Genomic DNA, 57,671 nt, shown 5'->3' with positions numbered 1-57,671 from the left:
TGAGTAATTTTCTAACCGAACATCTGATACATCGTGATGACGATTTCATGGTCATCCACAAACCTGCAGGTTTACTCACAGTTCCCGGGAAAACAGAAGATTTACAAGATTGCCTGATTAACCGATTATTAAAAATAGAACCAAAAACCTTACTGATCCATCGACTGGATCGCGATACTTCCGGCATTCTCGTGTTTGGTCTCACAAAATGGGGACAAAAAACCATTTCCCGCCAGTTTCAGGAACGCCAGACCGACAAAACCTATCAGGCCGTGGTTGCCGGTACACTCGAAGGTGAAGGTAGCATTGAGGTGCCCGTGGTATATGACCCAAGCCGTCCGCCCTTACATATCGTAGATCCCGCACATAACAAGCCGGCCATCACGCATTGGCAGGCGATCGAACACTTTAATATTCAGGAACAAGCCGTGACTCGGGTGAAACTTACGCCAATTACCGGCCGTTCGCATCAGTTGCGTGTGCATATGCAATATCTGGGGCATCCGATTATCGGCGATACCTTATATGCGACACCTGAACAGCAACAGCTCAGCTCGCGTCTACATTTACATGCTGAACGTTTGAGTTTTTATCATCCTCAAACAGATCAGCTGGTCGAATTTTATTGTCCGGCGCCGTTCTAGGAAATACTTCTTGAATCGGCGTGAATTATGCTCACTTTTTAGTGGGCTTTATGTCAAAATACATTGCTTGAAGGTGTGAAATTTTGCTCCAATGACGTTTCGTGATTGAGCCTAATATTCATAATCTTGTACTTAAGATAAAGGTGGAAAAATTGCAGCAATTTGCTATTGGTCAACGTTGGTTATCAGATACTGAAACAGAACTCGGTTTAGGCGTTCTTATTGATGTTGATGAGCGGTCGGTTAGCATTTTATTCCCGAAAAGCGATGAAACTCGCGTCTATGCACGTAGCAATGCACCCTTATCTCGTATCGTATTTAATGTGAAAGATGAATTACAGGATCAGGAAGGAACCAAATGGATTGTAGAATCCGTGGAAGACCGCAATGGCGTGGTGCGTTATCACGTCATTCGTACCCTGGAAGATGGGACTGAAGAACGTAAATCGCTGAATGAAACCCGCATTGGTGCCACCATCCAGCTGTCCAAGCCTCTAGACCGTCTACTGGCCAGTCAGGTCGATTATAAAGAATGGTATGACTTGCGCATTGAAGCGCTGCTGATGCAGGCCAATATGCAAAGCAGTCCACTGCGCGGTTTGGTCGGTTCACGTGTCGGCCTGATTCCGCACCAGTTGTATATTGCGCATGAAGTCGGTCAGCGTTTTGCTCCGCGTGTATTACTGGCCGATGAAGTCGGTCTGGGTAAAACCATCGAAGCGGGTTTGATTATCCATCAACAGCTGAAAACTGGCCGTTCTGAACGCATCTTGATTTTAGTACCAGATTCGCTGCAATATCAGTGGATGATTGAGATGCGCCGTCGTTTCAATCTTGAGTTCTCGTTATTTGATTTGACCCGTACGGCATCCATCAAAGAGCATGATCCTGAACAAAACCCATTCCTGACCGAACAAAAAATTATTGCCTCTGTCGATTTGATGGTCGACCATGAAGATCTGCGTGAACAGGCGCTCGAAGCCGGTTTCGACTTGCTGGTGGTCGATGAAGCACATCATTTGATGTGGAGCGAAGAAGATGGCGGTAATGACCGTTATGATCTGGTCGAAGAACTGGCTGAACATACGCCGGGCGTATTGTTATTGACGGCAACACCGGAACAGCTCGGGGTAGAAAGTCACTTTGCACGCCTGCGTTTACTCGATCCGCAGCGCTTTAACTCGCTGGATCGTTTCCTGGATGAAGAAGCGCAATATCAGCACACCGCTAAAATTGCAGAAGTGTTGATGTCAAATCTGCCACTTGAAGCAGAACATTTGACTGCGATTGAGGCCTTGTTGGGTCATTCAATTGAAGATCATCCTGAGCAGCGTTTCCGTGCCATTCACGAACTTTTAGACCGTCATGGTACCGGTCGTATCCTGTTTCGTAATACGCGTGAAGCCATTCAGGGCTTCCCGGGTCGTGACTGTCAGCCGGCACCATTACCAGCACCGGAACACTGGTCGAAAGATGGTAAGTTGCGTGAGCAAATGTGGCCTGAAGAAGCCCAGCTCGATGGTGCATGGATGGAAGCCGATCCACGCGTGATGTGGCTGATGGAGCGTTTACGTACCGATCTTAAACACAAGAAAGTCTTACTGATTGCGCGTAGCGGGCCAGTGGTTGAAGCGCTGGAAAATGTACTTCGCTTACATGCCGGTATTCGTACCGCGATGTTCCATGAAGGCATGAGCTTGTTAGAGCGTGATCAGGCTGCCGCTTATTTTGCTGAAGATTCGTATGGCGCGCAGATTTTACTTTGTTCGGAAATTGGTTCAGAAGGGCGTAACTTCCAGTTTGCATCTGATTTAATTCTGTTCGATCTTCCTGCCAACCCGGACGTTTTAGAGCAGCGTATTGGCCGTTTAGATCGTATCGGTCAGGAAAACCGGATTCAGATTCATGTGCCTTATCTGGTGGGAACTGCGCAAGAACGTATGTTCCGCTGGTATAACGAAGCTTTAAATATTTTCGGCAATATTTCCCCAACCGCACAAACCTTGCAAGAAAACTTTATTGTTCGCTTGAAAGACTGTCTATTGGCAGACAAAGGTCAAGTGTTTGAAGACCTGCTGGAAGAAGTCAGCGTGCAACGTGAAGCTTTGGAAGCTGAATTGCAGGAAGGTCGTGACCGTTTGCTGGAATACAACTCTTGCCGTCCGGTGGTGGCACAGGAAATTGTCAAGGCACTTGAAGACTATGATGACAATACTACTTTGCCGATCTTCATGAAACGCTTTATGGCGTCCACGAATATTGACTTTGACGAGCAAAGTAACGGTACCGTGATCATCAAGCCAACAGATCAAATGCAGGTTCAAGGTTTGACGCTGGATGAAGAAGGCATCACTGCCACTTTCTATCGTGATCAGGCACAAATCCGCGAAGATGCGCAATACCTGACCCTGGAACATCCATTCACTGAAAGTGTGATGGAAATGATCAATACTCAAGGCTTTGGTAGCACCAACGTTGCGGTATTGAAATCTGCGGCACTGCCACAAGGTTCGGTATTGCTGGAAGTCTGGTTCAAGGTCGATGTGGTTGCACCGAAAGCATTGAACTTGCCATCAAGCCTGCCGCAACAATTGGTTCGTGTGTTATTAAGCGAGAAAGGTCAGGATCTTTCACAAAAAATTGCGCCAGAAATCCTGAAGCCGTATCTACACCATTTAGATGGCAACAGCTGCCGCCAGGTAGTGAAAGCACGTCGTGATGTGATTGAGGCACGTTATCAGCAAGCACTTGAACTGGCACGTAGTGCATTGCCAAACTTCAAGCAGCAAGCCAAAGAAGTGTATGGCAATAAATGGCAATATGAAATTGACCGTCTGACCTATCTGAAACAGTTTAATCCAAGTATCCGTGAAGATGAAATTTCACGTTTACAGAAGTTGCAGAAAGAAGGTCTCAGCCTACTGGATGGTTTATCTGTGACCCCGGAAGCAATCCAGGTGATGGTAGTCGTCAAGCCTTAAGTTTTAAGCAATTAAAAAATGCAGCTTTCGGGCTGCTTTTTTTTATGGCCGAAATTCGGCTTTTATATTGTTTTGGTCGGGGAATACTGGCCTGTCATTTTTCTTGTGTTTAAAATCAGCCTACTGAATAACAAGAACTAAAAAGTATGTCCAAAGCCTTTATTGGTCTGGGAGCCAAAACCACCCACGGTGGTATTGTGGTAGAAGGTGAGCCGTCTTTGATTATGAATGGCATCGCCGTACATTTAAATGGCATGACGCATTATTGTCCCAAATGCCAGACCATGGTCACCGCAATCTCCAGCGATTTATCTATTACTGTCAAAGGACGGGCAATGCTTATCGCAGGGGATAAGACCAGTTGCGGCGCGACTTTTCTAGCCATGCAGCATTTGACGGTATCGCAGAAATAAATCTTAAATTCGTTTAATAAAATAAGAAGAGCTGACTTCAAGGTCATGCTTTGAGCGTTTTGGCACTATCACATGACTTTTCAGATCAGTAAGCTCATCCGATGATTTCAGGATGAATACGCGCTGCGTTTGGAAAATAATGAAACAAGCCCTACATTTTACCCATGCCAATGGCATCCCTGCGGCAACCTATCAGAAATTTCTGGACTGTTTCCAGCCAGAATATGAGGTCAAAGCGATTCCCTTGATTGGCATGAAGTCGCAATATCCGATTACACCAGACTGGCGCTATCTGGTCGATGAAGTCATTGCAGATATCGAGCAGCAATTTCCTCAGCAGCAGGTGGTGGGTCTTGGACATTCCTTTGGTGGTCTGGTGACTTTGATGGCAGCGTATCGACGTCCGGAACTGTTTTCCAAACTGTTAATTATGGATCCGCCATTTATTATTGGAAAAAACAGCGCCATGTTTGAACTGGTTAAAAAGCTGAATCTGAAAAGTATCGATCGCTATACACCTGCAGGAATTACGCTAAAACGCAAGGATCACTGGCCATCGAAACAGGCCGCAGTTGATGCACTCAGATCAAACCGCTTATTTAGCAATTTTGATGAGCAATGTTTTGCTGATTATATCGAGAGTGGCATTCAGCCAGAACCTGAACGCGGTGGGGTGACTTTGAGCATTCCAAAACAGGTAGAAGCGGAGATTTTCCGGACTGTACCGGCATGGTGGTGGCGTACGCCAAGACGACCACCTGAAGTGCCGATTCATCTGATGACTGCAGAGCAGAGCCAGTTTTATCAGCAGGGTTTGCCGCAAGGCATGCACAAGATTTATCAGATCGATTATTCAGTGGTCGAGGGCGGACATATGTTTCCGCTTGAGTATCCGGAAGCGACTGCAAAGGCGGTCAAAGCTCAACTTGTATTGTTGTAATCGTCATAAAAAAGAGACGACTGGTACCACTACTGTTGCACAATTTTAACTAGGCTATAGTTTGAATTGTATGGAGTAATAAAAGCAATTCGATAGTGTTTTTAAATATCTGATATTTATACTTGGATATTGCGCAGCCTCATCTTTCCTTTAAAAGTTTAAATGGATTTGTGCAGGCGCAACCCTACTTTGGAAAGCCCCAAAGTAGGCAAAAGTCTCTTATTACCCATACACGACGTCCTGTCGTGATAGGTAGTGTGTGGCATCCCTGCCACACGCGCGTAACTTAAAGCTAATCACTTTAACTTTGGGACAGTAATCCGTCTAGTGCGTCTCTTTTTATATCATTTTACGCAAATTGGAAAATTAACGCAGCTGCGAATCTTCCAGATGGCGAGCGCCTTCCAGAATCATCCGAATCATGAGCATGGTCTGTTCGGCAATTTCCTGGCGGTCTTCAGCCGGCATGTCAATGACATTGGCCCCCATGTTAAACACCAGTTGAGTAATGGCTTTGGCGGCAATATCGGCATGTAATAACTTTCTATTATTCAGGCGTTCCAGACGAATCAAATCATCCTGCAATTCCTGCTGAAAATAATTTAACTGGCGTTCTACAGCCTGTTTATACGATTTTGAACCGGTATAACCTTCACGCAATAACAGGCTTAAATTGCCTTCATCTGCATCCAGCTGAGCAATAAAAATTTCGACCGAACTACGAATAATACTGCTTTGTCGGGAGGCTTTTAAGCGTGCTTCATGCAGAATCTGACGTAATACAATCCCGGCACGATCAATCAGCTCAATGGCCAGCTCATCAATATCTTTAAAATGACGATAGAAACTGTTTGGCGCAATACCGGCCTCACGTGCGACTTCGCGCAGGCTCAACGATGCAATACTTTTTTGTGGACCAATCAGGTTTAATGCTGCCTGAAACAGTTCTTCTTTGGTAATGGTGGCCTTGCGACCGACACTCCGTACGATAATCGGCTCATCAATGCTTTTCGATTGTAGTAGAGATGCGTCACTGCTTATTTTCATTGAAGGCTCGTTCATCAATAGGTTCATGCATGAATCGTTTGATTATAACCGAGCACGACAGGCTTGTGAAATGAATGGAAACAATACACATGTATATACAAATATATATACATGTGTATAATAATTCAAAACCTCAAGATGATGTCGATAACGATGCATGTACTCCAAAAACTTAAAATGCCGTTGAATGCACTGTCTGACAGTGTCGTCGATCAGCATGCGATTAATTTCTGGATTCAGAAACTCAATCCGATATGGTCGTTGAATCAGCCATTGGGCAAGATTGTGCACAAGGAAAATGCTGCACAGGATATGCTGAGTCTGAAAATTCAAGTGAATCGTTTATTTAAGTTTGGTAAAGCGGGGCAACACCATCCGGTCTATGTGGTGGTGAAGGGCATCCGTTATGAACGTAGCTATAGTTTGACCCATGTAGATGCCCAGCATGTGTTATTGACTGTGAAAAAAGTCCATGCCGGTAAAGTCAGCACCTGGTTTGCAGAGCAGGCGCAAGTGGGTGATGTCATCGAATTTGGTCAGCCTTATGGCGATATGACTGTACCTCAGCAGGCGAGTCCACTGATCTTGCTTGCAGCAGGCAGCGGAATTACCCCAATGCTGAGCATGCTGGAAAGCCTGAGCAAAAAGGGTGAATTATCAACACCAGTGAGCTTGTGGTACTGGGTTAAAAAACATCAAGATGCAGCATTTAAAGCACGTTTCGAAGAACTTGCTCAGAAACATGCAAATTTCTCATTTCATGTTTATGCCACGCAAGAACAAGCTGCGGCAGCTCGTCTGAATGAAACTTATCTGACAGATTTGCAAAATCTGGAAAATAGCACGGTCTATTGCTGCGGCCCGTCAGGTTTTGTATCGACTGCAGAGCAGCTGTTTGCTTCAGCCAAAGAGTTTAAGGGTGAAGCCTTTAGCATGAGTCTGGCGGATCAATCCGATATCGGCTTTATTAATGTCACCCTGACCCAGTCGAAAAAAATTGTCAGTATTCCAAAAGGCCAGTCCATTTTGGTGAGTCTGGAACAACAAAATATCAAACCGACACATGGTTGCCGTATGGGCATTTGTAATAAATGCGCCTGCAATAAAGTGGAAGGTTCGACCAAGAATTTGGTAAACGGCGCACGAAATACTGAGCCAGGTAATCTGCTCAAAATTTGTGTTAACTCAGCGCAGACTGATCTAGTCATCGACCTATAAGCGAGTTTTATCCTATGAATATGCCAGTAAAATTTCAATATTTTAAAAATCCTAAAAACCGTGAATTATCACAAGTAGAACTCGATGAACTTGCACGTGAACTTGATGCGATCAAGCAAGAAGTGCTGGATGATTTAGGTGAAAAAGACGCGAAATATATCCGTCGTGTCTATTCAACCATCCGTTATTCATCAATTGCCGGTCGTGCGCTATTGTTTGCAGGCTGGTTCCCACCAGCATGGTTGCTAGGCACAGGTCTATTAGGCTTTGCCAAAATCATGGAAAACATGGAACTGGGTCACAATGTCATGCATGGTCAGTATGACTGGATGAATGATCCTAAAATGAATGGTCAGATCTATGAATGGGATATCGTAGGTACTTCGGATAACTGGCGTCAAACCCATAACTTTAAACATCATACTTATACCAATATCAAAGGTATGGATGATGATATCGGTTATGGTCTATTGCGTCTGTTCCCAGAACAGCGCTGGAAACCGGGTTATTTATTACAACCGATTTATGCGGTGCCATTCTGTTTGCTGTTCCAGTGGGGCGTGGCCATTCAGAACCTTGAATTGGGTAAATATTTCAAAGGTCGCAAAAGCAAAGAGCAGACCAAAGAAGAATGGCGCCCAATGCAGAACAAAATCGGTAAACAATTGTTTAAAGATTATGTGTTCTTTCCATTGATTGCAGGTCCTGCTGCTTTGCCAGTTTTGACGGGTAATATGGTGGCCAATGGTCTGCGTAATATCTGGACGTTCAGTATTATTTTCTGTGGCCACTTTACCAAAGATGTAGAGGTGTTCCCGAAATCGGTACTGCAAAATGAGAGCCGTGGTCACTGGTATATGCGCCAGATTCGTGGTTCATCTAACCTGACCGGTTCTGAAGCATTCCATATCTTGACGGGTCATTTAAGTCACCAGATTGAACATCATCTGTATCCTGATGTGCCTGCCCGTCGTTACCGCCAAATGGCGCCAAAAGTTCAGGCGGTGTGTGAAAAATATGGTTTGAACTACAACAATGCCAGTCTGGTAAAACAGTATGGCAGCGTCATCAAACGTATTGTGAAATATGCATTTCCGTTTAAGAAATAATATTTCTTAAAGCTAAAAACCACCTTATTTGAGGTGGTTTTTTTATGGATGAAGCTTATATTTAAACAAAAAAGTCTGGATGATTCAGTCATCAGATCTGCCTTAAAAGTATCATTGAGCGACAACTCATCTGTCATTTAAGTGCTTGTTAAAGATTATTATGGCGTATCAATAAAGCGGAAATTTTAAAGCCCTAATATGTCATTGAATCGGATGGTAGATTAATTTTTGGCAATTGCTGATCTTGTCCTTCCAGATAGCGTTGATGTGCCAAACTCAGCATTTCCTGATCTTCTTCGCTGTTACCATAGGCATAAATTTCAGCATAATCTTCCAGACGATATTTTTCTAAAATTCTCAGTTTCTTCTGCGCATTACTACAATCTGGAGTCTGATAAAATCCTGTTATTTTTCCAGCTTTGATTTCAACTTCGCTACACAGTAAATCGATATTTAAATAGGTACAGACCGGTTTCAAGTATAAATCCAGTGATGCTGAAACCAGCGCGATCTCATGACCCAGTTGCTGATGTTGCCGAAGTTGCTGCAACAGTTTTGGATTAAACTTAAAGACCAGCTGCTGGGCATAGTCCTGCGCCAGTTGTAAAATTTCTTCTGCATCGCTGTCCTTAAACATGTTGCCATACAATTTTGGACGCATCGCATGGGCAGGGTACAGCTTCAGATAATAGGCCTGAATCCAGGGCAGGAGACGAATGCCGCGTCTTAAAATATGCCGTTTTTTCAAGGCATAGAAAATGAACCCGGTAAAACTGTCGTCTGTATACAGGGTGCCATCAAAATCAAATAAGGCTAGAGTTTTAGGTGTTTGATTTTGCGCATGCATGTTTGATATCGACCATCGACACGGGTGGCAAACCAGTTGGTATTGTAATCACGACTCAGTTTTGGTCCAGAAATGACCACTTCCGGCATGATTGCATACATCGGATCTTTGCCTGTTTTTTCCTGATAGAGCTTGCTGATCCCACGATAGGTCATGGTATCTTCAAAATCTTTCTCTTTTTCTTTCTTTAAATCGGCGCGGATTTGACGTTCGGTAATAATAAAATTATTTTTCGCAAATACACTGATCAGCTCACGCTCGGATTGACTCTTCTGCGAACGGATCGCGCCATCTTTGTTATAGAGTAATAAATCGCCATCCAGATCGAGTTCAGCTTCAGTTAAATCATTGAGCATGCTCTGAAAAGCGGCATTCCGGCTGGAATACATGCCCGAGTTATAGTCTGCAAAACGGTAGATCGGTTTGTCATAATCTGCAGGATACATCATCAGACGATGAATCCCGTAATATAGGCCGCCATATTGCGTATAGACATCGGAGCGTAAGGCTGCGATGTTGCCACCTTGACGTTTATATTCCTTGACATAACTAATATGCACTTGCATTGAACCCAAAGTGGTAATCGGATTCATTTTCTCGCCAATGTTCTGGCCGACCAGTTTTGCAGCACCGGTCAGTGCGCTGACATGGTAATGCTTCGACATATAGTCAAATATTTCACGATATAACTCATCCAGTTCGCGTTCGGTTTTTACCCGGCGCATCTGGCTTAAATAGTTATCTTCTGGGCTTGGATGGTTCTTGAGTACTTCCTGGAAATATCCCGCAACTGTTCCACCGATTGCTTGTCCGAGTTTATCTTTGAATTTTTCTTCAAGACGATCCTGAACTTCTTTAACCGCTTTTTCTCCCAGACCTGGTACTGTAGGGTCTGCCACAAAATTGGATTCCTGATCGACCACGGCCACAATCGTGCAGACATTTTCCTTGGTTTGAGGAATACCCAACTGTTCGGTGATGTCGTAAATATCTTGTGCCCAGGACTCACGCTGATTTACCCGACTCGGAATTGCTTTACGAATATGTTCAACTTCAAGTGTCGGTTCATCATCTTTTGACCACCATGAGCCATTACCACAGCCGGCAAGACCCAGAGAAAGTGCAAGTACAGACAATGACTTAACAGAAAAACAATCAGCAAAAGTTTTATTCATGGTGTGGTAAATTAATTGAAAAGATGAGCGAATAAGGCAGATACAGTATACTATGCCCATCAAAAAAGTGATGAATTTATATGTATATTGGTCCATATCAACTGTCAAACAATTTGATTGTCGCCCCCATGGCAGGTGTGACTGACCGTCCGTTTAGAACCTTGTGCAAGTATTTTGGTGCAGGTCATGCGGTCAGTGAAATGATGACCTCAGACAAAACTTTGCGTATGAGCAAAAAAAGTCTCTACCGTGCCAATTTTGATGGGGAGCTGGCACCCATCTCAGCCCAGATTGCCGGTTCAGATCCACAAGATCTGGCTGAGGCTGCGCGTTATCAGGTGGCCAATGGTGCACAAATTGTTGATATTAATATGGGCTGTCCAGCCAAAAAGGTCTGTAATCGATTAGCCGGTTCAGCCTTGCTACAGGATGAAGATTTAGTTGCCCGTATCTTGGATACCGTCGTGGCTGCGGTCGATGTGCCGGTGACTTTAAAAACCCGTCTGGGGTATTTAAATGGTCATGAAAATATCATGCGGGTGGCAAAACGTGCGGAAGATGCCGGAATTGCGGCGCTGGCTTTACATGGCCGTACCCGTGAAGATATGTATTTAAATACCGCCCGTTATTCACTCATTAAAGATGTAAAAGACATGTTGAATATTCCCGTGATTGCCAACGGAGATATTGACAGTCCTGAAAAAGCCAAATACGTACTGGATTATACCGGTGCAGATGCCATCATGATCGGACGTGCAGCACAAGGTCGTCCCTGGATTTTTCGTGAAATTGCCCATTATTTAAAAACTGGCCAACATCTGGATGCGCCGAGTATTACAGAAGTTAAGGATGTTCTATTGGGACATTTGGCTGAGCTATATGAGTTTTATGGCGAGTATTCCGGTTGCCGAATTTCCCGGAAACATATTGCCTGGTATACCAAAGGTCTGCGTTCAAGCAACGAGTTTCGTCAGGGCATGTATCAGGTAGAAAATACAGCTGATCAATATCGTGTAGTAGAAGATTATTTTAATACTTTACTTGAACATGGCTCAACCATGAGTGATGTTCAGGTCGAACAGGTCAATTTATTAGAGACCAAATGATGGCAGGCTAGTAGGAGGTAATCAAGAAATATGTTTTGTGTAGAAATACTACCTTTTTTATCTTGAGCGCGTCGATTTTAGCACGCTGTTTACACTTAAGCCGGTCAAATACATAGCACAACATTTTGTTGACTTAAACCGGACAGGACTTGGACATTGCTTACTTAAACTTGTTCTATGATGGATTCATCTAATATGAACAGGAGGTGATCCTTCTTGTTTGTAGTCATCACCAAGGGAGATCTGTAATGACAAATACCAATCGTCCAGTCACAGAATTTAGCCATAAAACGTCAACGGAATTGCCACAAGAACGCAGCGAAGGCTTAAATATAGATCCTACTGATGCCAATGCACGTCCGGATTTAAATACTCCTGAAAAAGATAATCCGAATGTGCCAGATATGAATGAAGGCAAAGATAATCTGGCCGCGACCGGTGCGGGTACAGTAGGTGGTGCTGCTGTAGGGGCCGTTGCAGGTCTGGTCGGTGGTCCTCCAGGTGCAGTGGTGGGCGGCATTATCGGTGGTGTGGTTGGTGGCATTGCCGGTAATGATATTGCAACATCAGATCGCCAAAAACAGGCAGATAACTACCAGCATCCAGAAGTTCGAAGTGAGGCAGATAATTATCAGCATCCCGACCAGTTGATTGCCGAAGATAATTACTGGCGCGATGAGTATCATAATCGCCCGTATTTTAATGAAACGCGGAATAGCTACAGCGATCTAGATTATGATCGTGACTATCGCGGCGCTTATCGCGTAGGTTATGAAAACCGTGCCATGTATGATCGTGATACAGATTTTGACCATGCGGAACCTGAACTACGGACCAAGTGGGAACAGGTGAAAGGTGAATCCCGTTTAAATTGGGAAGAAGCCAAGTTTGCAGTCAAAGATGCCTGGCATCGACTTACCCGCTAAGTCCGACTGAATAAAAAACCTCTCTAATTAGAGAGGTTTTTTATGCTGATAAATTTTAGAGATGTTTCATTTCCAGCACCAGCTGATTGATCAGATCAGACGCTTCCATTTCACGAATTTGTGCCACATTTGAGCCTGCCCAGAACGCACCATAACCCTGATCGTCTTGTTTGGCTGCAGCAGCATGTAATTGCTTGGCCAGATCATAGGTATAAGGATAAGCCGGCACATCCAGACGATCGGGTGTGTCGACATCCATATGCCAGTGGTTGATGATTCCGCGAGCAGGGCGGCCGGAAATACTGGCACTGACTTGAGTGAGTGGCTTGGAAAGCAGGGCTTTACGATAAGCCTCATTGGCATTGGACGATTTGCACTGTACAAATGCAGTGCCAAGTTGCACGGCATCGGCACCGAAATCCAGCATTTGTCTTGCCTGTTGGCCGTCCATAATCCCGCCTGCGGCCACAATCGGCAGGGAACAATGCTGTTTGATCAGTTTCACCAGATTAGAGGTTTTGACCGAAGCATCGAATTTGGTACTGAAAATTCCACGATGACCACCGGCTTCAATACCTTGGGCAATAATAATATCAATTCCGGCAGCTTCAATGGCTTTGGCTTCGGCAAAATTGGTCGCAGAAACCATGGTTAAAATTCCTGCCTGTTTTAAGGCTTGAATCTGATGCGGATGCGGAATGCCAAAATGAAAACTGACCGCCCGTGGTTTGGTTTTCAGCACCAGATTCAGGAAGTCATCATTGTCTTTAAAGCTCGGATAAATACAGTTTAAATGCTCGGGTGGCTGCGCCCCATATTCAATAAATTTATTTTTAAACTGTGCGATCCATGCCTGCGCGACAGCTTCATCTAGGGGCACACTGTCATGACAGAAAAAATTCACCTGAAAAGGGCAGTCTGTCAATTCCTGAGTTTTTAAAATCTGTTGTCGTGCTGCCTCGATACTGCTGGCTCCCAAACCGAGTGAACCCAAGCCGCCTTGATTGGACACTTCAGCTGCAAGTTCAGCTGTAGAGACACCTGCCATCGGCGCCAAGAAAATAGGATGTTTAATTCCGAGATTTTCTAATAAAGACATAGATTTGCTCCTTGTTATGTTTTTACTTTGCCCTTGAGTTCAAAATTAAGCAAATCATATTGGTTATTTTATTTTGAAATACTTAAACTTTGCTTAGCTGTCATTTACATTTCTCACGACACGCTATGTCGCTAGCCAGACAGATCAACTATAGCGCTGCAATTGAAGACTTTATAATAACATTTTGGTCAAATCTTTCTGAGCTCATGTCTGATCGTATCCGTGAAAAACTGCAAATTTTAGCCGATGCTGCCAAGTATGATGTGTCCTGTTCATCCAGTGGAAGTAATCGTAAAAATAAAGACAAAGGGGTAGGAAATACCGGCAATGGTATTTGTCATAGCTATACCGAAGATGGCCGCTGCGTTTCCTTGCTGAAAATTCTATTTTCCAATGTCTGTATTTTTGATTGCTCTTATTGTGTTTCGCGACGTTCCAATGACGTCAAGCGAGCAGCATTTACCGTGCAGGAAGTGGTGGATTTGACCATGAACTTTTACCGCCGTAATTATATTGAAGGTCTGTTTTTAAGCTCGGGCATTTTCAAATCGGCGGATCACACCATGGAGCGGATGCTACAGGTGGTGAAAAAACTGCGACTGGAAGAAAACTTTAATGGCTATATTCATTTGAAAACCATTCCGGGTGCATCTCAGGAAATCATTACCGAAGCCGGACTATACGTAGACCGCATGAGTATTAATCTGGAAATGCCGACTGAAGCCGGATTACAGAAATTTGCGCCTGAAAAAACCTATGCCGAAGTACAAAAAGATTTGGGGATTGTGCGGGATCGACTGATCCAGCTCAAAGATGAACGCAAATTGATTAAATCGGTGCCAAAATTTGTACCTGCCGGACAAACCACACAGATGGTGGTAGGCGCACATAGCGAAACTGACCAAGACATTATTTTAATGGCCGATCGGCATTACAAGGAATTTAAGCTGAAACGGGTGTATTTTTCCGGCTATATTCCGATTAATCCTGAAGAAAAAGCCTTACCGGCTGTTGGTTCAGCGCCGCCTTTGTTAAGAGAAAACCGTCTATATCAATCCGACTGGTTAATGCGTTTTTATGAATTTTCTGCCGATGAAATTGTCGATGACCAGCATCCGAATCTGGATCTGGATATTGATCCCAAACTCAGCTGGGCCTTGCGACATCCTGAAGCTTTTCCAGTTGATATTAACCGTGCCGACTATAAAATAATTTTGCGTGTACCGGGTATTGGGGTACGTTCGGCCAAAAAAATTGTACAGGCACGCCGTTTTGGTCAGATTCATATCGATCAGCTAAAACGCATGGGTGTGGCATATAACCGCGCACAGCATTTTATCCGCTGTGCTGATACGCCAAAATTTAAGAAAGATCAGCAATCGCATCAGATCCGTCAGCAAATTTTACAGTCTGGCCAATCTAAATATCAGCAGCAGCTTTCACCACAGCTTGGACTGGCATTCTGATGGCCTGTTACTGTTTTGATGGCAGCATGACCGGCTTGCTCAGTTGTGTATTTCGGGCTTTTGAGTTTAAGGAACTGAATGCCCGCATCACTGCCAATCCACAAGCACAAAATGGCCTGTTTGATGAATTTATTTATGTTAGCTCTAATGATGAGCATGGACAGCGGGTCTGGCAGGGGCTCAAGCAAAAAGTCTCCTCCAGCAGCTTGCGTGCCTTTTACTATACTTTTCTGTCGGAACAAGAAGCAGCGTTTCAGATTCTATTTGATTTCGCGGTTTATGTATTTAAAAACCAGCGACCTGTCGATAAAGATTATGGTCATCATGCAGTTATCGGTATGTCGCAATGGGCCAAGCAAGTCGGACGGGAAAAGCACCGTATGGAGGCTTTTGTACGCTTTAAAAAGGCCAAGGATGGACTATTCCTGAGTCTGGTTAAGCCAGACTTTAATGTTCTACCGATTATTTCCCGACATTTTCAGGAGCGCTATCAGGATCAATCCTGGCTGATTTATGATGAGCTGCGCAATTACGGGATTTATTATGATTTAGAGCAGGTACATCAGGTCGAGATGAATGCTGAAGCAATTGATTCACAAATCCAGATTGGGCACAGTCAGTCATTCAGTATCGAACTGGATGATGATGAATGGTTGTATGATCAGCTCTGGAAAGATTATTTTAATAGTGTGAATATTCAGACACGTAACAATATGAAACTGCATATTCAATATGTACCGAAACGCTACTGGCGTTATATGAATGAGAAAACACTTTAAACAGTACATCTGGCATCTTTCAGGCATAATAAGCGTTTATATTTAGATTGAGTGCATAGATATGAAGGTATGGCTAACGTCATTGGCGCTGCTCATTGGATTAACCGCATGCTCGAAAGAGCCACAAAAACCGGTCGTCGATCCAGTCAAATATCAGGTTCAGACAGCGCAGGAATTACAGCAACGTTTTGATGCACTCAATAGCCAATTGGCTCAGGATTTTCAGAAATTTAAAAAACTAGAAAGTATTGCTTTCTCACACCAGTTTCCTTTAGATGTGAATAATCTGCAAACTTTAAACCGTCATTTGGTCAGCAGTACGGCATTAAAACCAAGTAAAATTGCCTATTGCGATATGATGAATGCTTATTTTGCCGATATGTATCGTTTGGGGCATTATAATCTGGAACTGGTCGATGACATCCAATTGCCGAATGCTGCCAATGAAAATCTAAAAGACAATTTTTCGAATGTCGATCACTTCTATACTTTTATTCTGGATCGCTATACCACTTATCGTCAGGTTCAGCAGACCATGGGTTATGGTTGTAATTTAAAAGCCGCGCTTTAAATCTTAAAGATAAAAAAGCCCATCATTAAGATGGGCTTTTTAATTTAAATGATTAACAACCTGTAATTTTTTCAGCTTGTGGTTTTTCTTCCGGGAAGAAGATTGGACGAAGTTTCACCCCAATACCATTACCGATAAAGGCAAACACCAGCCATAACCAGCCATGTAAACTGCCTGAAGCGATGCCACTGAAATACGCACCAATATTACAGCCATAAGCCAGGCGTGCACCATAGCCGAGCATGATGCCACCGACAACAGCAGCAATGAGCGAGCGTTTCGGAATGTTGAAATTCGGGGCAAACTTACCTGCCAGACTGGCTGCCAGCAAAGCACCGAGCATGATGCCAAAGTTCATCATCGAGGTAATATCAAACCACAACGACTCTGTAAGTGCTTTGGCATTGCCAGCTTTCTGCCAATAATCCCATGCAGTTACATCAACACCCACTAAAGTGGCGCCTTTTGCACCCCAAACTGCCAGGGCAGAAGTCACGCCCCAAGGACGACCTGCAAGTGCCAACGTCGCAAAGTTGAGCAGGGTCAGAATAATCCCGCCCCAAATCAGAGGCCATGGACCACGAATAAAGCGTTTCCAGCCTTGATGCTCACTGCTTGGTTCTACTTCCAGACGACCATGACGTTTCTTTTCGAAATAAACAGTCGCCGCAGCAATCAGTGCAAAAATAACAAAGCTCAGCAGTAATCCAGGCATCACCCCTAAACTCTGTACCAGAGAAATAGGTTCCAGATGCGGCAGGGCAAACCACCAGTCTAAGTGTGAGGTTGCAATCACAGAGCCGATACAGAAGAACAAGAGTGTTACCAGCATACGTGCACTACCACCACCCACGGTATACAGCGTACCCGATGCACAACCACCACCGAGCTGCATGCCGATGCCGAAAATAAAGGCACCAATCATGACTGACATGGAAATAGGATTGACGTTACCTGTGACCGGGTTGCCAAACAATTCACCCGCACCTAAAGCCGGGAAGAATAACAATACTGCTAGAGCGAGCATAATCATTTGTGCACGCAGACCACGACCGCGACGTTCCTTGATAAAGACGCGCCAACTCGAGGTAAAACCAAATGAGGCATGGTACAGGGTCATGCCTAGCGCACCACCGATTAAAAATAACAGAGCCTGATTTAAGCCAACGATCTGATAGGCACCGATTGTACCGATCACAAGTAAAATAAAAGCCACCCAGACCGAAATATTCGACCGTTGGGAAGCAGCAGCAATGACTGACATGGGAGATTAAATTTTAAAAATAAAGGCTGGTATTCTACTGAATTTCAGCTTAAATGCAGCCCATTTTGGCCAATGAGTGAGTATTAAGTCATTCTTATAGTTGATAAGTTTTATCACTTTATCTGATTGATGGGAGTGAATTATAAAAATAAATCTAATGGAACATTTCATTATTCTGTAATTCTCTATACTTAAGCAGCTTAAATAAATTGCAGATTTAATCGTATGGTTTTATGCCTATAGATCAGTATCGAGCATTTTTGAGTTTCTGGGTTTTCAAATGAAGTACATAAAAAAGCCTGCAAATTGAATCGCAGGCTTTTTAAGCATTAAACTGAGAGCTAAAATCAGTTTTCAGCTTTTTCTCGAACATTGCCAGCACCTTCTTCAACCGCAGCTGCAGTGGCCGCAGTGGCTTTTCGTGCTGCTTCAGCAGTAGCATCTGCTGCTCGAGACGTTGCAGCAGCAGCTTCGTCAGCTGCTTGAGCTGTATTTTCCGCTGCATTATCCAAGGCTCTTTCAGTGTCTACCGCAGCTTCACGGCTTGCATCTTGCATATCATGACCGGCTTGATCTACTGCATTTTCTAAATGCTCACCTGTCGTTGCCCCGGTTTCAGGTGCTTTATCTTTGTTACAGCCGACCAAGGCAACAGTTGCCACTAAACCTAAAGCAATCATTAATTTATTCATCGAGTAATATCCCTTGTTGTTGTATAGCTGCCAACTAATTTAACAGTCATTTCTTAAAGTTTATGCTAGAAAATAGATCAAAATTTGTTGATTAACTGTAACTTTTTTCAATACTTATGCTGCTTTAACTCGCTCAGGACTTATTTAATAAGTTGTTTTAAGTGTATTAAATGAGTCAGATCCAGAAACTAAAAAATTTCTAATTTAATAAGCATTCAAGGATGATGGAAATGAACGGGGTATATTATTAATCTTGCGATTTAAGTTGTCAGTCGTGTAAAAAAGATGATTTTAAGCAATAAAATCCCAGTCATAAAAAAAGCCCGCAGGGTGCGGGCTTTTTAAAGAGAAAATTAGAGACCAGCAGAGGCTTTAAGCGCTTCCACTTTGTCGGTTTTTTCCCAAGTAAAGGCCGTATCAGAGCCTTCACGGCCAAAATGACCATAAGCCGCAGTCTGCTTATACATTGGCTGAATCAGATCCAGCATGCGGGTAATGCCATATGGGCGTAGGTCAAAGTGCTCACGAACCAAGGCAATAATCAATTCTTCAGATACTTTTGCAGTATTAAAAGTGTTGATTGAAATTGAAGTAGGTTCAGCAACACCAATCGCATAAGACACCTGGATTTCACACTTGTCTGCAAGACCAGCCGCAACGATATTTTTTGCTACATAACGCCCTGCATAGGCAGCAGAACGGTCAACCTTAGATGGATCTTTACCAGAGAAAGCACCACCGCCATGACGCGCCATACCACCGTAGGTATCTACGATAATTTTACGACCAGTCAAACCACAGTCACCGACAGGGCCGCCAATCACGAACATACCCGTTGGGTTGATGTGGAATTTGGTCTCTGCATGGAACATATCGGCAGGAATGATTTTCTTCACGATTTCTTCAATCACAGCTTCTTTAAGATTGGCTTGTGAAATTTCAGGATCGTGTTGAGTCGACAAAACCACAGCATCTAAACGAACAGGTTTGCCATTTTCATAAGCAAAGGTCACTTGGCTTTTCGCATCTGGGCGTAACCAAGGCAAAGTTCCATTACGACGAAGCTCTGCTTGTTTTTCCATTAAGCGATGTGCATAGGTAATTGGCGCAGGCATTAAAACGTCAGTTTCACGGCTGGCATAACCAAACATTAAACCTTGGTCACCGGCACCTTGATCTTCAGGTTTCTGACGGTCTACACCCTGAGCAATTTCAGGTGACTGTTTGCCAATCATGTTGATTACGGCACAGGTCGAACCATCAAAACCTAGATCAGAATGGTGATAACCAATACCGTTCACGGTATGGCGTACTACCGCTTCAAAATCGATATTGGCCGTCGTTGTGATTTCACCGGCAAGTACAACCGCACCTGTTTTTACAAGCGTTTCACAAGCAACCCGTGCATAAGGGTCTTCTTTTAAGATTGCATCCAAAATAGCGTCACTGATTTGGTCAGCCATTTTATCTGGATGGCCTTCGCTTACAGATTCCGAAGTAAATACAGCGTACTCGCGCATAGTCCTATCACAGTTAATTTTAAAGACCCGATATGTTACATCGAGTTGCGCTCTAGGACTAGCTTAACACGACAAAATTGGTCGAAATTGTTTCAAATTATTGTGTTTTTAATTGATTAATAGAATTAAAAAAATTGATATGTCGATTTAACCGTCATTGCTGATTTGGCAAGGAGCGACAAATTAATCCGGATTTTCCCAGATGTAGCAAAATTAAACAGTTATATTCTCGAATAAATTTTAAAAGATCGCTGATTGGAAAAATATAAAGCTAAAATCTGAGCAATTTTCAGGAAAGTGATCATTACATTAATACGCTCGCATGTGATTCAACATGATTCGACTAGCTGTATTGTGGTTGCATCGGCTTCTCTGCATATTAGGCCTAAGGTTTCACTACTGGCCGGTTAAGCATGGCCAAGATTCTTTTTGTATGGGCTTCTTGAAGTAAGACTGTACGGAGATAAGTCATGATGTATCAAAAGGCATTTACCTTAATTGAGGTGATGATTGTACTGACGATGATGGCGATTTTAGCCACCATGGCGTTTATGAGCTATCAGGGCTATGTGGTACGCGCTCAACTGGCTGAAGTGTTTGAGCAGGCTGGCACATATCGAACTCAGTTCATTGCCTCAGGTCAGCATTGTGATGCTGGACGCGAGATTGGAGGGAATACACGATATATCGAAAAAGTGGTGATTAATGCGACATGCCGAATTGAGTTTAAGCTGCGACAGCAAGGCCTAGATGCAGCGATTCGGGGTAAATCAATTGCATTTGATGTCTATACGGGAAAATGCTTCTCGACCGATATTTATCAGCGCTATTTACCTAAAAGCTGCCAAGGGCGCTAAGCACGCTTGCTGCTTATGATTGAGCCTAAATAGATGTAAGCTTTTCATCTAAAAAATACATAGTTGATTGATCTATTGATAAGAATGAATCATCAATGCTTTCCATCATCAACGAGAAAATTATATGACACATCTCGCTTTGAACGGATGGAGCCGACTTTAGATTAAAAACGAATTAACAGCCAATTCTAAAAAATCCAGGGTTGAAAAGCTCAATCAGACAACAATATGCTAACTATCATATCTAATAAATCCATCGCAAAAGTGACCAGAGAAAACAGAACTAGAGAGAAAAATGTGGAATAATTACCCGATAAGGAAATACAAGACTAATAAACTGATAAATGTTGTTGCTTAGTCTTTACCCCTCGCTGTTTTTTTAAGACAATAGACCATAGTTTTGAAAGTCTTTTCATCATTTCCTATTTCTGAATATTTTGGACTCTGATTTATGACAACCCCGCTTAATGAACGTCGTATTGCAAACGCAATTCGTGTATTGGCAATGGATGCTGTGCAAAAAGCAAACTCAGGACATCCAGGTGCTCCAATGGGGATGGCAGATATCGCTGATGTGGTTTGGCGTGAATTCCTGAACCACAACCCGACCAACCCGAATTGGGCTAACCGTGACCGTTTTGTATTGTCAAATGGCCATGGCTCTATGCTTCAATATGCACTGCTTCATTTAACGGGCTACGATCTTTCGATTGAAGATCTAAAAGCATTCCGTCAACTTCATTCTAAAACACCTGGTCACCCAGAATTGGGTTATGCACCCGGGATTGAAACGACGACTGGTCCTCTAGGTCAAGGGATCGCCAATGCTGTTGGTTTTGCGTTGGCTGAAAAAACCTTAGCCGCACAATTTAATAAAGATGACCTCCAGGTTGTGGATCACTTTACTTACTGCTTCCTGGGCGATGGCTGCCTGATGGAAGGTATTTCACATGAAGTGTGTTCATTGGCAGGTACCTTAGGTCTTGGTAAGTTAATTGCCTATTATGACGACAACGGTATCTCGATTGATGGTGAAGTGGAAGGCTGGTTCTCTGACGATACCGAACAACGTTTCTTGGCTTACGGCTGGCAAGTACTTAAAGTAGATGGTCATGATAGCGAAGCGCTTCGTGCTGCAACTTTAGCAGCTAAAGCTGAAACTGCTAAGCCAACCATCATTATCTGTAAAACAGTGATTGGTTTGGGTTCACCAAACAAGCAAGGTAAAGAAGACAGCCATGGTGCGCCACTCGGGCATGATGAAATTGTCTTGACGCGTGCAGCATTAGGCTGGACTGACGAAGCATTTGTTATTCCTGAAGATGTGTATGCAGCTTGGGATGCCAAAGACAAGGGCGCTAAAACTGAAGCAGCGTGGAATGAAACATTTGCTGCCTATGCTGCAAAATATCCGACTGAAGCGGCAGAGCTAAAACGCCGTATGTCAGGTGATTTGCCAGCAGACTTCGTTGCAAAAGCAGATGCCTATATCGCTGAAGTGAATGCTAAAGCTGAAACGATTGCGACACGTAAAGCAAGCCAAAATGCATTGCAAGCACTGGTTCCATTATTGCCAGAAGTGCTAGGCGGTTCTGCGGACTTGGCTGGTTCTAACCTGACGCTGTGGAAAGGTGCGCAAGGTGTACAAGACAATGCAGCGGGTAACTACGTACATTATGGCGTGCGTGAATTCGGTATGACTGCAATCGCCAATGGTGTTGCGCTGCATGGCGGTTTCATTCCTTATGTGGCTACATTCCTGATGTTTATGGAATATGCACGTAATGCGGTACGTATGTCTGCCTTGATGAAGCAACGTGTGATTCATGTGTACACACATGACTCTATTGGTCTAGGTGAAGATGGTCCTACGCATCAGCCAATCGAGCAAATTGCATCTTTACGTGGTACACCAAACCTGAATACCTGGCGTCCATGTGATACCGTTGAAGCCGCAATTTCTTGGAAGTCTGCATTGACTCGTTCTGAGGGTCCGACAGCGTTAATCTTCTCTCGTCAAAATCTAGCTTTCCAAACCCGTACTCAAACACAAATTGAGAACGCTGCGAAAGGTGGTTATGTATTGGCTGAAGAAAAAGGCGAATTAAAAGCGATTATTATTGCAACAGGTTCAGAGGTTGCTTTGGCAATGGAAGCTTATGCACAGCTTGAGGGCGTGCGTGTCGTGTCTATGCCATGTGCTGAAGAATTCATGAAGCAAGATGCAGCGTACCGTGAAGCGGTTCTTCCATCCAATATTCGTGCGCGTGTTGCGGTTGAAGCAGCACATGTAGATTATTGGTGGAAATTCGTTGGTCTAGATGGTCGCGTAATTGGTATGAGTACTTATGGTGAATCTGCACCTGCAAAAGACTTGTTCCAGCACTTTGGTATTACCACTGAAGCCGTTGTTGCAGCAGTAAAAGAAATTACTGCTTAATCAGCCCCTTAAAAGTTTAAAATGGCGTCCCAGTTTTGGGGCGTCTTTTTGTTTTTTGGTCTTTTTAGCTCTGTTTTCATGTGACAAGAGTTGAAGAGTTCTCTTGATAATTGAATGCAAAAAAGTGAGATGAACATGAGCTTGTACGAGCAAATTAGCGAAGAAATTACTCTGATGGATGCAGGCGAACAGAAATGGATCGGACAGGATCTACCTCTTGAGGCCATGATGGCGGTTGAGTTAATGCTGCAAGAACTCGCGGAAGAAAAAGTCATCAAAGTCCGTCGTAAAAACCATGAAAAGACGACTGGCCTAAAACAGGTTGATCGTATTCTGGTTGAAAAACTGTAAAGCTAAAATACTAAAAAGTCCCTGATTGGGGCTTTTTTTATGCCAGATGATTTTTGTCTGGAAGTTGCTTATCAAAACCAGATGGGATAAAGATAAGTTTATAACCCGCTATAGAACTCAGCACCCTATCGAAACGGTTTATTTTGATGAAATAGGCAAAAGAAGTTGGTAAACATGAAAATAAATTCCCAGATTCAGATCAAATCTTTAGAGCAAATATCACAGTACCAATGGCTGCCTTTATGGCAAGAATATCAGGCTTTTTATCATGCGAAGATCTGTGATGAGGTCAGTGAAAATACCTGGGCGAAATTACACAGTACTGAGCTAGATTCGATGTATGGCTTTGCCGCATTGCTTGATGAAAAAGTGGTGGGCATTGTACATGTGGTCGAGCATGACAGCAGTTGGACGCTACGACCTTATGCTTATTTGCAGGATTTATTTGTGCCTTCGCAGTATCGAGGTCAAGGTATCGCTTGCAAGTTGATTGAACACGTTTATCAGGTGGCAGAACAGCGTAATTGTGACCGCGTTTACTGGCTTACGCATGAATCAAATCGTCAGGCACAAATGCTCTATGATAAAGTGGCCAAAAAGACCGGATTTATCCAGTACCGTATGGATTAATAATAGAAATTTAAAAAATAACTTACAAATTTATCGTTTCATCGCTGCAACAAAACGTTTTATCTTTAGAGCTGTAAATATTTCTTAATTCTATACACTGAATAACATCCAAAACGAGAGATAAAAACATGAATTTCAAAACATTAGCATTAGGCTTAGCGGTTTCATCTGTAGCAACATTTTCTATTGCAAAACCAGTAACCTATACAATTGACCCGACCCATACTGCAGCCGTATTTAGCTGGGATCATTTCGGTTTTTCTACGCCATCTGGTAATTTCTCTGATATTCAGGGCAAAATCGTGGTGGACAATGAACAACCGGCAAAGTCAGCTGTGCATGTGACAATTCCAGTATCCAGTATTAATACCAACGTGACAGCTTTAGATGATCACTTAAAGAAAGCCGATTTCTTTGATGCAGCAAAATATCCAAACATCAGCTTTAAAAGTACCAAAGTAGAAACGCAGAACAAAAAGAACTTCAAAATTACTGGTGACTTAACTATTAAAGGCGTGACCAAACCTGTGGTATTGGATGCTGTTTTAAACAAACAGGCTGAACATCCAATGATGAAAGTTCCAGCAATTGGTTTCAATGCAACCACTTCATTTGACCGCTCTGCATTTGGTTTAGGAGCAAACGTACCGAGTGTGGGTGATAAAATTACTGTTCAGATTACCACTGAAGCCACTGTACCTGCGCCTACAAAGAAATAAGATTCTCTGTATGGGTAGTATGAAAAAGCACCTGATTCAGGTGCTTTTTTATCAAATAAAATGACTTAGATCTAATCACGATTCAGAATCAGCAGACAGCCAAAACTGATAAAGATCCCGCCTGTAACTCCATCAATCCATTTGGCAAATTTTTGATAATAAGTCGTCATTTTCGGCATTGAAAAAATAATGGCTACAACCGTAAACCAGAGCAAACTTTCGATAAAGACCAGAGCTAAAAGAGAAGACTGTTCTGATAGTTTTGCATTAGGGCTAATCGCCAATGCAAATACGCTGCTAAAGTAAATCAGGGCTTTGGGGTTGGCCATGTTGGTGAAAAAACCTTGCAGCAATAATTTAAGATACGACGGCTGAACGATAGAAAGAGCTTCTGCTTTCGAATTTGTTAACGGTAGAGGTGTCTTAAAGCTCGACTTCAACATCAAACTGCCCAGATAGAGTAGATATAATCCACCCAATAGCATTAAGACCTGCTGTAACCAGACCATTTTCTGAAATAAAAAATGCAGGCCGCCAAGTGCGCAAATTGACCAGACCAGAATGCTCAATGAAATGCCGAGGGCTGCACATAAAGCATGCTTTCTGGACTGCCGGATGGCACTTTGGGTGACAAAGAAAAAGTCCGGCCCTGGACTAATCAGGGCAAAAAAATGAATCACGGCAATGCCGAATAATGCGCTCATAATGTTTCTACAGTCGAGAGGAAGAGTTTAGCCTGGAATGTATCTGAGACTAGGATACGATATTTAATTGTGCCAGATATTGCTCTAGTACAGTTTGCGAGGTAGTTTCCAGTACAGGCGCAAACTGAAGATTGGCAGCGCGTAGTGCAGGAATATCAATTTTAGCCTGACTCAATTCACAGCTATGGCCAATCAGCCATTTTTCCAGACTATCACTGGCGACTTCAGGATGGAATTGTAGTGCCAGAATATTACTGCCTATACGAAAGGCCTGATTTGCATAAAGCTCAGTACTTGCCAGTAATTCAGCCTGTTCAGGTAGGTCAAAGGTATCACCGTGCCAATGTAGCACTTCAATATTTTCCAGATTTCGCAGTGGATTATTCTCGATAGCTGCAAGACTGAGCTTAGACCAGCCCATTTCTTTGCTCTGTCCTGCATAGACTTTGGCACCAAGCGCATGCGCAATCAATTGAGCACCCAGACAGATTCCTAAAGTGGGTAAATTCTTATCCAAACGTACTTTAAGCAGGTCTATTTCTGCTTGTAAGAAAGGAAAGTTTTCTGTTTCATAAACCCCAATTGGGCCACCGAGAATTACGGTTAAACCAGGATGTTCATAAGCCTTACGCAGGTCATCAATCCCGGCTTCAAAATAGCGGACACGTAGCCCCAGCTGATAAAATACATCTTCCCAAGCACCGAGGTCTTCAAAAGCGAGATGTTGGATTGCATATACAGTATCGGGGAAATGGTCCAGGTTCAGCATGGTCATTTAATCTAAAACGGGAAATATTTATTTAACGTCATTCCGTAAAAAAATAGAAGTCTTTTTAATCCCGTAATTTATGAAGCAAGATATTCTCAATCTGAATAGTGAATCCTGGTGCAGAGCTCTGAACCGGCTTTGTATCATTATGCAGCTCAATTTTCACTTTCCTCCAGAAAGACAGTAGAGTAGAGGCGAATATAGAATAAAAAAATTGAGGAAGAAAAATGCACAATATCTGTCTCTATATCGATAAAAAACGTATCAGTCCCTATGTCATGTCAGTTTACGTCGCTTTAAAAGAAAAAGGCCTGAATTTTCAGGAAAAAACGGTTGACCTAGATCAGCTGGAACAACAAAGCATGGCATATCGCAGAATTTGCCCCAGTAGAAAAGTCCCTTGTCTGGTGATGGATGATTTTCATTTATTTGAATCTTGGGCGATTACCGAATATCTGGAAGATGCTTTTCCAGCGCCTGATTATCCAGCTTTATACCCCAGAGAGAGTCAGTCCAGAGCAAAATGCCGTGCAGTTCAGGCTTTAGTTAAAACTGATTTTATGGCAATCCGCCAGGCCATGCCTTCAGACTCAATCTTTGTTGCGCCTAAAGGACTTTTTATTGCATCAGCCGAAGTCTTGCAAGATATTCAGCGTTTATTGGCAGTCACAGAGAGCTTGCTCAGTGAACGCTGGCTCACTGAGCAGTGGTCAATTGCAGATTTTGATCTGGCCTTTATGCTGCATCGCCTGCTTAGCCAGCAGATTGAACTGCCTGATAAAATTCAGGTATATATCCAGCGAAATTTCCAGCGTGCTTCAGTTCAGGCGTGGCTAACAGAAAATGAAAAGCTCAAGCTTTAAGCTGCCAAAACTTATCAACTAGAGGATACAAAAAAGACTTAAATAGATAAAAATCAAGCGTAATATAAATCAGAACTGTGTGGAAAATTACGAGAAATAATGTCCTTGTTGCATCATTATTAAGGAGTGCGGGGTGGGGAATTCACATCATCATGAGCATAGTCATGTCACTGTGACTGCGAAAAATATCAAAAAATTATCGATTGCTCTGGCACTCACGACCAGTTTTTTAATTGTGGAACTTATTGCCGGCTTTTTGACGCAGAGTCTGGCCTTGCTTTCTGATGCCGCACATATGTTTACTGATGCTGCGGCACTGGCGATTGCACTGGTGGCCATCAAGATTGGGCAAAAACCGGCAGATAACAAACGCACGTTTGGCTATCAACGCTTTGAAATTCTGGCTGCCTTATTTAATGCCTTGATGCTCTTTGTGGTGGCGATTTATATTTTATTTGAAGCCTATCAACGTTTAAGCAATCCTCCAGAAATCCAGAGTCTGGGGATGATGGTTGTGGCGAGCTTAGGACTCATCATTAACCTGATTTCGATGAAAATTCTGGTGTCGAGTAGTCAGGAAAGTCTAAATATCAAAGGGGCTTATCTGGAGGTGCTGAGTGATGCATTGGGGTCAGTCGGCGTGATGATCGGGGCGCTGCTGATTTATTTTACTGGCTGGATGTGGGTAGATACACTGATTGCCGTATTGATCGGATTTTGGGTTTTGCCACGCACCTGGATTTTGCTCAAACAAAGTATCAATATTCTGCTGGAAGGAGTGCCAGATGAAATTGATATTGAAAAACTGCGTCATGATCTTTTAGCACTCGAAGGCGTACAAGATATTCATCAGCTTAAAGTCTGGGCGATTACTTCCAAAAAAGTCATGTTGACGGTACATTTGGTTGCACCGAATGTAGATTATCAGAAACTGCGTCATCAGGCTTTTGAAATGTTGAGCCATCAGCATCATATTACTGAAATGACTTTACAGATTGAGGCAGAAAATTGTCCACCGGAACAACGAGGGCATTCGACCCATCAGCACTGAAATATAATCATCTGAGCATCGCAGGGCTTAATTGTTTTTTAGAAGTGAACGGATGACATCCAAATAACTTGGTGGAGCATCGACATACTGACGCTCTCTTAACATTTGATGCATTTTCGCCAGCTTTTGATGCGGAACAGCGGCCATTAAATGATGTTCAATATGATAGTTCACATGAATCGGTGCCACAAAAGCCCGTGCCAGATAACCTGCGCGGGTTGTACGGGTATTGCTGAGGGCAGAATAACTGGTTTCCAGACCCGCATGTTCAGCCATTGCACGGATGCGGATAAACAAAGGGAATGGTGTGATATAAGCCAGAGGCCATAGCAAATACAGCTTAGGATGGCCATTGGCCCAAAGCACAGAAAAAATCGTGACATTCGCGAGTAGCATACCGGAACTGTTTTTCAGCAGATTTTTGGCCAAATCTACCTTGCTACGATCGCCACGTGGAATAGGTTTGGGATCGTTGGACACACTCCATTCCAGAAGCTCCAAATCCATCAATACCCGACCTGCCAGAAATTTAAGTCCAGATTGCCCGTTTAAGTCGCGAAAGAATTTTCGGAATAATGAGCTTTGAGTAATGGGGAAGTTTTTCACCAGGCCTAAATCTGGGTCGTCTGGTTGAGAGGTTTTAGCATGATGTTTCAGATGATAAGGACGATACTTGCTGACCTCATTCCAGATCGGGCGTGCACAGAGCCAGTCGGTCAAATGAGTGTTCAACCATTTGGTTTTGAACAGGCTATGATGTGAGGCATCATGCATCAAAATAGCCATCGCAAGCTGGCGTCCCGCAAGAATGGCCAATGCCAGCGCGCACATCAGGACTTTCCCCCACGTAGGTAAATATTCCCAGCTATAGGCGACCGTGCCAAAGGTCATGACAATTACGGTCCATGTCGAACCTACTGCCCAGACACCGTGCAAGTCTGAGGTCGTGGTGAGTTCTTTAATTTCATCACGACTAAAAAGTTCTGTGACACTGACCTTGCTGTTCATTCTTCTGCCTATATTTAGTTCTTATTGCTATATTCAATATATTTGGATGAAATATTACAGTCAATTTATTTTTGTGTATAAAAAAGAAATAACTTAGAGCCCTTGGTCTTTAAAATAGTGTTGCCATAAAAGTTGTCCCTGTTTTTCTATTTTGCGGACTGCGAGCTCAAATTGTTGTCGAGCCTCGGTATCTATCCATTCTGCAGGAAGTAGGGGATCGGCACGTAAACTAAATAAGGCAGATTTACCGAGATAGAAGGCAGTTTTTGCTGCATCAGGTAAAGGCAAGCTTTGAGAGTAATCAAACCATTGATGAATGTCTTGATTCACCTCCAGATAAGTTTGATGTAAGGTTTGAACATCCCAAAGTGCACTGACATCTATTTCCTGATCTATCTCACTGACTTGAAAAAAACGTGCATCTGGATCTAATCCAAACTGGATTGCAGCCGTTTTTAATTCGGTTAAGCTCAGCATTAAGTTGTCTGGACGAATAAAAACATTCTGCTCCATTTCCTGAAAGCCATAATAACCTAGTGCTTTTTCCCGTTTGGATAATGCAGTGCGATCTACACGTCCCAAAGCACCGGTATAAACCAGTACATATTTTCCATTCCACGCGGTCGCCATTTGCATATTGGGATGCTTGTTTAAACTGATAAAAGAAGTATCAAATTTTTTTTCTAGCAATTGATACACCCCGCGCTCTACAGCTTGAATGATATTTTCCTGATTCAATCGGGCTACAGCAACCCGGAGACTATTGTGAGAAATGCTTAATAGATCTGCTGCACATAGCATCTGTTTAATGCTGGCGGTGGAATTTTGAGACGCATATAACAAGTCTAAAACCAGATGACGGGCATTCAATTTATAAGTCATGAAACGATATCGTAATTAAAGGAATTGAAAGTTTTGAAGTTTATTTACAATAGCACTTTGTTGTGAATAACCCAAAAAATGTCAGGGTGAAAGAGGATGAATAAGTGATTTGAGATATGCTTTTTATCAATGAAATTTTTTAAACACAATAAAAAAACCCTTATCTTTCGATAAGGGTTCTTCGTATTCTGGAGCGGGAAAGGAGACTCGAACTCCCGACCCCAACCTTGGCAAGGTTATGCTCTACCAACTGAGCTATTCCCGCAATGAGATGAATTATAGAGAATTCCACAGCAGTGTCAACTCTCTATAAATCTGTTTGATTAATTAATCAGCACGGCGCCAAACCGTACCTTGACGGGTATCTTCAAGAACAACACCTTGATCAAGTAAAGATTGGCGAATTTCATCCGCACGCGAAAATTCTTTGGCTTTTTTGGCATCTTGACGCTGTTGAATTAAACCTTCAATTTGTTCAGGTGATAATCCTAGGGCTTCCTGACCAATATCAGATTTGAGAAACTCATCTGCATCTTGTTGTACCAGACCGAGAATATTGGTCAGATGGCGTAAAGTTGCGTAGTAGATTGCTGCCTGTTCCGCATTTTCCTCTTTCACGGCACGATTCAGTTCTTTGTTAATTTCAAATAGCACTGCAATCGCTTCAGGTGTATTGAAATCATCACGCATGGCAGCATTAAAACGTTCAACCAAAGCATCATCCAGCGTTTCCACCAGATGATCGCCATAAACCGCCTGATAGGTTTTAAATGAATGGTAGAAACGAGACAAAGTATTTTTCGCTTCTTTTAAGGCAACATCCGAATAGTTCACCGGGCTGCGATAGTGTGAAGACACAATAAAGTAACGCACCACTTCCGGATGGAACTTTTCGATCACGTCGCGAATGGTGAAGAAATTGCCTAAAGACTTCGACATTTTCTCGCCATCGACATTAATGAATCCGGCATGCATCCAGTAATTCACATATTGTTCACCGGTTGCTGCTTCAGATTGTGCAATCTCATTTTCATGATGCGGGAAGGTCAAATCGGCACCGCCGCCATGAATGTCGAAATGATTGCCCAGGCAGCAGGTCGACATCGCTGAACATTCAATATGCCAACCCGGGCGGCCATTACCCCAAGGTGAAGGCCATGCAGGTTCATTTTCTTTGGCGTGTTTCCAGAGGACAAAGTCAAATGGATGTTTCTTTTGAACTTCGACATCAACACGTTCAGAAGCTCCAGCTTGCATATCTTCTAACTTGCGACCAGAAAGACGGCCATATTTGGCAAATTTCTCGACTTCAAAATAGACATCGCCATTATTAGATGGATATGCCGTGCCTTTGTCGACCAGATTGCCAATCATATCTTGCATTTGGTCAATATAGTCTGTGGCTTTAGGCGCAGCATCAGGCGGGAGACAGCCTAGTTTGGCAAAGTCTTCATTCATCGCATCAATAAAGCGGCCGGTCAACTCCGAGATATTTTCGCCATTTTCATTGGCACGTTTAATAATTTTGTCATCAATATCGGTAATATTGCGCACGTATTTGACTTTCCAGCCTTGGCTGCGCAGGAAACGGATAATATAGTCAAATGCAACCACTGTACGTGCGTGTCCAATATGACAGTAGTCATAGACGGTCATACCACAGACATACAAATCAATTTGACCTTCAACACGAGGTACGAATTCTACTTTTTTGCGTTGCTCTGAGTTATATAGAACAAATGGTTGCATAGCTGTTCAAAAGACTTCAAATAAAAGGATGAATCATCTTAACCTAAGCATAATTATTCATAAAGACAAAAGCGTAAAAAGCCTCAGATATTTAGCATAGTTAGGCAGAGATACTGATTGATAAAAAGGTGATTCTTGGACGGAAGTCAGAATATTGAGCTCAGCTTTACAGAACTAGTGTTTGCCAGGGAGATTAGGTGATATTGGGATGAGTATGATCTTATTCGAATCCAGCTTATTGAGGAGAGAGTAGGCGTGTGTCGATAGAAAATAAAAAACAAGCATATTTTACAGCGTCAAAAATGGAGTAAATGTAGAGATGGAGATACCAGACTGCGTAAGTCACATACAATCAAGATATATTAAAAATCTGTCGAATCTTCTACATTTAGAAAGCTTGCAATTGCATAGCTATGCTAAAATTGCGAAAATTGTGCCCATCAAATGAGAGTTTTTCTCTGTCCTTAACGTAGGTAAACAGGCTTTGAATTCACAAAAAACAGCGAATCAACTCGATTTTCAGAAAGTCGCACTTGAAACACTGCGCATCGAAGAAAATGCATTACAGATTTTAGCCACACAGATTGATGGCCGTTTTAGCCGGGCCTGTGAAGTTATTCTACAGTGTACTGGCCGTCTGGTAATTACCGGAATGGGCAAATCAGGTCATATTGGCCGTAAAATGGCGGCGACCTTTGCTTCGACCGGAACACCCTCATTCTTTATGCATCCGGGTGAAGCCGGTCATGGCGACTTGGGCATGCTGGTCGCGGGTGATGTGCTGATTGCGATTTCAAACTCAGGCAAGAGTGATGAGATCATGATGCTGATGCCACTCATCAAACATCTTGAAATTCCTTTAATTACCATTAGCGGCGATGAGCGTGGCCCAATGCCACAAAATGCCGATGTGGCTTTGACCCTGGGTAATATTCAGGAGGCTTGTCCACTGGGTTTAGCGCCGACATCGTCAACGACGGCAACATTGGCTTTGGGTGATGCTTTAGCAGTGGCTTTACTGGATGCTCGCGGCTTTACTTCGGATGATTTTGCACGTTCACATCCTGCAGGTGCGCTGGGTAAGCGTCTGTTATTACATGTAAAACATCTGATGCGTACGGGTGATGATTTACCTAAAGTTTCACCAGATACCGCCATGAACAAAGTATTGTATGAAATTTCCAACAAACGTCTGGGATTGACCACGGTCGTAGATGCAAATGATGTCTTGCTGGGAATTTTTACCGATGGTGACTTGCGTCGTTTAATTGATAAACAGCAAGGTTTTGATGTCAATCTGGCAATTCAGGACGTGATGACCAAGAATCCGCTTACGATTTCTCAGGAAGCGCGTGCAGTCGTGGCGCTGGAACGTATGAATGAACGTAAAATCAACCAGTTTGTAGTGGTTGATAAGGCCAATAAAGTGATTGGTGTGATTAGTATGCATGACCTGATTCAGGCTGGGGTAAATTAATAAATGGCATCTTATGTATTATTAGAGCAGGCACGTCATATTGCAGCATTAGTGCTTGATGTAGATGGTATTTTAAGTGACGGCTTTGTAACGCTGACCAATACTGGTGATGAAATCAAATCATTCGATATCCGCGATGGTCTGGGCATGAAACTGGTTCAGCAGGCTGGAATCAAGGTCATTATTATCACTGGCCGTAAAAGTAATATTGTCGAAAAACGAATGTCGGATCTGGGTGTGGATCTGGTCTATCAGGGCCGTGAAGATAAAGGCACAGCACTACGTGAAGCATGTGCACAGCTCAATATCGGCCCTGAAGACTGCTTATATATGGGTGATGACTGGCCTGACTTATCTGCTTTTGCCATTGCTGGCATGAAAGTGACCGTACCGAATGGTCATGTCGAAGTTCGTCGCCGTGCAGATCTGGTGACTCAGGCGCTGGGTGGCCGTGGTGCAGTACGTGAAATCTGCGATATGCTGCTGATGTCCAAAGGCGTATACCAAGAGTTACTTGAAAAATATACTCGTGCGCCTTATTAATAAGTCATATCTTTTGGATTAAGTACACCGCTTATGGATACTAAAGTTTTATATATTACGGCTGTGATGATTGCCGCAATAAGTGGTGGTTATTATTATTACAGTGGCAAGGGCAATAAGCTGCAGACGGACTCCGCGCGCAGCATGACCTATTCCGCTCAAGAGATTAACTTAACCCAGACAGATGAATCAGGCATGTTATCGGTTCGCGCCCAGGTGGATCGACTTGAGCAGAACCTACAGCAACAGACCTCCAAGCTGGAAAACCTGCAAGCTTCGACCTATGACAATGCTCAAGTCGATGCGACTTTCTCTGCCAAAATGGCGCATGGCTATGATGACAATACAAAAGTTGTACTCTCTCAAGAAGTGCTTGCCACCAAAATCATGCAAAATGGACAGTTAGAGTTCCGTACTGAGGAGCTGACGGCTTTTCCAAAAACACGTGAAATTGAAACTGATAAAACGGTGATCGTGGAGTCTCCACAGGCTGAATTTATCAGCCAGGGTCTTAAAGCCAATCTTAATGATGGTCAATACGAATTCTTTAATATTCGAGGAAAGTATGAACCAAATTCCTAAAGTCAAAATGATGCACACTTTCCTGAAGCGTACTGCGCTGGCGACTGTGATTGGACTTGCTTCAATCGCGGCCTTTGCCTTGCCATCTGACCGTAACCAGCCGATCACTTTACTGGCGGATCGCGCGACTTTTAATGAGCGTACTGGGGTGACGACCTACTCTGGCAATGTCATCATTGAACAGGGCACCATGAAGCTGCAAGCCAATTCAATTGTGGCCAATCTGAACAATAAGCGCCAGATTAGCCTGATTACGGCTACCGGTAGCCCGACACAGTTCCAGCAAAAAGTAGATGCCTCCAAAGGTCTAACCAAAGGTCAGGCTCAGAAAATTATCTACAATGCTGAAACCGGAATTATTACCCTGTCTGGTAATGCCTTATTGCAGCAGGATGGGGCCAGTATTCGTGGTGCGACTTTAAAATATAGTATGAATAAAGGTGATGTTGAAGCGATTGGTACACCGAATAAAACCGGTTCAGCTGAAGGTCGCGTAAAAATTGTGATTCCACCATCAGCTTCACAATCCTTTCCAGGAGCACGTGATTAATGGAACAATCGCAGCAAGTTCAAACCTTGACCATCAAACATCTGGCGAAAAATTATAATAAGCGCTGGGTGGTGAAAGATGTGTCTTTTAGTATGGAAAGTGGCCAGATTGTCGGATTGCTCGGACCTAATGGTGCAGGTAAAACCACCAGCTTCTATATGGTCGTCGGTCTGGTACGTATGGATAAAGGTGAAATCTATCTGGATGATCTGGATCTTTCTGATCTGGCCATGCATGAACGGGCACGCAAGGGAATTGGCTATTTGCCGCAAGAAGCATCGATTTTCCGCAAGCTGACAATTTCACAAAATATTATGGCGATTCTGGAAACCCGCAAGGATTTGACCAAGGCTCAGCGTCAGCAACGTCTGGCGGAACTTTTGGCCGACTTTAAAATCACTCATATCAAAGATTCTTTAGGAATGAGTGTTTCCGGTGGTGAGCGACGCCGTGCCGAGATTGCTCGTGCATTGGCGGCAGATCCAAAATTTATGTTACTCGATGAACCTTTTGCTGGTGTCGACCCGATCTCGGTTGGTGATATTAAAGATATCATCACCACTTTGAAAGATCGTGGGATTGGGGTATTGATTACCGATCATAATGTGCGTGAAACGCTGGCGATTTGTGAACATGCTTATATTGTGAGTGAGGGGGCATTGCTTGCTGAAGGTACGCCAGCTGAAATTCTGGCCAATGAAACAGTAAGAAAAGTTTATTTAGGTGATGATTTTACCGTATAAACAGCTTTTATGCCTGTAAGATACCCACATCACGGCACCAATTGTCGGATGAGGGTTTTTTTTCATCAAATCAACGTTAAAAAAGTATCTTTTACAACGATTTGATATATTGTTAGGCTAAAACACGAAACATTAATTATTATGCGATTTAGGGTACAGCACATAAAAAATGTTCAGGGGGAAAACCGATAAAAAAGGGGGATCTTCATGAGTCTTCTTTTGCCTTTATCTATTTCCTTGGCACATGCAGAAACTTCGCAAAACCATTTTGCAAATATTAAAAACGGTTTAAGTAAACTGATTGCACCAGAGCCAACACGGTCAGCGCATTCAGTTGATATTACGTCACTCAGTCGCTACTCATTAGACACTTCTCAGGTAGCTGAACTGCCACAGATTACCCGGCCACAACAGGGACAGTCTGCTACCGGCCCTATCGTGGCTCCTATTCCACAAAAGATGAATGTGGTGGAAGCGATCCATACCGCAGTTCAGCGACGTCCTGAAATTAGCCAGAGTATTTCTACCCTGTCTGCACAGGCGGCCAATATTGATGTGGCAAAAGCAGCCTATTATCGCAGTTATCGGGCGGATTGGGGACCGGTGATCTGACCTCGGGTGAGCGTGGACGTCAAGTGATTTCCTTAAATGCGACACAGATGCTGTATGACTTTGGCAAGATCAAAACCAATGTCAGTATCGAGGAAGCCAGATTGGCAGAAGAGCAGGCAAGGGTGCTGGTCAGTCTGGATCAGGTGGCTTTTGAAGTGGCAGATGCGATTGTTAATATCAAGCGTTATCAGGAAATTACCAAAATTGCCCAGCAACAGATTCAGGGCATTGGACGGATTGCAGAAATTGCCAATTTGCGTGCCCGTGCCGGTATCAGCAGTCAGGCCGATCCAATTCAGGCTCAGTCCAATCTGGAAGCGGCACAATCGAACCTGCTGGTGCAGCAGACCCAGCTCAGACAATATCAGCAACGTTTACGCACTTTGCTGGGGTTTGATGTGTCTGCGGTGGAATGGGAGATTCCAGAACGTATTGTGGCGCAGGCCGATCTGTATCAGGATCCGGAATTTACCCAGATTCCCAATATGATTCTGGCACAATCAGGTGTAGAGGTTGCACGCTTTCAAAAAGATCAGGCACGTTTAAGTCGTTATCCAAGCATTCATCTGAAAGGCAGTTTAAGTCAGGCTGTTAATGGGCGGAATCCGAATAATAATGAAGATGACGGCTTTTATAATTCAATCATGATTGAAGCCAGCAGTAATTTTTATCAGGGTGGCGCAGCACGCTCTCAGGCACGTTCTGCCAGTTATGCCGAAGAAGCTGCACGTGCGCAGGTCAATACGGTTTATCTGGATGTACTGGATCAGGTTCGCTTGATTCGTGAGCAGATTGAAAATAAGCAAAAACAAATGGGAGTTTTATCCCAACGTCGTGCAACCACGGTACGAACCAAAGAGCTGTATCAAGAACAATATAAATTGGGTACCCGAACCGTGGTGGATTTGCTCAACGCAGAACAGGCGATTCATAGTGCAGCACAGGAAATTGAATCTGCGCGCTATGACATCTATTCGGCGATTGTGCAATATATTCAGGTTACCGGCCGTACACGGGATATTTACGCGCTTAACCGTATTTCTATTCAGGGGTTTGAAGTTCAGCCATGAGTACTACAATAAATTATCAACCGTGGCTTAAAGCGGTTTTGAATATTGCCAGACATTACCGGATCGAACCTTCTGAGGAGCGGATTCGTCTGCAACTGGACTGGAACCAGCATCATGACATCGACGAGATGCTCAAAATTGTCAGCCGGCAGATTGGTTTAAATGTCCGTAAAAATAAATTTGACAGCAGCTTGCTGAATCCGTGGCGTTTGCCTTTGCTGGTGGAGTTTGAGAGTGGGGATGTGGGTGTGATTGAACGCATCGACACCCAAGCTAACGTTAGTATACAGCTCAGTGGCGATGAAGGCTTGTCTCAAAGTTTCACGGTTGAACAGTTAGAGACGGGCGTAAAGCATCTGTATGTTCTGCGTCCCGAATCTTCTGTACCGGATGCGCGGGTGGATGAATATATCAAGCCGTTCGAGAAAAACTGGTTCTGGTCAATTGTCTTGAATGACTGGAAACGTTATATCGATGTCATGTTCGCCTCTTTAATCGCGAATATTCTGGCACTGGCCACGATTGTTTTCTCGATGAACGTGTATGACCGCGTGATTCCATCACAATCGATTCCTACCTTATGGGTTTTGGCTGGCGGTGTGCTGATTGCGGCAATTTTCGAGTTTGTTTTACGCGTCTCCCGAATCTATCTATCAGACATTATTGGTAAACGTGCTGATCTGAAAATTTCGGATCGGGTATTTGGCCATTCTTTGCGCATCAAAAATAGTGAACGTTCCAAATCGACTGGTACCTTTATCTCGCAGATTCGGGAACTGGAAGGGGTACGCGAACTGGTCACTTCAACCACAGTGACTGCGATTGCCGACCTGCCATTTTTCTTCCTGTTCTTAGGGATTTTCTGGGTGATTGGCGGCAACCTGTTCTGGGTGATGCTGCTGGTGGTGCCACTGATGATCCTGCCTGGCATTCTGGCGCAGAAAAAACTGGCAGAACTGGCTCAGCTGGGCATGCGTGAATCTGCCATCCGCAATGCTTTGCTGGTAGAAGCCGTGCAAGGGATTGAAGACATCAAGCTGCTCAGAGCTGAAACACGCTTCCAGAATCAGTGGAACCATATGAATGAAGTTTCAGCCGATGTCAGCATGCAGCAACGTAAGATTGTGGGTTTGATGACGGCCTGGACGCAAAAAATCCAAGGCTTGACCTTTGCCATTGTGGTATTGGTCGGTGTTTTTGCGGTGATGGACGGCGAGATGACCACAGGTGCATTGGTGGCCTGTTCGATTCTGTCTTCACGAATGCTGGCACCCATTTCACAAATTACTGGCGTGTTGGGTCGTCTGCAACAGGCCAAAGTGGCCAAAGCCGGTCTGGATGAGTTGATGAAAAAATCGGTCGATCAGCCGGATTATTCTCATCTGATTCATCGCCCAGCTCTGGATGGTCATTATGAACTCAGTGGTGTGGTATTCAAGTACGGCGAAGATGATCCAAAACCAAGCCTGATGATTCCAAAACTGGAAATCAAACCCGGTGAAAAAATTGCGATTCTGGGGCGTAATGGTGCCGGTAAATCGACCTTGTTGCAGCTCTTGTCCGGGATGCAGACGCCATTACAGGGCAAGGTCAAGCTGGATGGTATTGACCTGACCCTGATCGATCCTTCAGATGTACGTCGTGATATGGGCTTGCTGAACCAGAATTCGCAGCTATTTTATGGTTCGATTCGTGAAAATCTCAGCTTGGGTGCGCCCTTGGCCACCGATCAGCAAATTCTGGAAGCGCTGCAAATCACGGGTGCATTCGCTTTTGTGCAGGAGAAAAAAGAAGGTCTGGATCATATCATTCTGGAAGGTGGTGTTGGTTTTTCTGGCGGTCAGCGTCAGGCGCTGTTGTTAACACGGTTATTGATCCGTCAACCGAAAATTCTACTGCTAGATGAACCTACTGCTGCGATTGATGATGTGTCAGAAAAGCAGTTGATTGATCATCTTAAAAGTTATTTGAGCCATCGTACCATGGTGGTTGCGACGCATCGCCGTGCGGTACTGGAGCTGGTGGATCGTATTATTGTGGTGAATGATGGGAAAATTGTCATGGATGGTCCACGAGATCAGATCCTGAATCAGTCACAGGGTGGCAATAAGCGGGTTGTTGGAGCAAGTGCATGAGTGAACTCAAAGAACTAAAACGTTCAAGCAAAGTCAGCTTTCAGGAACCACCTTTACCTAAATCGAGTGTCATTATCTGGATTGTCGGCATTGGTTTATTGGTATTGCTGATCTGGGCCTGGTTATTTAGCCTGGAAGAAGTCTCTACCGGTACGGGTAAAGTGATTCCATCTTCTAAAGAGCAGGTGGTTCAGTCTTTAGAAGGCGGTATTTTGACCACGCTCAATGTTAGAGAAGGTGAAATTGTAGAGCGCGGCCAAGTATTGGCTCAGCTCGACCCGACCCGTTTTGAATCCAATGTCGGTGAATCTGAATCCTTACTGATTTCATCACGTGCGACCTCAGCTCGCTTACGCGCGGAAGTGAGCGGTACGCCATTGGTATTTCCCGAAGAAGTCTTGAAATATCCAAAACTGGTGAAAGAAGAAACGGCACTGTATCAGTCACGTCGTGCCAATCTGGAGGAATCCGTGGCCGGTCTAGAACAGGCCTTGGTACTGGTACAGCAAGAGCTGGAAATGACAGCACCACTGGTGGCCAAAGGGGCAGCCAGTGAGGTTGAAGTGCTGCGCTTAAAACGTGAAGCCAACGACCTGCGTAATCAAATGAATGATATTCGTAATCAATATTATGTGAGTGCGCGGGAAGAGCTGTCCAAAGCCAATACCGATGTGGAAACTCAGCAGCAGGTGGTACGCGGCAAGTCAGATACCTTGAGCCGGACTATTTTTAAATCACCGGTACGCGGTATCGTAAAAGAAATTGATGTGATGACCTTGGGCGGCGTGATTCCACAAAATGGCAAGTTGATGACCATCGTGCCACTCGACGAAAAACTACTGGTTGAAGCGCGGATTTCACCACGTGATATTGCCTTTATTCGTCCAGATCAGGAGGCACTGGTTAAAATTACAGCCTATGATTATTCAATCTATGGTGGGTTGAATGGTAAAGTTGCGATGATTTCACCAGACACCATCCGTGATGAAGTCAAGCAGGATCAGTTCTATTACCGGGTCTATATTCGCACGGAGAGTGACAAACTGAATAATAATGCGGGTCAGGAGTTTAATATCACCCCAGGTATGGTGGCCACGGTAGACATTCGCACCGGTTCAAAAACTGTCATGGATTATCTGATCAAGCCATTCAACAAGGCCAAAGAAGCCTTGCGGGAACGCTAATCTTTTCAGGCCATTGAGTCAAACAATCGAGTCAAATCGGGCCTCTCCATGGAGAGGCTTTTTATTTGTTGAAGTAAAGCAGGTATACTGCCAGGGTTCGATTTTAAAGCCTGAAGTTATGCCATATACGCTTGCCAGCCTGGTCAGTTTTGAGGAAGACATCAAAAAAAGCCGATTTCAGGCATTTGCGACCCCTGTAGAAAATGAACAGCAGGTCAAAGATTTTCTGGACGTTTATCGTGATCCAAGTACCACGCATCAATGCTGGGCCTGGAAAATTGGCCATCAGGTGCGCTTTAATGATGATGGTGAACCTTCAGGCACTGCGGGGCGCCCGATTCTCGCCACCATTGAAGGTAATGAATTGACTAATGTACTGGTGCTGGTCAATCGCTGGTATGGCGGGATTAAACTCGGCACCGGAGGTTTGGTTCGTGCCTATGGCGGCTGCGCTGGACAATGCTTGCTGCTGGCAGACAAAATTGAACTGATTGAAAAGAAAAAAGTGCAATTTTTCTGTCAGTTTAATGAATGGGCCATTTTTCAGTATGAACTGAATCAGCAGCAAATCGATTATCAGGAAGACTATAGTGCCGAAGGCGTTCAGGTTCAGGCGCAGTTGCAGAAGCATCAGATTGAAGCTTTTGCTTTAAAAATTCAGGATGTGACTCGTGGCCGTGAACAGCTCAAAATCATAGAAGAAGCAACAGATGACTGAAGCAGATCCATTACTGAAATATCGTGAGCAGCATAAACATCGCCTGAACTATATGCCTTGGCTATACTGGTCCTTAAAGGCGAAAAACCGTGGCTGGGCAGAAGCTTGGCAAAAAGAATATCAGGCTTATCTGATGGAAATGGAAACCGTCGAGATTGGTGAAAACTGTTTCATTTCGCCACTGGCACATATTTTTGCGGAACCGGGACGCAAGATCGTCATTGGCGATAATACCTTTATCGCCGCAGATTGCACCCTGCATGGCCCCCTGGATATTGGCAATGAAGTGGCGATCAATCATCACTGTATTCTGGATGGTGGCCGGGTGGGGATTAAACTGCATGATCAGGTGCGTATCGCAGCGTATTGTCATCTGTATGCATTTGATCATGGTATGCAGCTAGAACAGCCAATTTATCAGCAGGCGGTACGCTCACAAGGCATCGAAATTGGCCGGGATGTCTGGCTCGGCGCACATGTCGGTATTAAAGATGGCGTTAAAATCGCAGATCAGGCCATTGTCGGAATGGACAGTATGGTCACCAAAGATGTCGAAGCACGGGCCATCGTTGCTGGGAATCCTGCAAGCTTTATTCGATACCGCAAATAAAGCTTTACACTCGGTAGATCTCTTTCATCAACCAGAAAATGATGGTTCTATTGATATTTAAATCCACGAGATATTAAAAGCCCTTTCTCTCTTTGGGATGAGAAGCAGTGCTTCGCAAGGGCATGAGCGGATTTTATAAAGACCTCTTCCTTATGCAACAGTATTGCTGACTTCCTAACAGCAAGAGGGAATTTCGCTGGTATAAATTAGAAAATGATTTTAAACGCATTTTAATGATCTGAATTTAAGTGTTTGGCCTAATGGCTGAATTATTCTTCTAATTATCGGTCAATCATATAAAAGTTAACATATTTCAAGTCAAGCCTTACAGATTTCGCTGCACATTTTTGAATGCTTATGCTAAGTTAAAAATAACTAAGAAATTTTTATCATAACTAGAGAGGCTAAACATGAAACGTGTCATCGCCTGCATCGACTCATCACCATGTATAAACGCGCTGGCAGACGCGGCTGCATGGATTGCCAAACAGACTGGACGTGAACTGGTCTTGTTACAGGTTCTGGATTATTACCCAGCCAGTTATCATCTGGGGGAAATCAGTGGGGTGATTGGCTTTGAAAGTAATGCCATGTTACTGAAAGAACTGGCCGAGCTTGAACAAAAACAAAGTGAAATCGCACTGGATTATAGCAATAACCTGCTGCAACACATTTCCGAGCGGATTCTGGCAGAACATGGTCTTCACACCACACATATTCAGGAAAAGGGCGATTTTCTGGAGCAAAGTTTCCAGATTCTGCAGCCTGATGATATCGCCGTCATCGGATTGCTCGGTGAACGCTCAGCGGAAAAAAACAAACCGATCGGCACCAATGTCGAAAACTTTATTCGTGGCGCCAATTGTACCGTGATGACCGTTGGGGAGCAGTTTAAACCGCCAACACGATTTATTTTTGCCTATGAATATTCTCCGACCTGTATCAAAATGATGAGACGGATTGCGGAAAGTGATCTGCTGCGTTTATTACAATGTCACCTGTTATATATTGGCGATCATGCCGAAATTTTAACTGAGCCGCTGCAATATCTGACTCAAGCGGGTCTAGATGTAGTGCCGCAATATCGCTATGGCGATGTCGCCGAGAATATTTTGACCTATCAACAGGAGATGGGTATTCAACTGATTGTTCTGGGCGCATTTAGTCACAGCAAAATCCATCAGTTTTTCCTCGGTAGTATTGCCACCACAATTTTCCGTAATTCCAAGGTGCCTTTACTGGTTGCAAAGTGAGGATTGCCTAAAAAGCAAACAAAATGAAAATTTCAACGTAAATTGTTACAGCTTGATTTAAAAATGATCAGAGTTATCCTCATATATTGTGGATAACTCTGTGGTTAATGTTTTTAAGTTAATGTTATATATAGTAAATATGGTGCTGGGTAATTTTTGTTCTTCTGATTTTATTTGACAATCGCAAGTGCAAAACCATCATGTCCTTTACTGCCTACAGTCTGTAAAGCGGTACAAGATAATATACGTGGATGATTTTGCAGCGCTTTAAACATGGCACGGATGCCTTCAATACTTGGCTTGTGATTGTCCGGATTGATAATCTCGCCTGCACGGATTACATTGTCCAGAAAAATAAGTGTACCTGAATGCGACAGATTTAAACTGAGTTCCAGATATTCCGGATAACTCTGTTTGTCTGCATCAATGAAGATAAAATCAAAAGCCTCGGTCTCTGCGGGTAGAGCTTTGAGTACATCTGCTGCACGACCACATTTCAGTTCAACAGTTTGCTTGAGCTGGGCACGGTTAATATTTTCCTGACCCATTGCCGCGTGGGTATCACGTCCTTCAATTGTCAGGATATAGCCATCATCGGGCAAAGCACGTGCCAACCACATGGTGCTGTATGCGGCAAATGTTCCGAGTTCCAGTACACGTTTACATTGATTCATCTGGATCAGCATCTGCAACAACATGCCTTGATTTGCTGCTACAGCCAGATGGTCTGGCAGACCGTGCGCAGCAGTATTTTCCAGCGTCTGGTTCAGGATGGGATCTTCAGGAATTAAATGTGACTCAATGTAGTTGTCAATGTCTGTCCACATGTGTTGCATAGTTTTAGCACCATCAATTGCGATGGGTGCATTTTAAACTTTTCGCGGCATAGCGCAATTTATTGTGCTATAGCTGCTGTTTTTTTAGGCTACATAAAGTCCTAAATGAACTTTGTATAGCCGTTGTCATGACTTAGTAATTACACATTGAGGAGTTTCGCCCCAGACTTGGCCCCCAGGTACGGTAACCTTGGGTATCGATGTGGATCTGACCAGAAGCATACATGCCGAGTCCCATATTCAGACTTTGACCATGTTGCGCCCAGAACTGGCACAGTTTGAACTTGGTATTTTCAATATAACTATAGTCTTGCGCTTGTGGATATTCTGGGCCAATACGAAAATCGATGGCAGAATTATACAAATGGCGTGAAGAATTGGCGCCACCGGCACACTGGTTTAAAGGCAGGTCACGATAGACGGAAGTGACTTCAAAATCAGTCAGGACATTGGCGGCTACTAAATATTTAAATACACGCAAGGTTGGAACCTGATTGGCCCATAATTCACGGCTTGGAATCATGTACTGTGAACGACCACATTTGGCCCAGTCCCGCGCGGTGCGCATTAATTCAAAACTGGGAATAATATTGCCTACGCCATTGCGTTCCAGAAACACTTCATACTCACGTACACGTGATAAATTATCCAGCGCAGAGACCCAGTGGGTATACAGATAAGGTACAGTTTTGGGTTGGACTTTGCGGTCGTATTGAACACGTTCTTGGGGAATATAAATCCGCTTTCCATCGGGCACGGTCTGTCCCGGTGGTTTTGGGGTCGTGGTACAACCCACAAAAACGAGAGGGATTACACACAGACTCAATAATCCCTTTGCAAAATTCTTCATTTATAGAAATCAGATATTTATAAATAGCGCCATTTTAGACTAAATATACGGAGAAATTTGGAGAATATTGCAATAAAATGTGTGGATTGAGTATAAAAAAGATCAGCATGTGCTGATCTTTTTTAACTGAAATTAATTACTTTTCAAGATATTGTAATTTGTCAGCTTTACCATTCCATTCTTCACGATCTGCTGGCTGGTCACCAATTTGTGTGATATTTGGCCATTTTTGCGACAGGTCAGCATTCAATTCAATAAATACTTCTTGGCCTTCTGGTAATTCATCTTCAGAGAAAATTGCATTCGCCGGACATTCAGGTTCGCATAAGGCACAATCGATGCACTCGTCCGGGTTAATCACCAGGAAGTTAGGACCTTCATAGAAACAGTCTACAGGGCAAACTTCAACACAGTCTTGATATTTACATTTAATACAATTTTCAGTGACAACGAAGGTCATGGCGACAGCTACCTAAAAAATATGGTTCTATTTACGAATACTGTATTTTAGGCAAAAACAGGGGGAACTAACAATTCCTTTTATTGATATTTGTTATATATAGGGCTGTTAAATTTGAAAAAAGCCAGAATAGGGCTAAATTCAAGTATAAATCAGTGCTAGACCCCATACGGGATGAGGTCATGACTTAGAGAATTACCCCGGCTGTTTGAGTAAATCTTTTAGTGCATATAATTGTGCTAAGGCTTCGCGTGGACTCAGGTTGTCTACATCGATGTCCTCAAGTAATTCGAGAGCTGGAGATTCTTTCTCAATTTCGACAATACGTTCCACTGGCTCTACAATTTCCGGCAGTGCAAATAGATCATGTTGTAGACTCTTTGGTTTGACCAGTTGTTGCTTTTCCAGAATCTTTAAGCGGTTTTGTGCTTCTTTAATGACTGATGCCGGAATACCGGCAAGTTTCGCCACCTGTAAGCCATGACTCTGGCTGGCAGGGCCATGTTGTACCTTATGTAACAAAATCAGATTGCCATTCAGTTCTTTAGCCGTGACATGATAGTTGTCGATGCCGCTTTCTTTATCGAGTTCGGTCAGCTCAAAATAATGGGTTGCGAATAGACACAGGCATTGAATGCGTTTGCTCAGATCCAGCACACAGGCCCAGGCCAGAGACAGGCCATCATAGGTACTGGTGCCACGACCGACTTCATCCATCAGTACCAGCGACTGACTGGTGGCATGATGCAGAATTTGCGAAGTCTCGGTCATTTCCACCATAAAGGTCGATTTGCCAGTTGATAAATCATCGGCAGAACCAATACGGGTGAAAACCCGGTCAATAGGCCCTAAAGTCGCAGCTTGTGCAGGTACATAAGCCCCGCAATACGCCAGCAAGACGATCAATGCGGTCTGGCGCATAAAGGTCGATTTACCGCCCATATTGGGTCCGGTAATAATCGCCATGCGATGGGAAAAGTCCAGTCGCGTATCGTTCGGTGTAAAAGCAGTTTTGCTTAAAGCTTCCACCACCGGATGACGGCCAGCAGTGATACTTATACCGACTTCAGGGCTGAATTTTGGACGTGACCAGTTGCGTAAACGTGCCTGATGGGCAAAGTTTGCCACCAGATCAATCTGGGCAATGGCACTGCTCATCATCTGTAAATTGCCGATATCCTGACGTAATTCATCCAGCAACATTTCAAACAGCATTTTTTCACGCGCCAGAGCACGGGATTCACTGGATAAAACCTTATCTTCAAAGGCTTTCAGTTCAGGTGTGATATAGCGTTCAGCATTTTTCAGAGTCTGACGGCGGATATAGTGCTCGGGTGCCTGTTCGGCCTGAGCACGTGAGAGTTCAATATAATAACCACTCACTCGGTTATAACCAATTTTCAGTCCCGGAATTCCGCTGGCTTCACGTTCTTTAATTTCCAGATCAATCAGGAACTGGCTGGCGTGATCACGAATCTGACGTAATTCATCCAGTTCACTATCAAAGCCTTCGGCAATCACATTCCCATCACGCAGCAATACCGGCGGATTTTCTACGATGGCAGACATCAAGCGTTGATGCAGGCCATGGAAATCTCCGAGTTCTTCATTTAGCTGGATTAATAGCTCAGACTGTTGTTGACTGACAATCGGCTGTAGGGCATGGCGTAAAAATGGAATTTGCGCACAGGCCTGACGTAGTTGTACCAGATCCCGCGGTCGGGCACTGCCCAAAGCAATTCGGCTCAGGACACGTTCAATATCACTAATTTCCTTAAGTACCAAACGTACAGGTGCTTCATGGAAACCTTGTAGCAGGGACTGGATGGCATCTAAACGTTCATCCAGCAAGGCAGTGTCACGCAAAGGCTGCATCAGGGTGCGACTCAGCAAGCGTCCACCCATAGCCGTCTGGCAATCATTAATTAACTGAAACAGTGAAGTACCATGCTCAAATAAAGGCTCAATCAGTTCCAGATTGCGACGTGTCACTGGATCTAGGGCAATAAAGTCGGAACTCTGTTCTAGCTGAATCGAACGAATATGTGGTAAAGCGGTTTTCTGGGTTTCTTTGGCATAGTGAATCAGTGCCGCAGCGGCAGCTTTTGCCAACGGCAAATGATCAATCCCGAAACCGGAAAGTGTGCTGACGGCAAACTGGTCGCACAAGGTTTTTTGTGCATTGTTCAGGCTAAAGTCCACATTGGGACGCTTCGTCACGGAAATATCAAGTTGCTGCTTGAGTTGCTCGGTCAGCATCGGATCAGCGGTATTTTCATCCAGCAAAATTTCGCTTGGCATTAAACGCGCCAGTTCAATCATGAGCTGGTTGAGATCATAATCCTGCTGCTGTACTTTAAACAGGCCGGCGCTGAGATCGAGCAGTGCAATCCCGATCTGATTTTGCTGAATACATAAAGCCACCAGATTAGAGCTTTGATGTGCACCGAGCATGGCATCATCGGTCAGGGTGCCCGGGGTGATAATCCTTACCACGCCGCGCTCCATGGGAGCCTTACCACGAGTACTTGTGCTCTCGCCCTCACCAATCTGTTCACAGATCACCACCGTTTCGCCTTTTTTGACCAGACGGGCCAGATAGCCTTCGGCTGCATGGAAAGGCACACCTGCCATTGGGATCGGCTGACCATTGGCTTTACCGCGATGGGTCAGGGTAATGCCTAAAATTTTGGCTGCCTTGTGTGCATCTTCAAAGAACAGTTCATAAAAATCACCCATACGATAAAACATCAATGAGTGTGGATGCTGCACTTTCACCGACATGTATTGCTGCATCATGGGCGTTAAGGTAGAAAGATCAGCCATAATTTCCGAACTGGTCATTAAAAATAAATCCTTTCAACAAGAGAGAAATGCAAATACTGATAAGCAGCGTATGCACAAAAAATTAAAGCACATCTAAACAGATCTATAAAAATATTTTATCGAGGATCTGCTCAGGAGCATAGTGAATGAGGTCGCTTATCTTAGGGTGCTTTAAATCAAGATTGAAACAAGTCTATCAAATTTAATTTTTAGAAAGAAATGAAATTCCAGATGAATGTTTAAGTCATGCGACAGATCTGTCGGTCTGAGTTTTTATTCAGCATGATTTCCAATTTTAAAAAACAAACCACTGGATGTGAACATGCAGTGGTTGATTTAAATTAAGGGAATTGTTTATTCGGGATCATAAAGACCAAGGTCAGACAGGTGTAATCTGAGAATCCGGCGCAATTCCAATACGGCCTCAGGGGTTTCCTGAATGGAATGGCCACCCTTGATCACTTTACTGGATACTGCACCTTGCAAATAAGCACTTTCGTAGGAAACAATGCCATCACTCATCAGCTGAGGTTCTGTAGTATCTACGGTATTACCGATGATGGAGTGAAATTTGAAGCCGGTATAGGGCTGAATGTTTTTAGTCAGCGCATTGAATTTCGAATTTTCACTCAAATCACTCGGGCCATTTTGAATCAGGTCATGTCCCAGTTCTTTGACAAATTCTTTTAATCCGATTTCGCCTTGTAAAGTATCAGCAAAGGCACCTAAAAATGCACCTGGAACCCGAATAATTTTACGCGCCAGTTTGGTATGCCAGCGATTGGCATATTCTGTGCCACGATGCGGTGTGGCCAAGAAAATCGCCCGACTAAAATTTGGAATCGGCTGCATTTGCAGGCGTGCTTGAAACAGCGGTTTATCCTTAAACTGTTCAATACGGGTATTTTGTACCAGTTTAAAAGCATCTTGGCTGATATCGGCATTGCTGACCATCAAACGGGCAATCACGCCGCCCATACTATGTCCGACCAGTACTGCATCTTTTTTAGCTGCGGCATTGTTCGCGACCTGGGCAAATCCTTGCTGAACCAGTGCATTGATTTGAAAACGGCTTTCCAGAATCGGCATGTTGGTAGAATAAAACACCTGCCAGACCTGAAAGTTTTCTCTTAGAACCGGATCACCCATAATATCGTTGGTCATACGAATCCAGGCTTCGGGGCTGCTGGCCAGACCATGGACCAATACCAGGATCTTCTTGTTCGGATTATAAGGTTCCAGCATATACAGGTGGGGCATGCTCAGACTATCATCCCGATCAATCAGGGTCAGATAGGCCAGACGCCCCAGATTGTTCTCGGCCAGCCATAAACCATAAGGTGCTGAAAAATTGGCTGCCAGAGCATATTCCTTAGAAGCGACCTTAATTTTTTCATATTTATAGGGATCATAGAGTTTCAGATGAAATTCGGAGGTCGATAAAATCTGTTCAGTACTATTGGCTGATTTAGGTACAGCGGTGATCGTGGTGGCCAGATATCGTGCTGCGTGGATATTGGGATTGATACCATTCGGATATTTGTGATTGAGTGGGTCAGTAACATATTTTTTATCTTTTTCGGATGGTTGCTGCTCCGGTAGAACCACTAAAAACTCTGAACCAAAACCGTCACGACGGGTAATTGAACGAAGCCCAGAGAAGTTCATGTTGTAGGTGGATAATAGTTGCTCAATGGGCTGGTTTTTCAGCTGCGGAAAATTTTCCAGATCAATGCTATACACACTGTTACCCACCTGAATCCGTTGGCCGGAACGCTTGGTTTCATAACGTTCAGCATAGCGTTGAATCAGATGAGCAATCGCCAGGTTATAAAAATCACGAATCTGAACCTGACGGTTGTCGAAAATACGGTCTTGCGGGGCACGCTCGGTTTTAAACAGGTAGGCATAACTATAACGAATGCTTTTATCCAGCATGCTGAGCTGCTGATCCAGACATTTCTGGATATTCTGTTTTTGCAGCTGTTGCTTTTCCTGAGATTGGGTCTTGCTCAAAACACTGGTGTTGCACTCGGCTGACTTGGCATTCTGTAAAGAATTGGCGAGATACAACTCACTTGCTGTAGAAAGTAATTGTTCATCTAAAATCTGGGGAATCTTTTTAAGATCCTTTACACATTCTTCGGGCTGGTCAATACAGATCTGGGCTTCACGCCCCGTCATGGACAACACATTTAGACTGGCTTCGCTCAGTTTGTCGCGCGTCAAAATACTGTCACGCTCATTGCTGAGTGTGACATTAAGTGCCTGTTCCTTAACACTGACCACCTGACAGCCGCTCAGCACGCTGGTGATGACTAAAGTGCACAGTATTAATCTTTTATTTATTTTTTCGTGCATAAAACCTTTCACTGAATTTAAGTTGTAAGTTTGGATAATGGTTTGTATTTTACTAATTTTTTCTCATAAAAATAGACCGCCGTAGCAGTCTATTTGTAATCAGAGAAAGAAGATAAATTTTGATTATGGCGTTTTAGGCGTTGCAGCAGCTGGAGCTTGATTTGCGGTTTGCAGAACTTGCCAAACATTCCAGCGACCTTGTTTCTCAATTTCCTGAATCAGACGGTCTGCCACTTCAGCTTCTTGCGGGTATTTCACTTTATAGTTTGCCAAGGTTTGAGCCGCATTTTTTTTCTGTTCCAGCGCAATATAATTATTGGCTGCAGCAAGATAGGCTTCCTGAACGCCAGCTTTCATGGCTTTGTCCAGATAAGGGATCGCTTCACGTTGACCGCCACCTTCGGACAGGCCAAAGCCGAACCAGAAGTTCACTTCAGGATCATCTTGGTTGATCTTAAGAATTCGTTGTGCATAGGTCAGGGATTTGGTGGTATAGACTGAACCCAGATCCAGATTACGTGCCATGACACTGGCTTTAAATGCACGTACCAGAACATCGAAAGAGGCATTTTCACGTGCAGCTAAAGTATCCAGCTGTTGAGTGACTTCACGCAGTTTGGCTTCAAAGCCACGACGTTCCTGACGATCGCTAAAACGTGGTGGATAATGACGTGCTTTACCTTCCACCATTTGCAGGAAATCATCAATCTCGGTGATGTCGATTTCATTGGTATTTGCCAGAGCCGCATAACGCATTGAACGTGTATTGCTGTCTACAATGGGAATAATCAGTTTATTGACATCCAAGGTTAATTGCTTGGATGGATCATTTGGATGAGTCACGACCATTTTGGTCACGGGTTGAGCCGCAGCTTTTTGCAAATGCACCTCAAACGGAGGTGGTTCATTATAATTGAATGGATTTAATGCATAAAATGGCGGACTTAATTCAGGTTCTACAAAAACCACTTGATCCACAGGTTTCTCAGCAGACTTCTGAGAGACAGTCGAACATGCAGTCATTGTGAATGCTAAACAAGCAAGTGCCAAGGGCTTAAAGGTCATAATATTCATCCATTCGTGTTATTTTTTAAAACAGCTAGTACAAAAATCACATGACCGTCAGTCTATGAAAACTCTAACGATCATGCAAGTAAATGCATGTTACAGAATTGAACGCTCTATTCAGGCTTTAGACTGACTGGTTTGAGCTTCACATTCACGGCGCGCTTCTTCCAGAATCTGTAATTCTTTTTTGCTTAAAGGCTGACCATCTTGTTGCTGTTTATTAAAGGTCGGATCCAGCAAAGAAAGACGGTTGCACAAGTTGTTCATGCGTTTTTCATTTTGCTGAATACGGTCCAGCAGAATGCGCATACCCTCCAGAATTGGATCAGACTGGTCTTCAGTTGCAGCATAGGGCTGGAAGCCGATACTTTCTGCATAATCACGACGACGGGTTTCTGCATCATCCTTCGGTTTATTTTTGGTAATAAAGCGTGCAGGGTTACCCACAGCCGTCGTGTTTTCAGGAACTGCTTTAGTCACGACCGCATTAGAACCGACCTTGGCATTTTTACCGACAGTAAATGGCCCTAAAATCTTGGCACCAGCGCCAACCACCACGCCATCTTCTAAAGTTGGATGGCGTTTGCCTTTATTCCAGGTCGTTCCACCCAAAGTCACCCCATGATAGAGGGTAACATCATCGCCAATTTCTGCAGTTTCCCCAATTACGACACCCATACCGTGATCAATAAAGAAACGACGGCCTATCTTGGCGCCCGGATGTATTTCAATACCAGTCGCAAAACGGCTAAATGAAGACAATGCACGTGCAGTTCCCTTACAGTCTTTGTTCCATAGCTCATGTGCCATGCGATGCATGATCAGCGCATGGATGCCAGGGTAAGTGGTTAAGACTTCTAAGGTATTGCGTGCTGCAGGATCGCGCGCAAAGACAGCTTGTATATCTTCTTTGAGCTGTTTTAGCATTAGATTTGATCCTCGTCCTGTGATGATGTATGTGAAGATTTTTTCCACGTGCCGTTATTTAAGGCCTGAACGCGGCTGAAAATACCACGAAGTAAATGATATTCCATACGATCTAATTGTATACGTCCAAAGAGACGACGCAAGCGTAAAGGCAATAATCTTGGATTTTTTGGGTCCATAAATTCAATTTCGGCCAGCATTTTTTCCAAATGCGGATAGAACTGTTCCATCTGCGCATGATTCACCAAAGGCTCATCCCATTCCATTTCAATGCCATCAATGACTTGCATGGTTGCTTTAGCATCACGTGGTTGTTCAATCTGGCTCATGGCTGCCATGCGCATTTCATAGCAGATCACCTGAATGGCTTGAGCCACATTCAGTACGCCGTAATCGGTATTGACTGGAATGGTCAGGTGATAGTTGGCCATTGCCAGTTCTTCATTGGTCAGACCGCGGTCTTCACGGCCAAATAGAATTGCAACTTCTTGCTGCTCTTGTACCACGGCGCTCATGGCTTTTGTCGCAGCAGGGCGCACATCTAACAGCGGCCAGGGAATGGTACGGCTACGTGCGCTGGTACCGAATACAATCTGACAGTCTTTAATGGCATCTTCGAGCGTTTCTACAATCTCGATCTGCTCGATCAGGTCAGTTGCGCCTGCGGCCAGTGCATCAATATCCGGATGCGGATAGGTTTTTGGCGCCACCAGAACCAGCTTGGACAGGCCCATGGTTTTCATGGCGCGTAAAGCACTGCCGATGTTGGCAGGTAAAGTGGTATTGACCATGACAATACGCACATGGGAGAGATGTGCTGAAACAGCAGCATTGTCAATTTGACTCATGAGGATTCCAATTTAAAGGTTTTTTAAAGATCAGGATTTATGAATATTGTGGCTGGGATTCAGCCTGATACAGTTCCAGCGCATCGTCCATGCTCATGCCAGCAGGTGGTGGTGGAACATTGACCGGTTTGGCCTGTTCATAAGAAACAGCTTTGGCGGCTTTGGACTTGACCTGATATTCAATATGCAATGCTTCTTTACCAAAATAATCACGCAATTTAGCCAATAGTTCGTCCAGTGGTGCCACTTTCCAGTTGAGACCCAGATGAAGTTCAGTCGTAGCATAAGGATAGTCTAAATACAGAATTACCGGAATATGCGCTGACATGTCGATATTGGTATATGGTGTCAAAATCTGCTGCAAGTCACGACTCAGACTTTTACTGAAATGCTCGGCAGTTAGGGTGATTTTAATGCTGTTGGCACGCTTCTGGCGAATTTCATTCAGGCTAAAGGCTTTAGTAAGACGTCCCATTGGGCGGTCAAAGCCTTCACGCTCATAGATTTCACCTTCAATCACCACAACTTTATCCAGCTGGATAATCTCTTTAAAGCGGTTAAAACGTTCATGATTGGCTGAAATTTCAATACGCGCCGTACCATCATCCAGAGTCATCATCATCCGGTTCGGGAAATTGGCAATATCCACCACCAGTCCTGCAAATACGGTGGTCACGCCACGGCGTGTCGGCGTCAGCTCATTGATCTGACTAGGTACAAAGGATTTCAGTTCATTACGATAGACATCAATCGGGTGGCCGGTGAGGTACAGGCCGAGGGTGTCTTTTTCACCTTTCAGGCGAACTTCATCCGCCCATGGCTTGACCGGTTTAGAGGGTTTGCGCTGAACTTCTTCCACTTCACCAAACAGATCCATGATGCCGGTTTCACGGTTGGAGCGCGCCTGTTCCGCAGCTTGCACCGCTTCAGGCAGTTGTGCCATCAGGTCGGCACGATCAATGCCTAAACAATCCAGCGCACCGGAGCGAATCAATGCTTCCAGGGTACGTTTATTGATTTTTTTCAGGTCAATACGATGACAGAAATCAAACAGGTCACGGAAAGGACCTTCTTGTGTACGCGCGTCAATCACTGATTGCATCGCAGCTTCACCGACACCTTTAATCGCACCCAGACCATAGACAATGGTTTGTTCATCCGTGGCATGGAACTGATACAGCGACATATTCACGGAAGGTGGTAAAACTTCCAGATGATTCTTGCGACAGTCATCAATCAGGAATACCACGTTGTCGGTGTTCTGCATCTCCGAGGTCAACACCGCAGACAGGAATTCCGCCGGATAATGCGCTTTTAGCCATGCAGTCTGATAGGCAACCAAAGCATAGGCCGCAGCATGTGATTTGTTAAAGCCATAGCCGGCAAACTTTTCCATATAGTCGAAAATATGGTTGGCAGTGGCTTCATCAATGTCTTTTTTCGATGCACCTTCAATAAAGATCTGGCGCTGTTTGACCATCTCTTCCGGTTTTTTCTTACCCATGGCACGACGTAACAAGTCCGCGCCACCGAGGGTATAGCCGGCACAGTACTGTGCAGCCTGCATGACCTGTTCCTGATAGACCATAATCCCGTAGGTGGGTTCTAGTACGCCTTCAAGCAAGGGATGCAGATATTCAAAATCGCCTCCATGCATCCGGTGGATAAAGTCAGGAATCAGATCCATCGGGCCCGGACGGTACAGCGACACGAAGGCAATAATTTCTTCAAATTTGCTTGGGCGTGCCTCTTTCAGCATCTTCTTCATGCCCACGGATTCAAACTGGAATACCGCGGTGGTGTTGGCATTGGCAAAAACCAGATACGCGTCTTTATCTTCAAGCGGGATATAGGCAATGTCTAAAGGCTTGTCAGATTTGATGCGTTTATTAATATTTTTAACTGCATCTTCAATTACGGTCAGGTTACGCAGACCCAAAAAGTCAAACTTGACCAGACCAGCAGATTCAACATCGTCTTTATCGAACTGTGCCACGCGTGAAGTACCATCAGCCTCACACATAACGGCAGAGAAATCGGTAATTTTGGTTGGCGAGATGACCACACCACCGGCATGTTTACCGGTATTTCGGGTAATACCTTCCAGTTTTAGTGCCATTTCCCAGATTTCAGCCGCATCATCATTATCTGGGTTGGATGGATTGGTGACGATATCTTTAAGCTGTGGTTCGGCTTCTAAGGATTCCAGCAGACTCAGGCCTAAAGGCTTGGTCGGGATCATTTTCGAGATACGATCGGCCAGACCATAAGATTTACCCAAGACACGCGCCACATCACGAATCGCACCTTTGGCCGCCATGGTACCGAAGGTGGCAATTTGCGAAACTGCATCACGCCCATAAGTACGCGCCACATAGTCAATCACGCGGTCACGACCTGCGATACAGAAATCGACGTCGAAATCGGGCATCGACACACGTTCCGGGTTCAAGAAACGTTCGAAGAGTAATTCATAACGTAGCGGATCAAGATCGGTGATTTTTAAGCTATAAGCCACCAGTGAGCCTGCACCTGAACCACGCCCAGGGCCTACTGGGACGCCGTTACTTTTCGACCACTGAATAAAGTCCATCACGATCAGAAAGTAGCCCGGAAACCCCATCGAGTTAATGATATTAATCTCGTACTCGATTCGCTCATCATAAGGCTTGCGAACTTCTGGCCAGTGTTCATCACGCTGTTCAGGCGGATACAGGAAATTCAGACGCTCTTCCAGACCTTCTTTGGACAAGTGTGCAAAGAAAGTGTCAATGGTATGACCTTCAGGAATTGGATAATCCGGCAGAAAGTATTGACCCAGTCGCAATGTGACATTACAGCGTTTGGCAATGTGGTAAGTGTTCTCAATCGCAGAGGGAATATCCGAGAACAGCTCTGCCATTTCCTCTGCAGATTTAAAATATTGTTCAGGTGAATAGGTTTTAGGGCGGCGGTTATCCCCCAGTACATAACCATCGGCAATGCAGACTCGGGCTTCGTGGGCTTCATAATCATTGCGGGTCATGAAGTGCACGTCGTTATGTGCCACTACACCGATATTATATTTTTTGGCCAGTTTCACTGCTTCCAGAATGAAGTCATCTTCATCCGGACGGTTGGTGCGGGTCAGGGCGATATAAACGCGATTGCCGAATTTTTCGACCCATTCTTCCAGCAAGGGTTCAGCTTTTTGCGGATTTGAACTCATCAGCATCTTGCCGACATCGGAATGCATGCCGAGCAGGGCAATCATGTCCTCGGACTGGTTTAAAATCCATTGTTTTTGTACGCAGGGAATGTCTAATTGCTGACCACTGATAAAGCCTTCAGACACCAGTTCAGTCAGGTTACGCCAGCCTTTATTGGTCATCGCCAATAAGGTCATACGATGTTCGGCATCATTCAGGCGAATTTCAGAACCGAGGATCGGCTTGATGCCTTTGCCTAAGCATTTGCCATAGAACTTGACTGCGGCATGCAGGTTAGACAGATCCGTCAGCGCGAGGGCAGGCATCTGTTCTTTTTCGGCAGCTTTGACCAGGTCAGGTATCCGTACGATGGATTCAGTAATCGAAAATTCTGTATGAATACCAAGATGAACAAAGTGCATAGATGAGTCCCTGCTAAAACCATTGAATAGTTTAACATGGGATTTATTGTTTCAGTTTGAAAATGAGGGGAAATGGCTAACTTTTAGATTTTAATTTTGAGTGTACTTAGTCAGTATGAATGTTCTTATTAAAGGCTTATTTACCCCAAAATAAGATATGCGTACTGGCGACAAGGGTGTCGCCGTTGGCTTGTGATACAAGGAAGTATCATCAAGCCAACAGAAGATTTTTGTTACCTTGCATAGCAGTGCTATTCATCTTTCAAAAGCAAAAGAAGAATTTTAAATATTAGTAAGTTTATTCATGACATTATTTGAAAAATAGAATTTCGTTATTTTTACTTCAATTTTAACTTTGTAATATTTGTGCCTTACTTTTGACGGGGCAAAAGTAACAAAACCTCTTTGTTGATCTGATGGTACATCCCAGTACCACAGATCAACGGGCGACTTCCTGTCGCCATGGCACGTATCAAATAGTTGCAGGACTTTACTTTGAAATAATGAGAAAGGGTTCGTAAGTATTAAAAACAATAAAAACTAGATTAACGAAGTCGGGACAACCAGTCCCCCAGACTTTGTACAATC

The 57,671-nt window shown here is 44.0% G+C and carries 50 protein-coding genes, 1 tRNA gene and 1 pseudogene (2 of these 52 running past the window's edge); 29 read left to right on the top strand and 23 right to left on the bottom strand.

What is annotated here, in order from left to right; translation table 11 throughout:
- From FTU40_RS03940 to FTU40_RS03925, 4 genes are all read left to right on the top strand, one after another.
- A protein-coding gene (locus FTU40_RS03940; RefSeq protein ID WP_180000869.1) for an RluA family pseudouridine synthase crosses the window boundary here: on the top strand, positions 1–644 show its 3' portion. 1 nt of this gene lie to the left of the window's left edge; only the last 644 of its 645 coding nucleotides appear in the window; its start codon straddles the left edge of the window (only 2 of its three bases are visible, at positions 1–2); it ends in the stop codon at positions 642–644.
- A gap of 143 nt (positions 645–787) precedes the next feature.
- Complete coding sequence (gene rapA, locus FTU40_RS03935; protein ID WP_180039850.1) at positions 788–3,625, top strand: RNA polymerase-associated protein RapA; 2,838 nt, start codon at positions 788–790, stop codon at positions 3,623–3,625.
- 146 nt (positions 3,626–3,771) lie between these two features.
- Positions 3,772–4,038, top strand: coding sequence for a PAAR domain-containing protein (locus FTU40_RS03930; protein ID WP_100328728.1), 267 nt, complete (start codon positions 3,772–3,774; stop codon positions 4,036–4,038).
- Positions 4,039–4,177: 139 nt separating this feature from the next.
- Positions 4,178–4,978, top strand: coding sequence for an alpha/beta fold hydrolase (locus FTU40_RS03925; RefSeq protein ID WP_180039848.1), 801 nt, complete (start codon positions 4,178–4,180; stop codon positions 4,976–4,978).
- A 366-nt stretch (positions 4,979–5,344) separates the two neighbouring features.
- On the opposite strand, the gene fabR is transcribed toward FTU40_RS03925, so the two are convergent.
- Entirely contained in the window at positions 5,345–6,025 is a 681-nt protein-coding gene (gene fabR / locus FTU40_RS03920) for an HTH-type transcriptional repressor FabR (protein WP_005096625.1), read from the bottom strand.
- 153 nt (positions 6,026–6,178) lie between these two features.
- Here fabR and FTU40_RS03915 point away from each other — a divergent pair, with 153 nt between their 5' ends.
- Together FTU40_RS03915 and FTU40_RS03910 are read left to right on the top strand one after the other, a co-directional pair.
- A complete protein-coding gene (locus FTU40_RS03915) occupies positions 6,179–7,243 on the top strand; it encodes a flavin reductase family protein (protein ID WP_034608544.1) in 1,065 nt (354 codons plus the stop codon).
- Between the two features lie 14 nt (positions 7,244–7,257).
- Positions 7,258–8,352, top strand: a complete 1,095-nt coding sequence (locus FTU40_RS03910; RefSeq protein ID WP_180039846.1) for an acyl-CoA desaturase — start codon at positions 7,258–7,260, stop codon at positions 8,350–8,352.
- Between the two features lie 193 nt (positions 8,353–8,545).
- On the opposite strand, the gene FTU40_RS03905 is transcribed toward FTU40_RS03910, so the two are convergent.
- Together FTU40_RS03905 and FTU40_RS03900 are read right to left on the bottom strand one after the other, a co-directional pair.
- A complete protein-coding gene (locus FTU40_RS03905) occupies positions 8,546–9,199 on the bottom strand; it encodes an HAD family hydrolase (RefSeq protein WP_005096629.1) in 654 nt (217 codons plus the stop codon).
- Positions 9,166–10,374: a DUF1615 family protein gene (locus FTU40_RS03900; protein ID WP_005096631.1), complete on the bottom strand. Its 1,209-nt coding sequence runs from the start codon at positions 10,372–10,374 to the stop codon at positions 9,166–9,168. The genes FTU40_RS03905 and FTU40_RS03900 overlap by 34 nt, the downstream gene beginning before the upstream one ends.
- A gap of 80 nt (positions 10,375–10,454) precedes the next feature.
- Here FTU40_RS03900 and dusB point away from each other — a divergent pair, with 80 nt between their 5' ends.
- A complete protein-coding gene (dusB, locus tag FTU40_RS03895) occupies positions 10,455–11,480 on the top strand; it encodes a tRNA dihydrouridine synthase DusB (RefSeq protein ID WP_180000368.1) in 1,026 nt (341 codons plus the stop codon).
- Between the two features lie 248 nt (positions 11,481–11,728).
- Positions 11,729–12,406 carry a hypothetical protein gene (locus tag FTU40_RS03890; protein ID WP_005171321.1) on the top strand — a complete coding sequence of 226 codons (678 nt, stop codon included), beginning with the start codon at positions 11,729–11,731 and terminating at the stop codon, positions 12,404–12,406.
- A 55-nt stretch (positions 12,407–12,461) separates the two neighbouring features.
- Here FTU40_RS03890 and FTU40_RS03885 read toward each other — a convergent pair whose 3' ends face one another.
- Entirely contained in the window at positions 12,462–13,505 is a 1,044-nt protein-coding gene (locus FTU40_RS03885; protein ID WP_180039844.1) for a nitronate monooxygenase family protein, read from the bottom strand.
- 206 nt (positions 13,506–13,711) lie between these two features.
- On the opposite strand from FTU40_RS03885, the gene FTU40_RS03880 reads away from it, so the two are divergent.
- The 3 genes from FTU40_RS03880 to FTU40_RS03870 all read left to right on the top strand — a co-directional run bounded on the left by FTU40_RS03880 (position 13,712) and on the right by FTU40_RS03870 (position 16,321).
- Complete coding sequence (locus tag FTU40_RS03880; protein WP_180039842.1) at positions 13,712–14,971, top strand: putative DNA modification/repair radical SAM protein; 1,260 nt, start codon at positions 13,712–13,714, stop codon at positions 14,969–14,971.
- Complete coding sequence (locus FTU40_RS03875) at positions 14,971–15,750, top strand: TIGR03915 family putative DNA repair protein (protein ID WP_100328722.1); 780 nt, start codon at positions 14,971–14,973, stop codon at positions 15,748–15,750. Before FTU40_RS03880 ends, FTU40_RS03875 begins: the two co-directional genes overlap by 1 nt.
- A 61-nt stretch (positions 15,751–15,811) precedes the next feature.
- Entirely contained in the window at positions 15,812–16,321 is a 510-nt protein-coding gene (locus FTU40_RS03870; RefSeq protein WP_180039840.1) for a hypothetical protein, read from the top strand.
- A gap of 52 nt (positions 16,322–16,373) precedes the next feature.
- Here FTU40_RS03870 and FTU40_RS03865 read toward each other — a convergent pair whose 3' ends face one another.
- The 3 genes from FTU40_RS03865 to metK form a co-directional block, all read right to left on the bottom strand.
- A complete protein-coding gene (locus tag FTU40_RS03865) occupies positions 16,374–17,585 on the bottom strand; it encodes a YeeE/YedE family protein (protein WP_180039838.1) in 1,212 nt (403 codons plus the stop codon).
- 347 nt (positions 17,586–17,932) lie between these two features.
- Positions 17,933–18,277, bottom strand: coding sequence for a hypothetical protein (locus tag FTU40_RS03860; RefSeq protein WP_180039836.1), 345 nt, complete (start codon positions 18,275–18,277; stop codon positions 17,933–17,935).
- A 353-nt stretch (positions 18,278–18,630) separates the two neighbouring features.
- Entirely contained in the window at positions 18,631–19,797 is a 1,167-nt protein-coding gene (metK, locus tag FTU40_RS03855; protein WP_005096646.1) for a methionine adenosyltransferase, read from the bottom strand.
- A gap of 473 nt (positions 19,798–20,270) precedes the next feature.
- Between metK and FTU40_RS03850 the strand changes: the two genes are divergently transcribed.
- The 5 genes from FTU40_RS03850 (at position 20,271) to FTU40_RS03830 (ending at position 24,794) form a co-directional block, all read left to right on the top strand.
- Positions 20,271–20,654, top strand: a complete 384-nt coding sequence (locus FTU40_RS03850) for a prepilin-type N-terminal cleavage/methylation domain-containing protein (RefSeq protein ID WP_074382886.1) — start codon at positions 20,271–20,273, stop codon at positions 20,652–20,654.
- Positions 20,655–21,105: 451 nt separating this feature from the next.
- The gene (gene tkt / locus FTU40_RS03845) at positions 21,106–23,094 is read left to right on the top strand and encodes a transketolase (protein WP_074382885.1); all 1,989 of its coding nucleotides are present in this window, start codon (positions 21,106–21,108) and stop codon (positions 23,092–23,094) included.
- Positions 23,095–23,229: 135 nt separating this feature from the next.
- Positions 23,230–23,445 carry a hypothetical protein gene (locus FTU40_RS03840; protein ID WP_005096650.1) on the top strand — a complete coding sequence of 72 codons (216 nt, stop codon included), beginning with the start codon at positions 23,230–23,232 and terminating at the stop codon, positions 23,443–23,445.
- Between the two features lie 174 nt (positions 23,446–23,619).
- Positions 23,620–24,075 carry an N-acetyltransferase gene (locus FTU40_RS03835; protein WP_005096652.1) on the top strand — a complete coding sequence of 152 codons (456 nt, stop codon included), beginning with the start codon at positions 23,620–23,622 and terminating at the stop codon, positions 24,073–24,075.
- A gap of 128 nt (positions 24,076–24,203) precedes the next feature.
- Complete coding sequence (locus tag FTU40_RS03830) at positions 24,204–24,794, top strand: YceI family protein (protein WP_005171307.1); 591 nt, start codon at positions 24,204–24,206, stop codon at positions 24,792–24,794.
- Positions 24,795–24,865: 71 nt separating this feature from the next.
- On the opposite strand, the gene FTU40_RS03825 is transcribed toward FTU40_RS03830, so the two are convergent.
- Together FTU40_RS03825 and FTU40_RS03820 are read right to left on the bottom strand one after the other, a co-directional pair.
- On the bottom strand, positions 24,866–25,498 hold the full coding sequence (locus tag FTU40_RS03825) for a threonine export protein RhtC (RefSeq protein WP_005096656.1): 633 nt from the start codon (positions 25,496–25,498) through the stop codon (positions 24,866–24,868).
- A 49-nt stretch (positions 25,499–25,547) separates the two neighbouring features.
- A complete protein-coding gene (locus FTU40_RS03820; protein ID WP_074383170.1) occupies positions 25,548–26,267 on the bottom strand; it encodes a glutamine amidotransferase in 720 nt (239 codons plus the stop codon).
- A 227-nt stretch (positions 26,268–26,494) separates the two neighbouring features.
- On the opposite strand from FTU40_RS03820, the gene yfcF reads away from it, so the two are divergent.
- Together yfcF and FTU40_RS03810 are read left to right on the top strand one after the other, a co-directional pair.
- Positions 26,495–27,130, top strand: coding sequence for a glutathione transferase (yfcF, locus tag FTU40_RS03815; RefSeq protein ID WP_005096660.1), 636 nt, complete (start codon positions 26,495–26,497; stop codon positions 27,128–27,130).
- Between the two features lie 133 nt (positions 27,131–27,263).
- Positions 27,264–28,181 carry a cation diffusion facilitator family transporter gene (locus FTU40_RS03810; RefSeq protein ID WP_005096661.1) on the top strand — a complete coding sequence of 306 codons (918 nt, stop codon included), beginning with the start codon at positions 27,264–27,266 and terminating at the stop codon, positions 28,179–28,181.
- Between the two features lie 27 nt (positions 28,182–28,208).
- Here the strand turns inward: FTU40_RS03810 and FTU40_RS03805 are convergent, their stop codons facing one another.
- The 4 genes from FTU40_RS03805 to cysS form a co-directional block, all read right to left on the bottom strand.
- Positions 28,209–29,189 carry a fatty acid desaturase family protein gene (locus tag FTU40_RS03805; RefSeq protein WP_180039834.1) on the bottom strand — a complete coding sequence of 327 codons (981 nt, stop codon included), beginning with the start codon at positions 29,187–29,189 and terminating at the stop codon, positions 28,209–28,211.
- 93 nt (positions 29,190–29,282) lie between these two features.
- A complete protein-coding gene (locus FTU40_RS03800; RefSeq protein ID WP_180039832.1) occupies positions 29,283–30,071 on the bottom strand; it encodes a hypothetical protein in 789 nt (262 codons plus the stop codon).
- 189 nt (positions 30,072–30,260) lie between these two features.
- Positions 30,261–30,336, bottom strand: a tRNA-Gly gene (locus FTU40_RS03795).
- A gap of 62 nt (positions 30,337–30,398) precedes the next feature.
- On the bottom strand, positions 30,399–31,820 hold the full coding sequence (gene cysS, locus FTU40_RS03790; RefSeq protein ID WP_005096664.1) for a cysteine--tRNA ligase: 1,422 nt from the start codon (positions 31,818–31,820) through the stop codon (positions 30,399–30,401).
- A 484-nt stretch (positions 31,821–32,304) separates the two neighbouring features.
- On the opposite strand from cysS, the gene FTU40_RS03785 reads away from it, so the two are divergent.
- The 11 genes and pseudogenes from FTU40_RS03785 to FTU40_RS03735 all read left to right on the top strand — a co-directional run bounded on the left by FTU40_RS03785 (position 32,305) and on the right by FTU40_RS03735 (position 43,297).
- Positions 32,305–33,297: a KpsF/GutQ family sugar-phosphate isomerase gene (locus tag FTU40_RS03785; RefSeq protein ID WP_180039830.1), complete on the top strand. Its 993-nt coding sequence runs from the start codon at positions 32,305–32,307 to the stop codon at positions 33,295–33,297.
- A gap of 3 nt (positions 33,298–33,300) precedes the next feature.
- Positions 33,301–33,840 (top strand): HAD family hydrolase, encoded by a 540-nt coding sequence (locus tag FTU40_RS03780; protein WP_100357108.1) that lies wholly within the window; start codon positions 33,301–33,303, stop codon positions 33,838–33,840.
- A 33-nt stretch (positions 33,841–33,873) separates the two neighbouring features.
- Entirely contained in the window at positions 33,874–34,422 is a 549-nt protein-coding gene (lptC, locus tag FTU40_RS03775) for an LPS export ABC transporter periplasmic protein LptC (protein WP_180039828.1), read from the top strand.
- Positions 34,406–34,972, top strand: coding sequence for a lipopolysaccharide transport periplasmic protein LptA (gene lptA / locus FTU40_RS03770; RefSeq protein ID WP_180039826.1), 567 nt, complete (start codon positions 34,406–34,408; stop codon positions 34,970–34,972). Before lptC ends, lptA begins: the two co-directional genes overlap by 17 nt.
- Entirely contained in the window at positions 34,972–35,715 is a 744-nt protein-coding gene (lptB, locus tag FTU40_RS03765; RefSeq protein ID WP_005096670.1) for an LPS export ABC transporter ATP-binding protein, read from the top strand. Before lptA ends, lptB begins: the two co-directional genes overlap by 1 nt.
- Positions 35,716–35,922: 207 nt before the next feature.
- Positions 35,923–37,397: pseudogene (locus FTU40_RS03760) on the top strand (TolC family protein).
- Complete coding sequence (locus FTU40_RS03755) at positions 37,394–39,532, top strand: type I secretion system permease/ATPase (protein WP_180039824.1); 2,139 nt, start codon at positions 37,394–37,396, stop codon at positions 39,530–39,532. The pseudogene FTU40_RS03760 and the gene FTU40_RS03755 overlap by 4 nt, the downstream one beginning before the upstream one ends.
- On the top strand, positions 39,529–40,716 hold the full coding sequence (locus tag FTU40_RS03750; protein WP_005096673.1) for an HlyD family efflux transporter periplasmic adaptor subunit: 1,188 nt from the start codon (positions 39,529–39,531) through the stop codon (positions 40,714–40,716). Before FTU40_RS03755 ends, FTU40_RS03750 begins: the two co-directional genes overlap by 4 nt.
- A gap of 118 nt (positions 40,717–40,834) precedes the next feature.
- A complete protein-coding gene (locus tag FTU40_RS03745; RefSeq protein ID WP_100357109.1) occupies positions 40,835–41,434 on the top strand; it encodes a YigZ family protein in 600 nt (199 codons plus the stop codon).
- Entirely contained in the window at positions 41,427–42,044 is a 618-nt protein-coding gene (locus FTU40_RS03740; protein WP_100357110.1) for an acyltransferase, read from the top strand. Before FTU40_RS03745 ends, FTU40_RS03740 begins: the two co-directional genes overlap by 8 nt.
- Positions 42,045–42,454: 410 nt before the next feature.
- On the top strand, positions 42,455–43,297 hold the full coding sequence (locus FTU40_RS03735; RefSeq protein WP_180039822.1) for a universal stress protein: 843 nt from the start codon (positions 42,455–42,457) through the stop codon (positions 43,295–43,297).
- Between the two features lie 170 nt (positions 43,298–43,467).
- On the opposite strand, the gene FTU40_RS03730 is transcribed toward FTU40_RS03735, so the two are convergent.
- From FTU40_RS03730 to FTU40_RS03685, 10 genes are all read right to left on the bottom strand, one after another.
- On the bottom strand, positions 43,468–44,133 hold the full coding sequence (locus FTU40_RS03730; protein WP_180039820.1) for an O-methyltransferase: 666 nt from the start codon (positions 44,131–44,133) through the stop codon (positions 43,468–43,470).
- A 133-nt stretch (positions 44,134–44,266) separates the two neighbouring features.
- Positions 44,267–44,983, bottom strand: a complete 717-nt coding sequence (locus tag FTU40_RS03725; protein WP_005096679.1) for a D-Ala-D-Ala carboxypeptidase family metallohydrolase — start codon at positions 44,981–44,983, stop codon at positions 44,267–44,269.
- 136 nt (positions 44,984–45,119) lie between these two features.
- Complete coding sequence (gene fdxA / locus FTU40_RS03720; protein WP_004279936.1) at positions 45,120–45,443, bottom strand: ferredoxin FdxA; 324 nt, start codon at positions 45,441–45,443, stop codon at positions 45,120–45,122.
- Positions 45,444–45,638: 195 nt separating this feature from the next.
- Positions 45,639–48,287: a DNA mismatch repair protein MutS gene (mutS, locus tag FTU40_RS03715; RefSeq protein ID WP_180039818.1), complete on the bottom strand. Its 2,649-nt coding sequence runs from the start codon at positions 48,285–48,287 to the stop codon at positions 45,639–45,641.
- Between the two features lie 336 nt (positions 48,288–48,623).
- Positions 48,624–50,630 (bottom strand): triacylglycerol lipase, encoded by a 2,007-nt coding sequence (locus FTU40_RS03710; protein ID WP_180039816.1) that lies wholly within the window; start codon positions 50,628–50,630, stop codon positions 48,624–48,626.
- A 123-nt stretch (positions 50,631–50,753) separates the two neighbouring features.
- Positions 50,754–51,695, bottom strand: coding sequence for an ABUW_2363 family tetratricopeptide repeat lipoprotein (locus FTU40_RS03705; protein ID WP_005171266.1), 942 nt, complete (start codon positions 51,693–51,695; stop codon positions 50,754–50,756).
- A 120-nt stretch (positions 51,696–51,815) separates the two neighbouring features.
- Positions 51,816–52,625, bottom strand: a complete 810-nt coding sequence (cysE, locus tag FTU40_RS03700; RefSeq protein WP_005096684.1) for a serine O-acetyltransferase — start codon at positions 52,623–52,625, stop codon at positions 51,816–51,818.
- A complete protein-coding gene (locus FTU40_RS03695) occupies positions 52,625–53,473 on the bottom strand; it encodes an RNA methyltransferase (protein ID WP_005096685.1) in 849 nt (282 codons plus the stop codon). The genes cysE and FTU40_RS03695 overlap by 1 nt, the downstream gene beginning before the upstream one ends.
- A 37-nt stretch (positions 53,474–53,510) precedes the next feature.
- Positions 53,511–57,083 (bottom strand): DNA polymerase III subunit alpha, encoded by a 3,573-nt coding sequence (gene dnaE / locus FTU40_RS03690; RefSeq protein WP_100328709.1) that lies wholly within the window; start codon positions 57,081–57,083, stop codon positions 53,511–53,513.
- 545 nt (positions 57,084–57,628) lie between these two features.
- Positions 57,629–57,671, bottom strand: the 3' end of a protein-coding gene (locus tag FTU40_RS03685) for a methionine ABC transporter permease (protein WP_180039814.1). The gene runs 653 nt beyond the window's last position; 43 of the gene's 696 nt are visible here — the last part of the coding sequence; the start codon falls outside the window, past its right edge; it ends in the stop codon at positions 57,629–57,631.

This window comes from Acinetobacter sp. YH12100 (genome assembly GCF_013419135.1).
In the GTDB taxonomy this organism is placed as follows: domain Bacteria; phylum Pseudomonadota; class Gammaproteobacteria; order Pseudomonadales; family Moraxellaceae; genus Acinetobacter; species Acinetobacter pseudolwoffii.
The sequence above is the reverse complement of the archived record's forward strand: the minus strand, read 5'-3'. Positions and strand labels throughout refer to the sequence as shown.

What these genes read in the sequence shown, in the direction of transcription:
- FTU40_RS03930 (WP_100328728.1), top strand. Translation starts at nt 3,772, where the DNA reads ATGTCCAAAGCCTTTATTGGTCTGGGAGCCAAAACCACCCACGGTGGT.
- FTU40_RS03925 (WP_180039848.1), top strand. Translation starts at nt 4,178, where the DNA reads ATGAAACAAGCCCTACATTTTACCCATGCCAATGGCATCCCTGCGGCA.
- fabR (WP_005096625.1), bottom strand. Translation starts at nt 6,025, where the DNA reads ATGAAAATAAGCAGTGACGCATCTCTACTACAATCGAAAAGCATTGAT.
- FTU40_RS03915 (WP_034608544.1), top strand. Translation starts at nt 6,179, where the DNA reads ATGCATGTACTCCAAAAACTTAAAATGCCGTTGAATGCACTGTCTGAC.
- FTU40_RS03910 (WP_180039846.1), top strand. Translation starts at nt 7,258, where the DNA reads ATGAATATGCCAGTAAAATTTCAATATTTTAAAAATCCTAAAAACCGT.
- FTU40_RS03905 (WP_005096629.1), bottom strand. Translation starts at nt 9,199, where the DNA reads ATGCATGCGCAAAATCAAACACCTAAAACTCTAGCCTTATTTGATTTT.
- FTU40_RS03900 (WP_005096631.1), bottom strand. Translation starts at nt 10,374, where the DNA reads ATGAATAAAACTTTTGCTGATTGTTTTTCTGTTAAGTCATTGTCTGTA.
- dusB (WP_180000368.1), top strand. Translation starts at nt 10,455, where the DNA reads ATGTATATTGGTCCATATCAACTGTCAAACAATTTGATTGTCGCCCCC.
- FTU40_RS03890 (WP_005171321.1), top strand. Translation starts at nt 11,729, where the DNA reads ATGACAAATACCAATCGTCCAGTCACAGAATTTAGCCATAAAACGTCA.
- FTU40_RS03885 (WP_180039844.1), bottom strand. Translation starts at nt 13,505, where the DNA reads ATGTCTTTATTAGAAAATCTCGGAATTAAACATCCTATTTTCTTGGCG.
- FTU40_RS03880 (WP_180039842.1), top strand. Translation starts at nt 13,712, where the DNA reads ATGTCTGATCGTATCCGTGAAAAACTGCAAATTTTAGCCGATGCTGCC.
- FTU40_RS03875 (WP_100328722.1), top strand. Translation starts at nt 14,971, where the DNA reads ATGGCCTGTTACTGTTTTGATGGCAGCATGACCGGCTTGCTCAGTTGT.
- FTU40_RS03870 (WP_180039840.1), top strand. Translation starts at nt 15,812, where the DNA reads ATGAAGGTATGGCTAACGTCATTGGCGCTGCTCATTGGATTAACCGCA.
- FTU40_RS03865 (WP_180039838.1), bottom strand. Translation starts at nt 17,585, where the DNA reads ATGTCAGTCATTGCTGCTGCTTCCCAACGGTCGAATATTTCGGTCTGG.
- FTU40_RS03860 (WP_180039836.1), bottom strand. Translation starts at nt 18,277, where the DNA reads ATGAATAAATTAATGATTGCTTTAGGTTTAGTGGCAACTGTTGCCTTG.
- metK (WP_005096646.1), bottom strand. Translation starts at nt 19,797, where the DNA reads ATGCGCGAGTACGCTGTATTTACTTCGGAATCTGTAAGCGAAGGCCAT.
- FTU40_RS03850 (WP_074382886.1), top strand. Translation starts at nt 20,271, where the DNA reads ATGTATCAAAAGGCATTTACCTTAATTGAGGTGATGATTGTACTGACG.
- tkt (WP_074382885.1), top strand. Translation starts at nt 21,106, where the DNA reads ATGACAACCCCGCTTAATGAACGTCGTATTGCAAACGCAATTCGTGTA.
- FTU40_RS03840 (WP_005096650.1), top strand. Translation starts at nt 23,230, where the DNA reads ATGAGCTTGTACGAGCAAATTAGCGAAGAAATTACTCTGATGGATGCA.
- FTU40_RS03835 (WP_005096652.1), top strand. Translation starts at nt 23,620, where the DNA reads ATGAAAATAAATTCCCAGATTCAGATCAAATCTTTAGAGCAAATATCA.
- FTU40_RS03830 (WP_005171307.1), top strand. Translation starts at nt 24,204, where the DNA reads ATGAATTTCAAAACATTAGCATTAGGCTTAGCGGTTTCATCTGTAGCA.
- FTU40_RS03825 (WP_005096656.1), bottom strand. Translation starts at nt 25,498, where the DNA reads ATGAGCGCATTATTCGGCATTGCCGTGATTCATTTTTTTGCCCTGATT.
- FTU40_RS03820 (WP_074383170.1), bottom strand. Translation starts at nt 26,267, where the DNA reads ATGCTGAACCTGGACCATTTCCCCGATACTGTATATGCAATCCAACAT.
- yfcF (WP_005096660.1), top strand. Translation starts at nt 26,495, where the DNA reads ATGCACAATATCTGTCTCTATATCGATAAAAAACGTATCAGTCCCTAT.
- FTU40_RS03805 (WP_180039834.1), bottom strand. Translation starts at nt 29,189, where the DNA reads ATGAACAGCAAGGTCAGTGTCACAGAACTTTTTAGTCGTGATGAAATT.
- FTU40_RS03800 (WP_180039832.1), bottom strand. Translation starts at nt 30,071, where the DNA reads ATGACTTATAAATTGAATGCCCGTCATCTGGTTTTAGACTTGTTATAT.
- cysS (WP_005096664.1), bottom strand. Translation starts at nt 31,820, where the DNA reads ATGCAACCATTTGTTCTATATAACTCAGAGCAACGCAAAAAAGTAGAA.
- FTU40_RS03780 (WP_100357108.1), top strand. Translation starts at nt 33,301, where the DNA reads ATGGCATCTTATGTATTATTAGAGCAGGCACGTCATATTGCAGCATTA.
- lptC (WP_180039828.1), top strand. Translation starts at nt 33,874, where the DNA reads ATGGATACTAAAGTTTTATATATTACGGCTGTGATGATTGCCGCAATA.
- lptA (WP_180039826.1), top strand. Translation starts at nt 34,406, where the DNA reads ATGAACCAAATTCCTAAAGTCAAAATGATGCACACTTTCCTGAAGCGT.
- lptB (WP_005096670.1), top strand. Translation starts at nt 34,972, where the DNA reads ATGGAACAATCGCAGCAAGTTCAAACCTTGACCATCAAACATCTGGCG.
- FTU40_RS03755 (WP_180039824.1), top strand. Translation starts at nt 37,394, where the DNA reads ATGAGTACTACAATAAATTATCAACCGTGGCTTAAAGCGGTTTTGAAT.
- FTU40_RS03750 (WP_005096673.1), top strand. Translation starts at nt 39,529, where the DNA reads ATGAGTGAACTCAAAGAACTAAAACGTTCAAGCAAAGTCAGCTTTCAG.
- FTU40_RS03745 (WP_100357109.1), top strand. Translation starts at nt 40,835, where the DNA reads ATGCCATATACGCTTGCCAGCCTGGTCAGTTTTGAGGAAGACATCAAA.
- FTU40_RS03740 (WP_100357110.1), top strand. Translation starts at nt 41,427, where the DNA reads ATGACTGAAGCAGATCCATTACTGAAATATCGTGAGCAGCATAAACAT.
- FTU40_RS03735 (WP_180039822.1), top strand. Translation starts at nt 42,455, where the DNA reads ATGAAACGTGTCATCGCCTGCATCGACTCATCACCATGTATAAACGCG.
- FTU40_RS03730 (WP_180039820.1), bottom strand. Translation starts at nt 44,133, where the DNA reads ATGCAACACATGTGGACAGACATTGACAACTACATTGAGTCACATTTA.
- FTU40_RS03725 (WP_005096679.1), bottom strand. Translation starts at nt 44,983, where the DNA reads ATGAAGAATTTTGCAAAGGGATTATTGAGTCTGTGTGTAATCCCTCTC.
- fdxA (WP_004279936.1), bottom strand. Translation starts at nt 45,443, where the DNA reads ATGACCTTCGTTGTCACTGAAAATTGTATTAAATGTAAATATCAAGAC.
- mutS (WP_180039818.1), bottom strand. Translation starts at nt 48,287, where the DNA reads ATGACCAGTTCGGAAATTATGGCTGATCTTTCTACCTTAACGCCCATG.
- FTU40_RS03710 (WP_180039816.1), bottom strand. Translation starts at nt 50,630, where the DNA reads ATGCACGAAAAAATAAATAAAAGATTAATACTGTGCACTTTAGTCATC.
- FTU40_RS03705 (WP_005171266.1), bottom strand. Translation starts at nt 51,695, where the DNA reads ATGACCTTTAAGCCCTTGGCACTTGCTTGTTTAGCATTCACAATGACT.
- cysE (WP_005096684.1), bottom strand. Translation starts at nt 52,625, where the DNA reads ATGCTAAAACAGCTCAAAGAAGATATACAAGCTGTCTTTGCGCGCGAT.
- FTU40_RS03695 (WP_005096685.1), bottom strand. Translation starts at nt 53,473, where the DNA reads ATGAGTCAAATTGACAATGCTGCTGTTTCAGCACATCTCTCCCATGTG.
- dnaE (WP_100328709.1), bottom strand. Translation starts at nt 57,083, where the DNA reads ATGCACTTTGTTCATCTTGGTATTCATACAGAATTTTCGATTACTGAA.